Here is a 57671-nt window from a genome sequence, read left to right on the forward strand (position 1 = left end):
GTTGATTTATCAGATCGTTATATTCCTGAACGATTTTTGCCGGACAAGGCCATTGACTTGATTGATGAAGCTGGTTCACGCAAAAACTTAACTATGAATGTTGCCGATCCACAAACGATTCAAGGTAAAATTGACGCTGCTGATCGTTTCAAGCAAGAAGCAATTGACAAGGAAGACTTTGAAAAAGCTAGTTATTGGCGCGACCAAGTTAATCAACTCGAGTCTCAAAAAGCCCAAGTTGAAGCGCATCCAGAAATGTCAAAACCGCAAAACATTGACGAGAAAGATATTTTAGACATCATCGAGGAAAAAACAGATATCCCGGTTGGTGAATTGAAAGAAAATGAAGCTAATCAATTACAAGACTTGGACAAAAATTTGTCCGAGCATGTGGTTGGTCAAGAAAATGCTGTTGAAACTGTTGCTAAAGCAGTGCGTCGAAACAGAATTGGTTTGACAAAATCTGGTCGCCCAATTGGATCATTTTTATTTGTTGGTCCAACTGGCGTGGGTAAAACTGAAACTGCTAAACAACTTGCCAAAGAAATGTTTGGTAGTGAAGATGCAATGATTCGTTTTGATATGTCAGAATACATGGAAAAACACACTGCATCTAAAATGATTGGCGCTCCCGCAGGGTATGTTGGTTATGAGGAAGCTGGGCAGCTCACTGAGCAGGTCCGTCGTCACCCTTATTCACTAGTGCTGTTTGATGAAGTTGAGAAAGCCCATCCCGATATTATGAATATGTTCCTGCAAATTCTGGATGATGGTCGTTTGACGGACGCTCAAGGCCATGTTGTTAGCTTTAAAGATACAATTGTTATTATGACATCCAATGCCGGTTCAACAGATACAGGTAACTCACCAGTCGGATTTGCACAAGTGGATAATCAAAATCGCCTAATGCAGCGACTAGAAAATTATTTTAGGCCGGAATTTTTGAACCGTTTTGATGATATCGTTGAATTCCAACCACTATCCCAGGCACATTTGCTAAAAATCGTTGATTTATTGTTGGACAATATGAATGATAATTTATCAGAAAACGGTCTCCACATCGAAGTCAGTGAGTCTGCGAAAAAGCAATTGGTATCTTTGGGCTACGATCCTTCAATGGGTGCTCGTCCGTTGCGTCGAGTGTTACAAGACAAAATTGCCGATGGTATTGCTGACTATTATTTGGCTCATCCAACTGTCCATCAGTTATTTGCTGACTGGCAAGATGGATCCTTTATCATTAGTGAAGTTCAAAACGAACCAGCTCAAGTTGAAAAGTAATAATGAAGACCTGCGGGTCTTTTTTTGTTTGTGATATAATGGTGACATATTCAAAGGGGATTCTTCTATGGCAAATACTGCACCCGTATGGGTTTACGATAAAGATATTGCAACAGGCGAACTGTTACAGGAACCGCGTCGATTAGACGGGAAATCTGGTACTGATTACCATGTTTCACCGGCTGCGATTAAACAATATGAATATGTTGATAACTCTGGTCAATTGACGGGCGTTTTTGGTGATTTACCACAAACATCAGTCTTATATTATCGTCCTAATGACTGGCGAGCTGTACATCGTATTGATATGTTTGTAGAAACGTTAACCAAACTGCCTGTTTATCCAACCCCTAGTGATCTTAGTCCAATTATCACCACAATTTCACCCAAAGAATTTTGGAATACTCATCTTCGTGTCATTACCAGTAATGGTCAATTCTGGTATCAAATTGGTGATCATCATTGGCTCAGATACGATTCAAGTCAAATGGCTCTTTCAGATAACGCGCCAGATCAAGCAAACGTCAACTATTTCAATAATCCTGAAAAAGTTGAGAGTGATCAACCTAACGCCATTGTTAACTTTTTACCAGGGCAATCAACGGAAGTTTTCGAATCACCATATGGATTGCCTGTTGGCAGTGTTCTAAATGGTGACTTTGTGGCTATCTCAGATGAGTTGCACGATGCCAACGGTGTCGTTTGGTTAAAATTAGCTACTAAAGGCTGGATAAACGGTGTGTATATTGATCGATTATAAAAAGAAGCAAAGTGAATGTCCTTTGCTTCTTTTTATAATCAATCTAATAATGTTGTTGTAAATGTTTTTTCACCAGACTTGCGAATCAAAATCGCCTGCATTTCATTGGCTGTCTGTACAATGATTTTAATTGGCACATTGCTTGGCAAATACTTCAAAGCTGATTGTGAAATATAAGTTGTGAAACTTTCAATTTCGGTTTGACTATAAAATTGCGTTGTGACGTTGACTGTCATGCTTGACAACGTACCATTCTTAAAGTCAGCAACAGCGGTTGCTCCTGCAATATTCGGGAAAAAGTTGGCAACGTCATTTTTAAAATTAGCAAATCCTGTGTTAGCATCCGAACCCAATTTAGAAGTATCAGTTGACTCTTTTGGCAATACAATTGATTGATCGTTAATATCGGACCATTTCTCAATTGTTGTCCCTTTATCACTCGTTGTCTGTGCGTAGAAACTACCTGGTGCAAGTGAATCTGTTTGTGAATTAGCATACATGGCAATCACGATTGGCGTATCATCACTAACACCTTTTTGTTCACGAACTTGCTTTAAAATCTGTGGCGCAATCTTTTTACCGTAAGCAATACGGTCCGCTTCAGATATATTTTGCGTGTAGGTGGCACCATATTGTTCTTTTTGGTATTCATCTTGTGTATTCATTGCAACACCAATGATCATACCTGATAACTTCAAACTATTACCATCCTTGACCATAAAGTCTTGTTCCGTCAAAGTTTGTACATAAATTGGGTTGCGTGAACTATCGGTTTTACCATTATCCTCAGGATTAAGGCCAATGGTATCACTACTACTTTTGCGTCCCAATAAATCTGTCACCAGAGATGAACCCAAGTATTGTCCTTCTTGAAAAATATAACGACTGGGTTTAAAGTGGTCTTTTGCCAAATCTAGTAATGATGATTCAAAATTTTTAACATCCAGACTATTCGGCTCAGAAGAAGCAGTAATACCTCGTGCGGCGCTCACTAAATATCGACCATTCTTAATAACTGTTTGGTACTCACCGGGTGTACTTTGTGTAATCTGTACCCCACTAGTTTTTTTAGTCGTTGTCGGTGTGACCCGATTGGCATTAAAAAAATATAATGCACCAACCGCCACCCCCAAGACTACCACCGCAATTATCATATAAATTCGGAAACTAATGCGTTTCATGACTTGTTATCCTCTTTTAACTGTGCATCAACAAATGCTTGTTCTGTCCAAACCGTGACACCCAGTTCGTTTGCTTTCTCTAACTTACTACCAGCAGCGCCACCGGCGATGAGTAAATCAGTTTTTGCCGAAACAGACCCGGCGACACTAGCACCATGATCTTGCAACCACTTAGTCGCAACTGGACGACTACTCTGTTCTAGTTTACCAGTTAATACAACCTTTTTGCCATAAAAAAATGAATTTTCGTCAATTTCGACCCCAGATGAGTAAATTTGATTGACACCTGCTTCAGTTAACTCTTGCTGAAGTTTATCTGCAGCGGGCATGCTGAAGTATTGTACTAATGACTGAGCAATGGTTTCACCAATACCTGGAATGGCTGAAATTTCATCAACATCCGCATTTGCTATTGCTGTGAGTGTTTTGAATTTTTCAGCAATTAGGCGTGCCGCTTTAGCACCAACCATACGAATGCCTAATCCAAACAACAAACGCTCTAACGAATTATTTTTCGATTGAGCAATTGCATTGATTAAATTTGCCGCAGATTTTTCCTTGAATTTATCTAATGTCAACAGTTGAGACAATTCCAACCGGTAAATTGAAGCAACGTCTTGAATATATCCTGCTTTCAATAGTTGACCGATAACACGTGGCCCCATACCATCAATATTCATCGCATTGCGCGACGCAAAATGCGTTAACCCTTCTTGAATTTGAGCTGAACAAAATGGATTGATGCATCGCAAAGCAACTTCACCTTCAATATGAACTAATTCCGATCGACAAGCTGGACAAAAAGTGGGGATTTCATAGATGGTACTATCAACTGGTCGCTTATCTACTATCACTTGCCCGATTTCTGGAATGATATCACCGGCTTTGTGAAGTGTTACAGTATCACCGATTCGCACCCCTTTTTCATTCAAATAATCAGGATTATGTAAGCTAGCACGTTGCACTGTTGTACCCGCTAACTGAACTGGATCCATCACAGCAGTTGGTGTCACTGCGCCAGTGCGGCCAACTGTCCATTCAATGTCTCTAACAACTGTCAGTGCTTCTTCTGGCGGAAACTTATAAGCAATTGCCCAACGAGGAATTTTAACCGTATTGCCTAAATCAATTTGCAAATCTAATTGATTAACTTTAACAACAACACCATCAATACCATATGCCAACTCATCACGTTTAGCAGTGTACTCTGAAATATAGTCAGCAATATCTGCCATTTTTTCTATCACACGGTTTTGACGATTGGTGGGTAAACCAAGTGATGCAAAACGCGCCAAGGCACCACTTTGAGTTGTAGCGCCCAAAACTTCCGGTTCAGCGGTGTAATAAACAAAGGCCGATAATTCACGTGATTTCGTGATACTAACATCTAATTGACGTAATGAACCTGCTGCCGCGTTCCGTGGGTTTGCAAAAGGTTCTAATCCATCAGCTTCTCGTTGCAAATTCAACTTAGCAAAACTTTTTTTCGGCATATAAATTTCGCCACGTACCTCAATGGTTAGTGGCTCTGTTAGCGTTTGTGGCACTGATTTAATTGTTTTCACATTGCGCGTGACATCTTCACCAACAACACCATTACCTCGTGTTGAGGCCTGTACCAGTTTACCTTGTTCGTAGGTGAGCGCCACTGCTAAACCGTCAATTTTGAGCTCCAAATTGTACGCTGATTGAAACCCTAATGATTTGGTCGTGCGCACATCCCACTCCTCGAGTTCTGCCAAACTAAAGACATCCCCTAGTGACAACATCGGTGCTGGATGGGTAACTTTTGCTAGATCAGATTTGGTGTCAGCGCCTCCAACATTTTGTGTTGGTGAATCCGGCGTCATAAATTGAGGAAATACGGTTTCCAGCGCAACAAGCCGTGCGTATAAGGCATCATAGATATGATCTTCAACCAAAGGCTCATCGTTTTCATAATAGGCAACACCATAATTGATTAATTGTGTCTGTAAATGAGCAATTTCTTGCTGCGCTGTCTCTGTTGTCATTTTTTCAATTGGTGTAAATTCTGGTAACATCTCATACCTCACTGATGATTAATTCGTTGCATGATAACTGCGATAGCTTGTTTCAGAGTAGTCGTTTGATTAAAGAGTATTTCGTTTGACAATCCAAGATAATCTTTTTTTCGATACCACTTGGCAACATCTGACTCTGTAAATGATACAAATTTTTTTGTTCGATGACGATTAATCGTTTCTGGCAACGTCAAATCATAATAGACGGGTATAACAACGTCAAACTTTTTTAAAGCAGATTGTAACATTTCTTGATATACATCTTGCCGTAAAATACCTTCCAAAATCACAATGTCCACATGCAAACGACCAAATTCAATTAATTCGGCCATCAAATTAATGGCTAAATTGCCTGCATGATCATCAACTTGTAGCATTTGTCGGCGAACAATATCTTGTGAAATTAGAAAACTATTATCACACTGGTCATGTAAAGCTTGTGCTAACGTGGTTTTACCACTTCCAGAATTGCCTCTAATAATGATAAATGTTGTCATTCGACACGTGTAATTGGTGCGAAAGCGGCCAAAAGTTGCTTAACCCCTTCAGAAGGAAAAGCGACTTTCAATTCTTGATCTTGGGCGTCTCCGGAAACGGCGACCACTGTCCCAATGCCCCATTTTTTGTGTGATACTTTATCGCCAGCTCGCCATGGCGTTTTATCCGCCCCAGTCGTACCTGATGTCGTTTTTGTTACAGGACTTGCTTTATAGGTTGTTGCCGTTGCACGCTGCGTACGATTGTCAAACGGTAAATGGCGGTCTAAAGTAGTAGAACTATTAAATCCACTATTAACCATGTCGAGTAGTTCAGGAGATATTTCATCAATGAAACGCGACGCTTCATTAGATTGTGTACGACCATAAAGCAAGCGTGAATAAGCGTTTGTTAAGAACAACTTTTTCATTGCACGTGTAATACCCACATAAGCCAACCTGCGTTCTTCTTCAAGTTGATCGTCATCCATCATTGAACGCGATAGCGGGAAAATACCTTCTTCCATGCCGACAAGAAATACCACAGGGAACTCCAAACCTTTGGCAGCGTGTAATGTCATTAGTGTCACTGCGCCATCACCTTCTTCAAAATCATCTAAATCGCTCATCAGAGCAGTTGAACCAAGAAAATCTGTCATTGGATCAACTGAATCAGGATCATCTGGATTGTATTTAGCATCAAACTCTTTGGTAACTGACAAGAACTCCTCTAAGTTTTCTAAACGTCCTTGACTTTCCGGATCATTTTTTTCTGCTAACATTTTGCGATAACCGGAGGTCGTCATTGCCATTTCTGCTAATTCAGTAACATTCAAGAACTCAGCTTGTTGACGCAGATTGTGCATCATTTCAGCAAAACTAATCAGCTTAGAAGCGGCTTTTGCTGTAATTTCAGGCGCTAGTTCAATATTTTCAATGGCACCCATATAGGACAAATCCATACGATTGGCAAAAGCACGTAAACGATTAATTGAAGTTGCGCCAATGCCTCGTTTGGGTTCATTCACGATACGTTCAAACGCAGCATTATCTGATGGATTGGTGATTAAATTCATATACGACATAATGTCTAAAATTTCTTTACGCTCGTAGAATTTATGCCCACCTACCATCGTATATGGCATATTAGCTTTAACCAAAGCTTCTTCAATGCCTCGTGATTGGGCATTGGTACGATACAAAACAGCAAAATCACTGTACGCCATTTGTTCCGTTTGTCGCATTTTTTGAATATTTGATAAAACAAAATTAGCCTCGTCACGTTCACTTTGTGCACGATAATAAGTTATTTTGTCGCCTTTGCCATTTTCAGTCCATAAGTTTTTGTCAATGCGCTCATTATTGTTGTTAATAACAGCATTGGCGGCGTCCAAAATATTTTGTGTCGACCGATAATTTTGCTCTAACATGACGGTATGCGCATCAGGATAATCTTTCTCAAAATTTAAAATATTATTCATATTAGCGCCACGCCAGCCATAAATGGACTGATCTGCATCACCGACTACTGCTAAATTACGTGATCTTTTGGCTAACATATTAACAATTGTATATTGCGCATCATTTGTATCTTGGTACTCATCGACGTGTAAATACTCAAATTGATTTTGATATTTTGACAATACATCTGGTACTTGGTTGAACAAATCGATTGTCAGCATAATCAAATCATCAAAGTCCACACTTTGCGCACGACGTAATTCAGATTGATAGGCAGCATAAACTTCTGCGACAGTTTCTTCGTAAACATTTCCGGCTTGTTTTGCATATGCTTTAGGTGTCAACATATCATTTTTGGCATTGGAAATCGTCCCTAAAATTGTTCTGGGATCATATTGGTTTGTGTCAAGATTTAAATCATTAATCACTCTTTTGAGCAAAGTACGCTGCGCACTAGTATCAACAATGGTGAAATTACGTGATAAGCCAATATTTTCACCATCACGTCGCAAAATTCGTACTGCTAAGGCATGAAATGTTGATACCCAAATTTCTTTTGCCACTTCAGCATCAACAAGTTGGGCAATTCTTTCACGCATTTCTCGTGCTGCTTTATTAGTAAACGTAATTGCCAAAATGCGCCAAGGATAAATATTTAAATCTTGTATGAGATGTGCAATACGATGTGTCAACACACGCGTTTTTCCTGAGCCAGCACCAGCCATAATCAATAATGGTCCCTGTGTCGTTTGTACTGCTTCTGATTGTCGATCATTCATTCCTGAAACAAGTGTTTCTAATGGCATATTGTTGTCCTTTATCTGTAAATTAGCTCTTTCTATTTTACCACCAATAGGCCGATATCTCTATTCACTGCATCAGGATTTTTTATTACCCGTTATGATAAAATATCAAATTGTGTTAAACTATGAGTGACCAAATCCCATTTTATGGACAAAACAAAAGAAAGTGTATCAAAAATGAAACTTAGACCATTAGAGAAAAGAGATTTATCCTATATTTATGAACAGGAAAATTCTCGTCGCGTCATGGCACTTTGGTTTGAGGAACCTTATTCTTCATTTGACGAACTACAAATTTTATATGATCGTCATATTTTAGATCAAACTGAACGCCGCTTTGTTATTGAGGATAACGAATCGTTCATTGGTGTCGTCGAATTAATGGATATCGACACGCTTCATCGTCATACTGAAATTCAAATTATTATACATAGTAAATATCAGGGCCATGGTTATGCACAAAGTGCGATGAAAGCCGGCATTGAATATGCCTTCACAGTGCTTAATATGCACAAAGTCTATCTGTATGTCGATGTCAAAAACGCAGCAGCTGTTCATATTTATAAAAAAATTGGTTTTATCGCTGAGGGAACCTTGCGAGAACATTTCTTTGCCGAAGGTCGCTACCATGATAGTCTCATGATGGGTATTTTTAAATCAGAATTTGAAAAATCAACAAAATAAAAACTAACAATTACAAAAATTGTTAGTTTTTATTTTGTGGGCACATCAAATCGATCAAGATGCCACGTTTGAATGATTGTAGTTAATTTTTTGGCATAGGAAGGATCGGTCGCATAGCCATCTTGCGTCAAAGCTTGTGCAGCAGTGGCATAGTCCTTTGCCGCCAAAACGTGTTGATATTGGTTTGTATTCCAACTAGTCCCACGATACAAGAGCATCGCGTGAGCTTTCATACTCTCTTGCCAACTACTGTAAGCAGCAAAACGCCCTTGAATCGTGATCCACTGCCCATTTTCATATTCTTTAGTTGGCAATATCACACTTTTTTGTCCTGCGTCTGCCTTGATGCCGTATAAATTATGATATTGAGTTGCTAATGTACTTGTATTCCAATTGGATTCTAAAATGGCTTGCGCAATACTAATTGAGGCAATGACATGATATTTTTCTTGCAATTCACGCGCATACGGTGCTAATTGATTAATCCAAGCAGCTTTTTGAGCATGGTCAGCATCCTCTGATTGTGTTTGTTGCCGTTGATAAATAACCGTCTCTGAAACCATAGAGGCAACGACCACCAAAGCAAAAAGGCCACCGATTAACCATAATAATCGTTGTTGGCGCAGTTTTTTTTTGGATTTACGACGCTTTTTCTTTGCCATTAATATTGATCCATTAGTAGTAGTTGCTTAAATCTTTCTGATTCATCACGAAGAAGTGATGGTTTACCTGACAAAACAAATTTGCCTGCTTCTAAAAAGTATACTTTATCAACATTTTCAATACCTGTCAAATGATGCGTTACCCAAATAATCGTACGATCTTGCAAAACTGAAAAGATTTGTGTCAAGACATCATGTTCAGTTTTTGGATCAAGAGATACTGTTGGCTCATCCAAAACAACAATAGGTGCTGCCTGCAATAAAATACGCGCCAAGGCAAATCGTTGCTGTTCACCACCTGAAAATCGAGCGCCAGCTTCACGCATTTGTGTGTGATATCCCTCTGGCAAAGCGTCAATTAGCGGTTGTAAACCAGCTTGTTTGATGGCCTCTGCTACTGCATCATCAGAAGCATGAATATTACCCATGCGCACATTATTCAATATTGTTGAATCAAATAAATAAGCTTGTTGATCCAAAACAGCTACCAATTCTGACATTTTTGGCTGTAATTGGCTAACTGGCTGACCACCAATAGTAACTTCGCCTTGATTTGGATTGATATCGCCTGCCAGCAGTTTTAATATAGTTGTTTTACCAGCACCCGAACGGCCCAATAATGCAATTTTTTCGCCTGATGTTATTGTCAAATCTAAATGATCAATTATTGTTTTATCAGCATAAGCAAACGTTACTTTATCAAATTTCACTACCGTATTTTTAGGAATTAGTGCACTTTCAATCTTTTTAACTGCGGGCAACTGATTCAAGCGTGTCATACTATCTTCATAAACCGATGCTTCACTAACGCCTTGATTAACACCAACAAAACTATCAACCAATGGGAATATTGCTAATGTGAAAGCTGCGATATAGTTGACCAAATCACGGTCATTAGCAAATTGATTGCCCGCCCAAATCAATGTTGTAATCGTCAATAATAATACCAACATTTGAATTAAGAAATCACGCCACCACCCAAATTTCATACTTTTATTTTTAACACTAGCCAATTCTGACATCACTTTGCCCTGCCGTGAGACCAAATCAGCTTGTCTACCCGAGAGCACCCAGTCCTGTAATCCCAAGATAGCATCCGTCGCTTCAGTATAAAGTTGATTCTGTAAAGCTTTTTGACGGCGAACACCATTGTAATTCCATTTTAAGCTTAGCAAAGGAATCACGATTAAAATAACAGCCAGTATAAAAAACCACCACAACATAAATTGCCAATTAACAACGCCAAATCCAATGCTGACAAAAATATACAACATGATGCCAGCACCGAGTGGAAATAGTGTTCTGAGATAAAGATTTTGCAATCGATCTAAATCATCAGCTAACAAACTAAGTATATCACCCGTCTGCATACGACCACGAATGCTACCTGCTGTGCTCGCAACACTCTCATAAAGTCGTCGCCTTGTTTTTGATACAATACGTAATACCCAATTGTGTGACACCAAACGTTGCGCATAGCGAAAGACTGGCCTTGCAATACCAAAAGCACGCGTTAATACGATAGGCACATAAATAATTAAAATATTTTCAGGATGTTGTGCCGACCTTGAAATTAAGAATCCAGAGACAAACATCAAAGCGCCTGCTGCAAAAGTAGTCATGAAGTTTAAAAATATTGACCAAAACAAACCAGATTTTTGTTGCCGCAAAAATGGCATAATCCAATGATCATTTTGAAGTAACTTTTGAATTTTTTTCATACCAATTTACCTCGATACAATTCATGACGTAGGTGATTAAGCGCACTATTTTCATCGGCTAACAATATTTTAGGCTCACCAGTTTCAACAATTTGACCATTTGCTATCACTAAAACATAATCCATTTGATCTAACCAATGTAGACGATGTGTCGCAAAGAAAACTAAGTGATTTGCTAAAATTGGCGCCATGGTTTGTTTTAATTCAACTTCAGTTTCAATATCCAAATGAGCAGTTGGTTCGTCAAAAAGCAACACTTTTCGTTGAGGATCAAGTAACATTCGCGCTAACGCTACGCGCTGCGCTTGCCCACCAGATAGCTGACGACCACTCTCACCTATCATTGTATCGAGTCCATCCGGCATTTCACGAACCAAAGAAGACAGTCCTGCCCGTTCAATAGCTGATTCAACCGTCACATCATCCGTATTTGGTGTATAAAATTTAATATTATCACGTAAAGAAGCATGAAAAATATAGGGAGATTGCGGCATGTAGAAAAACTGTTTTTGCCAATTTTGCTGGGTCAGGTGTGACAATGTTTGACCATTCACAATAATTGAGCCTTCATTTGGCTGCAAAAAACCGCCCAAAAGCTTCAATAGCGTTGATTTTCCTGAACCACTCTCCCCGACAATCGCAATTTTTTGATATCCTTTTGCACTGACGTTAATGTTTGTTAGTGTTGGTACCGTATCGTATGAAAAAGCAACATCAGCCAAATTTAATTCAGAATTCGTTTGCCACGTTGCCAGTGTCAACAAATCTTGTTCTGGAACACTTGGCATATCAATAACCGTTAATACGTCAGTCAGAGCATTTTTGCCGTTTAAAGTTGCATGATAATCATCTGCAAAGTTACGTAGTGGCAAAAAATATTCTGGTGCCAAAATTAAAATAGATAGTGCCGGCAAGAGTGTCATCTTACCATTCATAAGATCAAAACCCAAAAACACGGCCACAATTGCAATAGAAAGTGTGGTAAAAAAGTCTAATGCAAATGTAGAAGTGATTGCTATGCGGAGTGTCCGCATTGTCGTCTTACGATAATCCTCTGAAATGTTATAAATTTCTGACCCATAAGATTGTGATAAACCAAGCTGCTTCAATGTTGGCAAACCACGTAAAGCATCCACAAAACGATTATTTAAATTTTTAAAATTAGCAAACTCAGCATCCGCTTTACTCTGTGCAGCTAAACCAAGAATAATGAAAAATAAAATTACCACCGGAAAAATTAATAATAAAAATAACCCTTGTTCCCATTTTAAGAAAAAGATGTAAAGTAAAATCAACCATGGAATAATACTCAAATCAAAAACTTTAATCAGCAACAATTGAAAATAATTTTTGACATTGTCTAAGCCAACGCCAAGTGTTGTAACCGCATTTCCAGTACCTGATTTTGTAATGACACTTGGCCCAATTTCCGCGTACTTTGCCAGTAATTGTACACGATAAGACTCGACCGCCTGATCTGAAAAGTGGGCCATCAATGAATTTTTAAAAACGACCAGCAATTGCCGAACTAAAAAAGCAATCGCAAAAGCAAGCACTTGATTCACCACACTTGTGATACCATTACCTTGCCATAAAGCAACAAGAACTTTGGCAAGAAAAATACCCTGAAACAATATTGCAAATGCTTGTAATCCTGTAAATACAACCAGAGTTGCCAATATTTTTATAATGCCCGGCACGGCAAACAATCTTTTATCTATCATCTACTATCTATTGTTTGCTGAAAATTCAATTATTCAGCATACTCTCCTTAAACTAAAAAACGCTCACATCAATTGTAAACGTTTTTTGTTTTATTATTCAACCACTTTGTCCGCGACAATGCGCTTACGGAATACCCAGAAACTCCAAATTTGGTAAGCAAGGGTAATTGGTAAGGCAGTTAAGACGACAATAGTCATCACTTTTAAAGTGTAAGGTGACGAAGATGCATTAATGATTTTTAGGCTGTGTAATGGATCAGCTGCAACCATCACACGAGGAAACATACCTACAAATAGCAAAACGACAACTTCCACTAATGTCAAACCAGATAACACAAATGGCACACCCTCTTTTGTCTTAGCAATAGCCAAGTACCAACCAAGCAAGGTTGTTACAACAATTGCTACCAGAATTAGCAAAGTCCACAATGTTTTTGTTTGCAAAAAGTCAGTGTAGAAAAACAGCAAAACAGCAAACAATGCTTCACCTGCCAAAAGTAGTGGATACAAAACTTTTAGCTGTGTTAAAGCACGAACACGCAAATCACCATCAATCCGCAAACGCGTGTAGTTAAGGCCGTGAACATAGCTCATTAGTGCAACTGCGACACCGCCCACTAGTGTAAATGGCGTAACATAATCGAAGAATCCTGCCGAAATGTTACCTTTGGCATCCATTGGCATACCGGAAACCATCGCTGTAAAAATCATACCTAAGAAGAATGGTGCAATGAACGAAGACAGCGCAATCAATCTTTCCCAAAGTTGCGTACCTTGAATAGTTGGCATGTGCTCACGAAATTCAAATGACACACCACGGTAAATCAATGCCATCAAGACAATAAACAAAAGTAAATAAAAACCAGAAAATAGTGATGCATACCAATAAGGAAAGGCAGCAAAAGTGGCACCACCAGCAGTCAAAAGCCAGACTTCGTTGGCATCCCAATTCGGTCCAATCGCTTCATATAGCGCCTGCCGATCTTTTTGATTTCGTGCGTTAAAGGCAAACTGCATACCAACGCCAAAGTCATAACCCTCTAAGAATAAGAATCCTGACCACAAAACAGCTATTAATATGAACCATAAAATTTGTAGAAAACTCATTATGCTTCTACCTCACTTCCTGATAGATGTTCATAAGGGTCACGTGGTGAAGCTTCTGCTTCTTCCTCTGCATCCGGACCAGCATGAAGCACGCGTCGAGACAACCAAATCATGACACCACCCAAGGCAGCAAAAGTTAAGAAGTAAACAATGTTAGAAATCAGCAATGAAGCAGCTGAAACATTTGGCGAAACAGCATCTGCGATTGTCATCAAACCATAAACAACCCAAGGGAAACGACCCAATTCAGTGACCAACCATCCGGCTGTATTAACCACGAATGGGAAAAATGTCATAACACCCATTATCCATAAGAACCAGCGCTGAGACAAAATTAAATTAGACTTCTTACGGTTAAACCATAGTGCAACAACGGCGACAAGGCCAAGTAATCCAGCGCCCATTGCCATCACACGGAATGAATAAAACAACGTATTTTCTGGTACATAGTAGTTTTTGATACCATCAGTTGTTTTACCGTATTTCTTTTCAAATTGCTTTTCAAGCTCAGTTGTACCAGTAGTTTTCCCGCCAGTCAAAGAGTGATTACCAAGAATTGACAATGCATAAGGAATTTCAATTTTGGCAATGACACGATGTGTTGCAGGATTAGTCACTGAAATCAATGACCAAGGTTGTGCTTTATCAGTTCTTTTGGATGCATCAAGAGTTGTATCAACACCTTCCATGGCAGCGTACTTCATAGGCTGCATTGACTGCAACTCAAAGGCATGTTGATCACCCGTAATCAAGGCGCCACCAACACCAACCAAAGCAACAACTAAGGCAACATTAATTGACTTACGGAAGAAATCAATTTGTTTGTCACCTTTTTTTAATTTGAGCAATTTAAACGCTGCCATGCCAGCAACGATAAAACCACCTGTTACAAAAGTACCAACTAAAACGTGCGGAAATTCGATCCAAAGCTGTTTGTTTGTCAGCAGAGCACCAAAACTTTTTAATTCAGCTCGACCCATGTGGTTGTCAATTGCATAACCAACTGGATTTTGCATGAATGAATTGGCTGCTAAAATCCATAAAGCAGAAATACTTGATGCAAAAGCGACAACCCAAATAAAAATTAAATGAATGGCTGGCTTAAATCGGTCCCATGTAAACGACCACAAACCAATAAAGGTTGACTCCGCAAAGAAAGCAACCAAAGCCTCAATCGCCAATGGCGCACCAAAAATGTCACCAACGTATCTTGAATATTCAGACCAGTTCATACCAAACTGGAATTCTTGAATAATACCTGTCACGACACCCACAGCAAAACTGAGTAAGAAAATCTTACCCCAAAACTGTGTCATTTTTTTGTACGTCTCATCTTTTTTGATGACATACAACGTTTCCATTAACGCAACGACAACAGCTAATCCTATTGACATTGGTACAAAGAAAAAGTGAAAAATCGTGGTCATCGCGAATTGGAATCGCGCTAAATCTAGTATGCCCACTAATGCAACCATAACTATTCCTCCAACGTATTGGTGTCGATTATTATGACAATCAATACTTTCAAATATTCAACTTGATGTATTACACAAGAAGTTCTCTATGAATAGTTTATCACTTGATAAGCTTGATTTAAAGGCTTTTATAATTTTTTGCAATAAAAATGTACCTTGTAATTTGGTCAAACAAAATTATAAGGTACATTTTAATTCAATTTAGTTAAAGTTCGTATCATCGTCCAAGAAAGTGTTAAGCACTTCTTCGACCATATCCCACTCTTTGTCGTCTTCAATTTGAATAAGTTCTTCTTCGGTAGCATCACCATTTTCATCAGGGTTGAAAATGTAGGCTTGTATATCAACTTCCTCATCATCCTCAACACCCTCAGGGACTAACAAAATATAATCTTTGCTATATTCATCAGAATGGAACGTGAAGAGAATTTCATAAAGCGCTTCATCACCGTTTTCATCAATTAGGGTAATTTTTTGTACTTCTTGGTTATTTTCACTCATAGTCATTTCCTTTAACTGTTAATGATTTCATTATAACGTAAACGCGCTGATCCGTATACCAAGAACAGCGCGTTTTGAGTTATTTAGTTAATTTACCGTTCGCATCCAGATAATTCTGTAAAATAAATTCTGCAGCAATTTTATCAATGACTTGTTTCCGCTTTTTACGTGATACATCAGCTTCTTCAATTAACATGCGTTCAGCTTGAACAGTTGTGAGCCGCTCATCTTGAAAATCCGTGGGCAAATTAAAGTGCTCTTCAACCATTTTGGCGTATTGACGAGCTGCTTCGGCACGGGGCCCTTCACTGTTATTCATGTTTTTAGGTAGACCCAGAACAACACCCTTAACTTGCTTTTCTTTGATAATCTCACCAAGACGCTCTAGTCCAAATTGCTCTTCATCCTCGTTGATACGAATAATTTCGACACCTTGTGCAGTCCAACCCATTGGATCACTGACCGCAACGCCCACTGTTCGACTACCAACATCTAATCCTAATAGTCGCATTATTTATCTAAATAGGCGTGTACGAGCTCTTCAATTATTTCGTCTCGTTCGTGACGTTTAATCAAATTTCGAGCATCATTCAAACGCGGAATATAAGCTGGGTCTCCAGACATCAAGTAACCTACAATCTGGTTAATTGGATTATAGCCCTTTTCTTCCAGTGCATTATACACAATTTCTAATGTTTCATGAATATCCTTAGGCAACTGATTTCCAAAGTCAAAAACAGCCGTTTCATCTCCTACTGTCATGGTACACGCTCCTTTCTCTTCAAAATGCAATGTGATTGACACATTGTTACTTACTACTCACTATAATACTAAATTATTTTCTCAATCAAGTTACAAAAAAATTACTTATCAGCTAAGAAATCTGCAACGGCTGCCAATGCGTCTGTGATACCATCAGGATTTTTACCACCTGCTTGTGCCATGTCTGGTCTGCCACCACCACCACCACCAATTTTTGGTGCAATGGATTTAATTAAATCTCCTGCTTTGATTCCTTGCTTAATCGCTTCAGATGAAGCAGCAACAATCAAGCTCACCTTACCTTCTGCAGCTGATGCCAAAACCAAAATATCAGAGGGCTGCTTTTCTTTCCAATTATCAGCCACTTGTCGGAGACCATCAATGCCATTCACAGTCAGCGCTTTCGCAATATAACTGTGATTGTTGACTGTTTGAACATCGTCAAAAATCTCGCCCGATTTAGCATTAGCTAATTGTGCGGCAAGAGACTCATTTTGACGCTGTGTATTACGCAATTCAGCTTGCAGTTCGCTCACTTTATTAGGTGTATCTATTAATTTTTGTGCTTTCAAGCCATTAGCAATTTGTTTCAATGCTTTTTCTTCAGACTGGTATAATGCTAATGCTGCTAATCCTGTGACAGCTTCAATTCGGCGTACACCAGCGCCAATACCGGATTCGCTGACAATTTTGAAAATGCCTAGTTCCGCCGTACTATTGGCATGCGTGCCACCATCAAATTCTTTGTTAAAATCACCAATAGAAACGACTCGGACTTTTTCACCATACTTCTCACCGAACACCGCCACAGCACCCAGTTTTCTAGCTGACTCAATATCTGTTTCAACCCATGTAATCGGCAAATTTTTGGCAATTTCTTGGTTGACCATTACAGCAATTTCATCTAAATCATTATCAGAAACTGGACCATCATGGTTAAAATCGAAACGTAAGTAGTCAGGTTCAACAAGCGAACCAGCTTGATGCACATCCCCACCTATCACATTCCGTAGTGCTTGATCAAGCATGTGGGTCGCTGTATGATTTTTTGAAACAGCAATGTGACGTGCCATGTCAACTTCAAGCGTAACACGGTCACCTAAATTAAAGTCAGATATTACTTCGACGGTATGAATATGCTGTCCATTTGGCGCTGTCTGTACATCAACAACATGTCCAATGAGCGCACCAGCCTGATTTGAAATGTCACCAAAGTCAGGCACTTGACCACCCATTTCAGCATAAAATGGTGTCACATCAAATACAAGTTGCGTTGTTTGACCTGCAGTGGCACTATCTAATAACGCGTCAACACCAGCGCTATCTTGACCAATAATCGCAACAATTTCGGCATTTGAAACCTTTGTTTCAGACCATCCAACATACTTAGAATCCACTTTCAAATCAGTTAGAACAGCATTTTGAACACCCATTGACTTGTCACTAGAACGTGCTGCACGAGCGCGCTCACGTTGCGCTTGTAAAGCATCACGATAGCCATCAACATCAACTGTTAAGCCTGCATCAGCAGCTTGCTCTTGTGTCAATTCTAGGGGGAAACCATACGTATCAGACAGTTTGAAAGCATCCAGACCGCTAATTTGGTGTTGACCATTCTTTTTGGCGTCAGCAATCACGTCATTCAATAAAGCCAAGCCACCAGCTAATGTTACATTAAATCGTTTTTCCTCAGAGGCAATTGTTTTTTGAATTTTCGTTGCGTTTTCTGAAATTTCTGGATAATAACTCACCATAATTTCACCAACAACTGGGACTAACTTAGTCAAAAATTCGCCCTTAATGCCTAACTTTTGTCCATGCAATACAGCACGACGAAGTAAACGACGGATAACATATCCGCGTCCTTCGTTTGACGGCAACGCACCATCACCAATTGCAAATGTGATAGCACGAATATGATCGGCAATCACTTTAAAACTAGTATTGCTTTCACTATCTTGACTATCATCATAAACAAAACCATCTGTTAAAGCTTCTGTGGCATGAATAATAGGCAAGAAGAGATCAGTATCAAAGTTAGTTCGACCATTTTGGAAAACAGAAACGACACGTTCCAATCCCATACCTGTATCGATATTTTTATGTGGTAATTCAGGGTATTGCGAATTATCAGTCAACCCCGGCAAATGATTAAACTGTGAAAACACGATATTCCAAATTTCTAAGTACCGTTCATTTTCACCACCGGGATACATTTCAGGATCATTGTCTGGTAAATCTTGAAATGCTGGTCCCCGATCAAAGAAAATTTCTGAATCAGGACCTGATGGGCCCTCACCGATATCCCAAAAATTATCTTCTACTTCGTAAATATGGCCATCTGGTAAATCTGTTTTTTCCTGCCAAATTTGTTTTGCTTCTTGATCTTTCGGGTAAACAGTGACATAAAGCTTTTCTTTATCCAAACCATACCACTCTGGACTCGTGAGCAGTTCCCATGCCCATGGAATCACTTCGGCTTTGAAATAGTCACCAATTGAAAAATTACCCATCATTTCAAACAAAGTATGATGACGTGCTGTCTTGCCTACATTTTCAATATCATTGGTACGAATAGCTTTCTGAGCGTTTGTAATACGCGGATTTTTAGGCACCACTGTACCATCAAAATATTTTTTTAATGTCGCAACACCTGAGTTAATCCACAATAGTGTTGGATCATCTTGCGGAATCAGATTTTTTGAAGGCACGATTTCATGCCCTTTAGAAGCAAAAAAGTCTAAAAACATTTGACGAATTTCTGCTGAACTCAACTCTTTCATGACAAGTTTTCTCCTTAATTAATATAAAAAGACCAAAACAAAGTGCGGACGCTTTACCGTGGTACCACCGCAATTTGTAATGATCTTTGATCTTTACCTTTATAGCTCATAACGCCGAGACGCGGTGATTTTTCAATCACATCTAGTTTTGGGAGCACAACCTCATATACGTGTGTTTTTCATCAGCCAACACATTTCTAATTGACAATACACAAGGCCATATATCCAATGCCAAATCAATTATATCATATCACCAACCAATATGACTATCAGTTTGTGGTAATACAATTTTTCCCGCTTCTAAATCTGAAAAAGCCTGATCAATAATCGCCAACGCTTTGGTTAGTTCTTCTTCCTTAATGACTAGTGGGGGCTGAAAACGTAAAATATTGCCTCTCAAGCTAATCATAATCGCGCCAAGCTCAAATATACGGTATATCAATTGATTGGTCGCATGCGTGTCTGGCTGTCCTTGATTATCAATGATATCAATGCCGCCATTTAAGCCATACATGCGAACATCACCGATAAAATGATAACGTTGTGCTGCATTTTCAAAAAATGTTTTTGCAATTTTCCCTAATTCATACGAACGCAAAACCAACTGTTCTTGCTCGATAATGTCTAATGTCGCCAGCGCTGCTGCTGCCGTGACTGGATTACCGGCCGTTGTATAAACGTTAGCAGGCGCTGATAAACTCGACATGATATCTCGACGTCCCACAACTGCACTTAATGGTAAGCCACTTGCAATTGATTTACCAATGCTCATCAGATCAGGTACTATACCAAAATGATCAATAGACCACATTTTTCCTGTTCGACCAAGCCCTTGATTAACTTCATCAACAGCAAACACAATATTATGTTCACGCGTAAAATTATAAACTAACGTCATAAAACGTTGTGGGGCTTTAACAATGCCACCATCACCTTGAATTGGCTCGATAATGACTAACGCCACTTCATCGGCGGGTAAATAGGTTTCAAATGGTAGCATAAATTGTTTGAATAGTCGATTAGAAAAATCGTCATCACTTTCATTAACCAAGCGTTGCGTTTGATCGGGATATGGTACTTTAATAACATCTGGCAGTAGAGGGCCAACTTTTCGCGTCATATTCAAACTCACACCTGAAATTGACATAGAGCCATACGTCGACCCATGATAAGCACCAGTGAAGCTAACAACATAGGATCGGCCAGTATATCCGCGAGCAAATTTGATAATCGCATCATTAGCATCAGAACCAGAATTGCCAAAAGCGACTTGTTTATCAAAATTTCCTGGTGCAATATCTGCCAGACGTTTTGCCAACTGAGCTGTTGTTGTGTTAGCAAAGTAAGCCGGCGTATACTGAATTAATTTCTGCGCTTGCTGGGTAATTGCCTCAACCACTTTTGGATGTGAATGCCCCGTATTGGTAGCACTAGCACTGGCTAACAAATCAATATAGTCGTGACCATTGGCATCAGTAATAATGGCACCACTACCATGATCAATCACAATATCAAAATACTTAACTCGTGTTGCATCAGCTAAATAAACCTTTTCTTCATTTAAAATTTCCGTATTTTTCGACATATGAGGCAGCTTTCATTTATGATTTGTGTACAATAAAAGCCCTGAAACAACAGGACTTTGTCAATTAATTTCGAGATAATTTACTATGTTTGGCACCATAAATGGCATAAATTATCAAACCTAGTGCAAACCAGCCAAATGCGTATATTTTAGCCTGATCATCTAATTCATAAAAAATGAATCCTGATCCTAAGGCAGCTAACGCTGGTAACACAGGATAAAATGGCATTTTGAAGCCAGGTTCTTGAATATCCTTACCTTCACGTGGGCGCAAAGCATAAATACCAAGGGAAACAATCATAAAGGCAATTAATGTACCAGCAGAAATCAAACCAGCTAACTCAGTGAAACTGAAAACCGATCCAATCAAAATTGCAATTACTGATAATGCTAATAACGCATTGTTAGGAAGCCCCTTATCGTTAACCTTACCCAAAAAGTTTGGCAACAAACCATCACGTCCAAAAGCATACAGCAATCGTGATCCTGCAAGCATCATACCAATGATGGCTGTGAACATACCAATCAAAGCAACAATAGACAATAGATTTGAAGTAAAGACATGTCCTGACTGCAATAATGCCCAAGCAGCTGGCGCAGCATTGTCAGCATACTTAGAATAAGGGAACATACCAACCAGAACCAAAGCAACCGTAACAAACAAAATCGTAGCAATGATGAGTGATCCAATAATACCACGAGGCATCGTCTTCTTTGGGTTCTTTGCTTCAGCGGAGTTAGCTGCAATCGAATCAAATCCGATATAAGCCAAGAATATTTGTGAGGCACCGGCGAATATGCCTGTCCAACCACCGAACTCCGTACCAGCCTTGTGCGCTGGAATAAATGGTACATAGTTACTAGGATGAATTGCTGTCAAACCAACAGCAATAAAAATCAAAATGACAGCAACTTTACCGATAACCAACACATTTTCTACTCGAGCGGTTGTATTTGTACCTCGCCAAAGTAAAATAGCAACAATCAAAACAGCAAACAAGGATGAAATATCAATTATGCCACCATTACCTGCAACAAATGATCCTGCTAACGCTTTCGGCAACGCTAAATGATGAGACGCTAAAAATAGTTTGAAATTAGCTGACCACCCTGACGCAACGAATGCAACAGCAATAAAGTACTCAGCCAAAAGTGCCCAACCAGCTATCCATCCAAAAACCTCACCAAACACAACATTAGCCCATGAATAAGCAGAACCCGCAAATGGCAATGCAGATGCAAATTCAGCATAGGCAAAGGCCGCAAGTCCGGCCACTATCGCAGCAATAACAAACGAAATTGCAACTGCTGGTCCCGCATGATTAGCTGCAACAATTCCCGGTAAAGTAAAAATGGCTGTGGAAACAATAGTTCCAATTCCTAGCGCCAACATTTCTTTGACACCCAAAGTTTTACGTAAGTGTCGATCACTTTCCGTAAAACTTACAGGCGACGCTTTGTGAAACCAGCCTGTTTTTTTATTTAATTCTGACATATGTTTATCCCTTCAACGCTTAAAAGTTATTATAATATATTAACATTTTCTCATCTTAGTGTCAACATTCCCATGAAAATAAAATGAAAGTTATTATATTTTTATTATCATGGGATAAACTCCCTCAAATAAAAAAACCACCTTTTAAGGTGGTTTAGCAGTTTAAGCGAAAATAGTTGTCATAATCAAAATGACAATCAAACCTGTCACTGAAATAATTGTTTCTAGTACCGTCCAAATTTGGAACGTTTGCTTAACACTCAAGTCAAAGAATTCTTTAAAAATCCAGAAACCAGCATCATTGACGTGCGATGCTATCAATGAACCGGCACCAATTGCTAAGGCAACAAATACTGGTAGTAATGTATTTCCTGGATTAGAAGCCAAAATACCTGTAACAATACCAGCAGCAGTCATGCCCGCAACAGTTGCTGAACCAACTGAGACACGCAACACCGCAGCAACAGCCCAAGCAAATAGTACCACAGCGATAGGGCTCATTGAGCCCCCTGCTTGGAAAGTTGTAGCAATTTTGTCAGATAGGCCAGAGGTAACCAAGACACCACGCAAAGCACCACCACCACCAACAATTAACAGAATACCTGCAACAGCAGCCATACCTTCATTTAGTGATTTACCTACTTCAGTCATAGACTTTTGTTGCCAGATTCCCATTGTAAAGATAGCAAATACCAAAGCAATTGTCATAGCAACCGCAGGATTGGCAGCAAACTCAACCACTTGGTCAACCATTGTTGGATTTTTAGGAGTCACACCACCAGTGTATATTAGCTTATAAACGGTAGCTATAATCATAAATATCAATGGAAAGACAGAGGTCAAAACTGACAAACCAAAGTTTGGTGTTGCTTTGAGATCATATTCCTTGACTGGTCCTACTGCTTCTATTTCTGTTTTAAATTGGAATGCACCAGGTGCATATTTTTGAGCAAGTTTAGTAAACATTGGCCCAGCAACCACGGCAGTAATCACTGACACGACCAAACCAAAGATCAACATCATACCAATATTAGCACCCAAAGCTGATGCAACAGCGGTTGGTGCTGGCTGTGGTGGTAAGAAGCCTTGAGCAGAGCTCAAAGCAGCAGTCATTGAAACACCTAAATAAAGTAATGGCACGCCGGCTTCAATGGCAACTGCGAACACAATTGGTATCAAAAGTACCATACCAACACCAAAAATCATTGAAATACCAATAATAAATGATGCAATCAAAACAGCCCATTGCAAGCGTTTCACACCAAACCAATCAATTAATGTCTTGGCAATGCGATATGAACCACCTGCGTCTGCCACCAAACGACCAATCATTCCACCAAAGATGAAAATAACTGAGTTGGGACCAAGAATATTTCCGACGCCTTGTGCACCGAGGACAGCGTCAGGAATTTGCATTGGCTTCATGCCAAGCAGCAGCGCTAAAATAAACGCAGTGATAATTAATGATACGAATGTGTTTAATTTTAATTTTGCAATCAACAACAACAAAATTAAGATGGACACGATCAACATGACGAATTCCATGTGTATATATAGCCGGCTTAAAAACCGCTTTCTCCTTTTATGGTTATCAGTAAAAGCTAATGTAGACACCAATATTTAACCGTACTTAAATATTTTGATTAGCTGTTTACTTAGAATGTTTTCTTTGATAATTAGCAATATTTTCATATTCCGTCTGCAATTGGCGCGATAATCTGATGAAAATTGGTGCTAATTCTCGATAAGCCTCGAAATTTTCCGGATCTGGTTGGTAAGTATTAGAAGCACCAACATACTTTTCAATTTCGTACAAATCGTCAATCTTACCCAATGCTTTTTGGGCAACAATTACTGCTGCCAACGAACCAGATTCAAATGCCTCTGGCACAGTTACTGGTTGTTCGAAGATATCAGCGAACATTTGACGCCAAAGTGGTGACCGAGCAAAGCCACCAGTGGCTTGAATTGACTTCAGTCCACCAACAACTTCTTCCAAAGCTAGGCTGACCATATAAACGTTGAAAGTAATGCCCTCTAAGACAGACCTTAGCATGTGGGCACGCGTGTGTGCATGGTTAAGTCCAAAGAATGAACCGCGAGCATTAGCATCCCAAATTGGTGCACGTTCGCCACCTAAGTATGGATGGAAAATCAATCCTTCTGATCCAGCTGGAATGCGAGAAGCAATTTCAGTCATCAAATCATACGCATCTTCTCCCAGCAAAGCAGCGGTAGATTTTTCAGCGTCAAACATGTTATCACGTGCCCAACGGAATACATCACCACCATTATTAACGGGACCACCAACGACCCAATGATCCTTATCCAATGCGTACGTAAAAGTACGTCCCTTAGGATCAATCACTGGTTCATCAGCAACCACGCGAATAGCACCAGACGTACCAATAGTAATGGCCGCCACACCCGGTTTAACAGCATTAACACCCAAATTTGATAGTGGCCCATCGCCAGCACCATAAACAAAAGGTGTGTCTGCTGGAATACCAATCACCGCAGCATACTCAGCGACCATATTTGTTTCATATTCATATGGTTCAACCGGTTTTGGTAATTGTGATTTTGTGACGCCAGTCACTGTAAGTGCCTGTTCATCCCAATCAAGATTGAAAATATTAAACAATCCAGTACCAGAGGCAATCGAAATATCCATTTTATTGCTGCCAAACAAGCGATGGAATAAATACTCTTTGATACCTAAATAGTGCGCAGCATTTTCATAAACGTCATGATGTTCCTCTTTCAGCCATAATAGCTTTGACAAAGGTGCCATCGGATGAATAGGCGTTCCAGTTTTTTTATAAATTTGAGCGCCTAAACCATTAGATTTCAGTTCTTCTGTATACTTAACTGCTCGTGTATCAGCCCACGTAATAACACGTGTCAATGGCTTCCAGTTTTTATCAAAAGCAATTAAAGAATGCATCGCTGAACTGAATGAAACGGCGGCAATTTTGTCACCGTCTTTTAAATCAGCAGCACGCACGACATCAGTTAATGCTTCAATTAGGGCATCAAAAATTTCATTTAGGTCTTCTTCCGCCATATCTGGTACATCACGATACAATGGATAACCTTTATTAGCACTGGTTACAACCTGATCTTTATCGTCAAACAAAACTGCTTTAGTTGACGTTGTGCCTAAATCGACACCAATCATATATTCCATGTGTTCACCTCAAATTACACAATTAATAATTGTTAAACGTTGAACATTATTGCATTAACACAGAAAAAGCTCCCAATATGGGAGCTTCTATCCAAGAAAACGAACAGATTCTTATTACTTGGCAGCGTCCATTGCGTGACCACCGAAGCCGTTACGCAAAGCTGAAACAACCTTACCTGTAAATGTGTCATCTTGCAATGAACGGTAACGCATTGCCAAAGACAAGTAAATAACTGGTGCTGGAACATCCAAATCCAATGATTCCTGCACTGTCCACTTACCTTCACCTGAAGAATGCATACGACCAGCAATAGCATCCAAATGTGGATCCTTGGCGAACTGTTCTTCAGCCAATTCCATCAACCATGAGCGGATAACTGATCCGTGGTTCCACAACTTTGAAACAGCTTCATAGTCGTAGTCAAATTGTGAGGCTTCCAATACTTCGAATCCTTCGGCAATTGCTTGCATCATACCGTATTCGATACCGTTGTGAACCATCTTCAAATAATGACCTGATCCCAAACGACCTGTATACAAGTAACCATCTTCTTCAGCGATTGACTTGAAAAGTGGTTCAATAACTTGCCATGCTTCGGCGTCATCGCCACCAATCATGAAGTTACCACCATTACGGGCACCGTTCATACCACCTGAAGTACCGGCATCAAAGAACTTGATACCTGCAGCAGTTGTACGCTTGTTTTGTTCCAAGTTGTCTTTGTAGTTAGAGTTACCACCATCAATAATGATGTCACCCTTGTCCATCTTGGCAATCAATGTATCGATAGTTGAGTTAGTTGGTACGCCTGCTGGCACCATAACCCAAACAGCTTTAGGAGATGGCAACTTTGACAACATATCATCGATGTCTGAAGCGCCTTCAATTGAAGCTGAATAGTCAGTTGCTTCTTTGACGAAGTCAGCATTCAAATCGAACGCTACCACTTCATGACCGTTATCAACGGCGTTCTTAACCAAGTTCAAGCCCATCTTACCAAGGCCGATCATCGCAAACTTCATGTTTACATACCTCTTTATTTTTTGTGTTTTTAGTACACTTTTATTATATGAAAATAATTTACAGTTTGCAACCCTTTATTGAAAAATGTTTTCTCATCTTGTATGATTAGTATATTGGAGTACAAATTACTATGCCGAAAAACATCATTACCCAACTCAGGGTACAGCGCAAACAATATAATACAACTGAACAGAAATTAATTGATTATATTATTCATAATGTTTCACAGGCACAAGAAGCCACGATTCAAGAAATGTCTGATGGTTCTGGTGTTTCAACAGCAACCATTTCACGATTTGTCAAAAAAATTGGTTTCGATTCTTTTCGTGATTTTTCAGTTGATCTTGCCCGCATCTCAGTTCAGAAATCACCTGTGGAATTTTTTGGGGAAATTGTGGACACAGATGACACCGTTGCCATTGCTCAAAAGGTTTTTCGTGGCGCTGAAAATGCACTCGCAGCTACGGTTAATAACTTGACAATTGACCAACTAGAGCAAGCCACGCAATGTTTGATTAGTGCACGACGGGTTGGCTTTTTTGGCATTGGTGGGTCGTCAATTGTTGCTTTTAACGCCTATCACAAATTTTTACGAACACCGATTGATGTCATTGCCCATCCTGATTATGACGTCCAATTAATGCAGGCCGTTAGACTTGATCACACGGATGTTGCCGTTGTCATTTCGCATTCTGGACGTAACAAAGATACTTTGCTAATTGCTCAAAAATTATCTGAGAATCATGTCAAAATCATTGCTATTACATCTTTCCCAGACTCACCGCTTGCTAAACTTGCAGATTTAGTGTTGTTATCCCTAGCCGAAGAGGTTAATTTTCGTAGCGAATCAATGAGTTCACTGATAGCCCAAATCACGATTATTGATACCCTGTTCACTTTGGTTGGTTCACAATTATCGGAAGACACACAAAGTGTCGTTGATACGATGCGCGATACAATTGAAGAAACACGTGCACAATAAAAAGCGACGTTTATAAATAAACGTCGCTTTTTATTGTGCTTTCAACATAGCTAGTATTTGGTTGGTAATCATATCAATAGCAACCTTATTTTGTCCACCCTCGGGGACAATGATATTTGCATAGCGCTTGGTTGGCTCAACAAATTGATGATACATTGGCTTCACTGTCGCAAGATATTGTTCAATAACACCACGAACCGTGCGACCACGTTCTTCAATATCTCGTTCCAAACGTCGTAAGAAACGAATATCATCATCAGTGTCAACGTACACTTTTAAATCAAGTAAATCACGGACTCGTTTGTCATTAAATAACAAAACGCCGTCAACAATAATGACATCAGCTGGAAGCACATGAATCACATCACTGGAACGTGTGTGTTTCTCATAATCATAGACAGGTTTGTCAATAGCTTCTCTAGCCAACAAGCGACCTAAGTCAGCAACAAACAAGTCAGTTTCAAAAGAATCAGGGTGATCATAATTCGTTTTGACGCGTTCTTCAAATGGCTTGTCAGACTGGTCGCGATAGTATGCATCTTGTTGTAACAAAATAGCACTGTTATCAGGAATACGTGCCACTAATTCGCGACTCACTGTCGTTTTTCCCGAGCCAGAACCACCGGTTACACCAATGACTAATGGTTTTTGCGCCATTATTTTCTTCCTCCCTCACTTGCTTCAATGCCATCTTGCAAACCGGCCATATCTTGTTTCATTGCTCTAAAATCATGATTATCAATTGGTAAGTGCTGCTCAAACTCATCAAAAATCAATAAACTGCCTACCATATCATCAGCCTCGAAATCTAACACATGACCAGCAAATTGATGATCATCAGCGAGAAAATGCAAATGCCAGCCAGCCGCAGTAGCGCCACCGAAGACAGCTGGTGCATAATAACCAACAAGTGTGCCTTGCACATCACGGGTTTCAAATTCTGGTTGGTGCTGCGCAACTGTCAAAAGACTAGGATACGGTTTTGTCTGTTTTGGTGCCACGCGAACATGAACGTGAGTAAAATGACCATGTAATTTCAAAGCTGAAAAAACGTTGTCGATTTGTTTTTCTGTTAATTGCGATGATAAATTTTGGTAAGTCGTTGCATTAAATGGTAATTGATAACTAATGTCTGGCTGATCAAAATGAACTGACGCGAATGGTAATGTCGTTTCCTTATCAGTAATATGGTTCACTGCACCGGTACTATCTGCTTGGTAAACATCACCATTTAAAATGATGACTTCGCCATCCAACCCATCCAGTGTTCCAATGCCTGTATCACCGTGTGTAAGCAATTCACCGACCGTAATCGTTCCCGCCATTTGCTTGGCCATTAATTGTGCTAAAGTACCATGCTGATATACTGTTGTCATTTTTTTGCCTCATTTCTACTAATTCTTATTTTAAGTGAATAAAAAAGGACTGTAAAGCCCTTTTACTATTTTGCACCCAATTGATTCAATTTTTACTATGAGGTAATCGCATCGCTAACAAAATACCAATTGCTGGTACCAATATAAACCAACCACTAGTTCGCGTCAATGCTACACCAATTGACTCAATTCGACCAAAACGAGTCACTAATATACCCAAAATGACAACGCTTCCTGCGCCAATAACCTGACGCATAGTTGTAATGACCGCTGTGCCATGGCTCACAAGTTCTTTTGGTAAAACATTATTTGCTGCAGTCACAGCTGGCATCATGATAAAAGCGTTACCACCTTCAAGCAAAATAGCTGCCACTAGACCAAAAAGCCATGATTGCGTACCTAACTGATTTAACAAAAGATAGCCAACAATCATCATTACCATGCCAATATAAACAAGATTTTTCAATCCTATGCGCGTTAATAAATAACCCGCCCTTGGGTTTAATTGGCTGAGTACAACCGCTGCCGGTACCATAAGCAGTCCAGACCATAGTGGCGTAATATGAAAGACACGTTGATAAAATAGTGGCATCAAGACCGTAGCTGTAATCAGTCCTGAATAAGATAGTCCTGTCAAAATCATAGCTGGCGTAAAACCACGATACTTAAATACTGATAAATTAAGAAATGGTTGTTGATGACTCATTTGACGGACAACAAAAGTCACTAATAAAGCGATGCTTATGATGACAATAAGCCACCATGTTATCGTTAGTTTCGTGTTTGCAATAGTTGATAGACTGTATAGTAACCCACCGAAACCAATTAACGTGATTGCCGATACCCAATCAAATTTTGAATGATGAATGGTATGCGTATTTTCAATTAAAGGTTGCAAACTCACGGTGAGCAGGACCAGAGTTACAAGAAATAATCCAAATAAAGCCCGCCAAGAAACATACTGCAAAACGATACCAGAAATAATTGGTCCCACTGCTAGAGCTGACCCCATCACCAAACCAACCACGCCCATGGTGAGACCACGATCTGATTTCGCTGTATTTTCAATGATAACACTTTGAAATGTGGGAAAAAGCGCACCGACAGCTATGCCTTCCAGTAATCGGCCAACAATGATACCAGCAAAAGATGGTGTGAGCATAGCAATTGCGGTGCCAATCACAAATACTGTAACAATACCATTCAACAGTGGCTTCAATAAAATGTTATCTAGCAACCATGGACTGAGCGGCATCACCAAGGTCATGGCGACCATAAAACCGGTTGTTAACCACTGTACAGTACTTGCATCAACATGAAAACTAGCCATTAAAATCGGATAAGTCGTTGTCATCGTTGACTGGCTAATTGACATAATAAACGCGATGGCTAACAGCACAGCTGAAAAAGGTGTGAGTTGCCTGATATTTTTAAACATGAAATCCCCCTAAATACGTTATTTATAATCATTCTAATCTTTTACATTATTTTTTTCAAGTTACAAAAAAAACATCTCTCGATGTTTTATTCAATATGATTCACTTCAGCTGTCTTTTCTACCAACAAACGAACGTAGTTACGATCACCAGTTGGCCCCTGATGAACACCATCATCCGCGAACCAATCCGTGTGTTGTTTGGCCAGACTAAACCAATCAATCACGTGCAAATTCTTGTAGTCTTTTTGTGCAGCAGCAAGCATATCATTATTACTATTTTGCCATGGCTTACTTTGAACAAAATTGTTCATCCAATACACTTGTCGCTTAGCACCAAAAGTATGCATCATGCGATCTAAATCAGGCCTTTTCACTTCACCGTTGGTGCCCAGACCCATTAAAATATTGGGAGCCAGTTTGCCACTATGTGCCATGCCATCTATGATACCCGGAGTTTGATAAGCCTGACGCCCAACTTCTGCATCAACGTGCATGTTCGGATCAACTTCTTGCAAATAAGGTGCGGCATCTAACATGACTGAGTCGCCAATTGCTGTGAATTGCATATTCTTAAAGGCTAGGTAGGCGTTTGTTTGTAATCCGTAATCAGCAATAATCTTTTGATCACCCTCAGACAACTGCGCATGCTTTGTTTTACTTTGGGCAGAAGATGAAGCTGCTTTTTCAGCAATTTTATTACGTTTTGCAACTTCTGCCTGATTTTTAGTTAATTGTTTTTGCAATCGTGTTTTAGGATGAGGTAAAGCAGCTTTTTTATCTGCTAGTCCATGACCGACAAACAATAACAAAAGTAGGGCCGGTGTCATAAAGAGGAAAAAACGATTACGAGAATGCAATAGCCAGTGCCAAAATTGGTGTAGCTTGCCATCACGTCGTATAACATTTTCAATATACCGATAGCTTAATTCACTTAATACCAGAACTAATATAACTTCTATTAGTAAATTAACAAAGGTTGGCTCATAATTTGAGACAAATTTTTCATAAAAAACAAAGACCGGCAATTGATAGAGATAGATACTATAAGACCGTGTGCCAAGATAATTCAATATTTTATTGTCGAGCAATCGACTGTACCACGAAGCAGGATGTGCCGTAACGGCAACCAATATGGCAACATCAGCAGTAAATAAATACATTAAACCATAATAGGTTGCAGTGAATTGTCCATTTACCCATATCATCCCAGCAATCAAAATAACTAAAGCAGCTGTCCCAATACTATTTAAATACAGTCTTGTTTTGTCTTCAATTTGTGTCGATAACTTGCTAGATGGCCAAACAAAAGCCAAGGCGGTGCCTAACAATATTGCAAAAACACGCGTATCAGTGCCATAATAAACCCGATTAATGGTGGTCGGTGAGTATAAGATTGCCATTAATATTGCACTGATAAGTGAAGCAGTCAATAAACCAATCGCAACATTAAGTCGCTTATAACCCTTTTTGAGAATAAACCAGACGACAAACGGCCAAATAAGATAAAATTGTCCCTCAATCGACAATGACCATAAATGAGTAAACGGTGATTCACCACCAAATTGTTGAAAATAGGATTGTCCATGCCCAATCGCCCAAAAATTATAGGCATAGGTCAAATTAGTTAATATAACTTGCCGTAAATTAAAAATTAGTCGCTGATCAAAAGCTAAAATAACGGTTGTCGTCATCAAAAGCATCATAACTAATGCTGGATAAAGCCGTTTTAATCGACGTATGTAAAATTTGACCGCTGCAATCGTGGCCGTTCTATCATATTCTTGGATCAAAATGTCTGTAATTAAATAACCAGAAATGACAAAAAAAAGTGGTACGCCTAGCCACCCACCAACAATTTTAGTCGGCAATAAATGAAATAAAATTACCCCGCATACGGCGAGTGCGCGCAACCCATCAAATCCAGTAATATAGCGTCTCTTTTGATTATTCATGAGATTATAACCATCAATTCCCACCCAGTAAAGATTTTGTCGTTATTTTTACATCTAGATGCAAAATAAAAAGCAAACCATCTGTTTTAGTTTACTTTCATTAATATAATATGTCAATTATTTCGATTATGTTTCTTTAAAATTAAAGTCAAACACAAAAATTAAGAAAACGAACCAAAAAAGACTTGTTTCACGCAATTTTAAGGTTGTGGGTTAATTGTTGTACCGCGCTTTTCAAAGGTATGTGGCAATTGTACTTGCATATCATCAACCACTTCGTTATTCATTAGCTTTGTTAACATTCTCATTGCTACCGCACCAATGTCGTATTTAGGTTGGCCAATTGATGTCAACTCAGGCCTTGTCACAATTGCAAACTTTGTGTCGTTGGATGTAATGATTTCAAAATCTTCAGGAACTGATTTACCGTGATCCCGCATATAATTCATAATACCAAGTGCGACTTCATCATCATATACGACAGCCGCTGTGGCTTGAGCAGCAAAAATTTTTTCGGCTACTTGAAGTCCAGCTGAGTAATCTTGGTGTGTCGCAAAAAGTAAACTATCGTCAAATGCAATATTAGCTGCTTCTAGACCAGCTTGGTAGCCAACTAGGCGGTGATGCTTGTTAATAGCATGAACCATTGGTCCAGTTACAAGTGCCACACGATCATGTTTGTTACGGATTAGAAGTTCAGTCGCCTCTTTGACGGCAGCAACATAGTCAATATTGACACTTGGCAAAATTCCTTCTTCATCTAGTGAGCCTGCCAAAACAACCGGGGCATCAACTGCCGCAATTGTATTAAGTATTTCACGATCCAATTCATTTCCCATGAAAATAATACCGTCTACTTGTTTACTAGCAAGGTTGTTGACAGCCATTGTCTCACGCACAGGATCTTCGTCTGTGTTTGTTAACAAAACATCATAATGATACATGTTGGCTACATCATCAATACCACGTGCTAATTCAGAGTAATACATATCGGTCACATCAGGCATGACTACCCCGATAGTGGTTGTCTTTTTTGAAGCTAGTCCTCTAGCCACAGCGTTAGGATGGTATCCTAACGCTTCAATTGCATCCAAAACCTTACGTTTAGTTGATTCACGTACATTACTATTACCGTTCACTACTCGTGAAACAGTTGCCAAAGACACCCCAACACGACTAGCAACATCATATATTGTAGCTGTCTGCTTTTTTTGCATAATATAGTCCTCTTTCAATTCATTAATTTGACACAATCCATATTTTAAGTCATCTCATTTCATTATAGCAAAATAAACACAATTTGCAAACGCTTACAATGACTAATTTACACGTTTTCACAATTGTTTCAATTTGTTACAAGAAAAACAACAAGAAATGAAAGTGATACAATAAAGACATAGTAAACTACGAGGTAGATAATTTTATGAACTCAGAAAAAATCAATCAATTAACGAATTGGTTAAACGATCAAAACCTAAGTGGTGCAATCATCACAAACTATCATAGTGTTGCCTATTTGAGTGGCTTTGAATCTGATCCAATTGAACGTGTACTAGCTTTGGTCTTGTTAGCTGATCATGAGCCATTTTTATTTGGCCCTGCACTTGAAGTTAATAGTATGAAAGAAAGTGGCTGGCAGTATGAAGCTTTTGGTTATGAAGACCAAGAAAACCCTTGGTCAAAGTTGGCTGCGCACATTCAAGCTGCGACTCATGGTACCTTTTTTGCTATCGAAGCAGATAATATGACTGTTGCTCGCTTGAATTTGCTACAAGCAGCATTTCCAGCAGCACAATTCATCACCGATATCACTGACCAAGTTAACAAGTTGCGCCTCATCAAAATGCCAGCTGAAATTGAACACATGAAAGCTGCCGGACGCGATGCCGACCGTGCCTTTGAAATTGGCTTCCAAGCATTAAAAGAAGGTGTTTCAGAACTCGCTGTCGCTGCTGAGCTAGAATATCAGCTCAAAAAATCAGGTGTGGTTGGCATGAGTTTTGAAACACTCGTTCAATTTGGTGATCATGCCGCTGATCCCCACGGTTCAACCTCTAGTCGCACTCTTAGTGCCGGCGAAATGGCACTATTTGATTTAGGCACAATGACAGAAGGTTACGCCTCAGATGCTACCAGAACAGTCGCATTTGGGCCAGTGAGTGATGAAGCTAAACGAATTCATGCTGTCACTTTAGAAGCTCAGCTAGCAGCACAATCACAAGCTAAAGTTGGCATGACAGCTAGCGAGTTAGACGCCGTAGCGCGTGACATCATTACCAAAGCTGGATATGGCGAATACTTCAATCACCGCCTTGGCCACGGTTTAGGATCTTCAGTACACGAATTCCCTTCAATTATGGCAGGCAATGATATGACCCTTGAAGAAGGTATGGTATTTTCAATTGAACCAGGTATTTATGTTCCTGGCGTTGCTGGCGTTCGAATTGAAGATAGTGGCTACATGAGCCGAGATGGTTTCGTACCTTACACACATACATCAAAAGAATTACTACAATTCTAAATTTAAAAAAGATGCGTTCATATGCTGAACGCATCTTTTTTAATGTTGCATTTTATTGATGGCCAATAGTAACAGCGGTATCATAGTCACACCATTATTCAGCATGTGAATCGCAATATTATTTTGAATCGCACCTGTTTTTTTATACACATAGGCTAACACCATACCCATGCTGGCGTACATTAAATAACTCAATCCGTCTGATAACGTGGTGGGAATCAGACCCATGTGTGGAAAAGCGAATATCACACCCGATAAAATGATATTTCCCCACCACCAATTGCGTCGGAAAAAGTAATTGAGAACTAGCCCTCTAAAAACCAGCTCTTCGACAACTGGTGCTAAGATCACAGCATAGATAATCATGGCAATCATTGTGACATTTAGATTTGAAGTCAACTGATTGATGGCTTCTTCATTTGCTGTTGTCGTCTCACCTGTTAAATTGACTCTTAAGTTTGCAATAGTTAACTCAATGGCCAACATAAGCAACCACATGCCAACCAGCCACCAGAAACTTTTCCTTTTTGGTGATGAATTAGGTTGAAAAATAGGCGTTATGGCCGTTGCTTTGAGCAAACGGTAGGCGTATATGCCTATCGCAATATACACCACAACCATGACCGATGCCCACAAAATCTGTTCCCATAAAACAGAACTTGCACTCGCTAATCCCAAAAAAGCAGGTGCAAACATCATCAAAAATATTACTAAACCAAAATTAATTATGCGAAGCCAAAGAGATTTAGGATTCGCAGTTTCCGTCATTTCAAGCATCATCTTCCTCATGTTGCATTTTTTGTTTTTGCCAATATAACCAAATATACCCGATATTAACCAGTATAACTAATATGACGACTAACAAAATGGTTAACCAAAGTGTTAGATAATGATGATAGTATAACAGAAATATACTAATAAAGGCCACAATCGCAATCAATGGCAAAACAATACGCGCTGCCAAATTAAACATTTAGCCCTCCAAATGAGTGTTGATAAACTCAGCCACAGCGCCTTCATTATTGGTTTTATCCAAAATCAAATTAGCAATGGCTTTAATTTCCGGCTTTGCATTGGCAACAGCTGCACCGACACCAGCGGCTTTAATCTGAGAAGAGTCATTCAAACTATCACCCAACGCGGCAACTTCATTATGCGCAATACCTAGCAAATCAGCTAATTCTAGCCCTGTTGACCCTTTATCACTGCCCTTAGGATTAAATTCTACATAGCGATCTGAACTATATGTCGTCAGCACTTGATCCGCTAATTTGGCATTAACAGTTTTATCAATCGCACGCAAAACTTCATGGTCAGTATGCTCAAAAATGACTTTCATGATTGGCTTCTCATTAGATAAAAAGTTCAAATCGTCATTAGGCATTTCAACATACGGCACGGAACGTTCCGCCATATACGCTTTATCAGCTGATGAAATATTATGAATAAATAGCGTATCAAGCGTATAAATATGGGTATCAATGTCGTTTTGAATCTGACCTAATTTGAAAATTTCTTTAGCTAGGTTGGGTGACATGCCATGCTGTACAACAATTTTCTCAGAACCATCAGCGTGCACCTCAACAATAGCACCACCATTGTAGGACACAACATATTGTTTTTCTTGTTTGTTTAGTCCCAAAGTAGCTAACGTACCAAACACTGATTTGTATGATCTTCCTGTATTAGGAACAAAATAGCCACCTTGTTGCACGAACTTTTGAACTGCTGTGATGTTTTCAGGATGAATCGTGCCATCATCATTAAGTAACGTCTCATCGAGATCTGAAAGAATTAGCTTGATCATAGTTTTCTCCAATTAATTGTCTTACATTCACTATAAATGAATACGCTTACTTATTCAATACCTCACCTAACAATGTCAAACGCGCACCGCATTGACCGCAACGGTAACGGCCGACTTGAAAACGTCTATGTCTAAAAATATCATGACCCTTTTCGCATTGATAATGCCAGAGATGCTGTGTTTTTTGACGTTGGCCAATGTCTGGTGCATATCGAATACCACCAACCTGTGACAGTAGTTGCTTGAAATCAGTATCTTTGTGTTGATAGCCTTTATGCGCAAGATGTAAATGATAGTGGGTTAATTCATGTTTAATGATTTGCTCAAACACTGGTAAGTTAGCCATTTTAGGGTTGAATTCCAATTGATGCGTCGCCAACAAATAACGACCACCGGTTGTTTTCAATCGATTATTGAAACTAGCACGGTGTCGAAATGGCTGATGAAAAGCTGTTTTTGATATGTGTTCAACCAGTTGTTGTAATTCAAAATTAGTCATTTTAGGATATTGTGCGTTTTCAAATATTTTTTAGCAACTGTCGCGGGTGATTGGTGCTTAACATTAACGGCGTAATTCATATTTTGCATGTCTTCGTTACTAATTTTGCCCGCCAAACGATTCAGAGCTCGCGTAATTTTTGGATTTTTTTTGGCGAAATCTTGACGCATCAAAGCTGCACCTTGATAAATTGGAAAAAAATGCTGATTATCTGTCAATACTTTCAATCGATATTGAACCAGTTGCGAATCAGTTGAATAAGCATCGACCACATTCACTTGTCCTTGCTTGATTGCTTGATATCGTAAGTCGGGGTCTAAACTGACCGTTGGTATTTTTAAATTATATTGCTTTTTGACACCCGGCATGCCATCAGTGCGGTCCAAAAATTCAGCGGTCATGCCCGCTTTTGCATTAGGCAATTGCGTTAAATCACCGATTGTTTTCAAATGATACTTCGAAACATCCTTTTGAGTTACAGCAATCGCGTAGGTATCATTAAATTGCATGGGTTTTGTTAAAGTTAATTGCTGTTTTTGGGCAACTTTTAAAGCGGCCACATAGGTTGTCTGTGCATTAGCACCAACTGGCAGTGTCACAGCCGGTTCAGCTAGTGTTGCTATGACAGTACCAGTAAATTCGGGATAAATGTCGATTTTGTTACTTTTGAGTGCATTAAAGAGAAAACTTGTTTTGCCAAAATTTGGCTTCAACACAACATTAGTATTGGGGTCTGCTGATTTGATCAAATCAGCGTACATATTAATCAAAATTTCTGGTTCAGACCCAAGTTTGCCTGCAATAGTAATCGTTTGAGTTGTTGATTTTTGAGGCAACATCGGCCAAACACTTCCGCCAATAAATAAAATAGCTAATAAGCTGATAAGCCATTTTTTTACTTTAAGCCTTGCAATCCAGTTAATTAACGCGCCTGCTAAAATAGCCATAATTGCCGAAGCCAACGCACCGATTAGAATCAAATTTGTGTTATTACGGTCAATGCCCAGCAGGATGAAATCACCAAGCCCGCCCGCGCCAATTAGTGCAGCTAATGTTGCTGTCCCAATAATTAGCACCGTGGCCGTTCTTATCCCAGCTATAATACTTGGCATCGCTAGTGGTATTTGAACTTTTCGCATGACTTTTTTTCGCGGTAACCCTAGTGCATAAGCAGCATCAACAATACCTTTTTCGACACCAGTTAACCCCAAATAAGTATTTTGGAAAATAGGTAATAATGCATAAATAATTAAAGCAATCAGTGCAGCCGGCCAACCAATCCCAACAAGTGGTATCAGCAATCCCAAGACCGCCAGTGATGGCAGTGTTTGCAAAATACCAGTTGCTTGTAATAACCATTCAGCGTATCGTCGATGTCGTTCAGACCAGATTGCCAGCGGTATTGCAATAACACCAGCAATCACAACTGCTGCAACTGTCAATTGGGTGTGTTGCCATAGTGCATTCCAAAATTGCGACTGCCTTGATAATAATGTCTCCCACATGTCTTCCCCTCAATATTACAACAAAAAACGTCACATTAATCTCTATTGTTGGGTAAGCATGTGTATGATTACTTGCTTGTTTTAGCCACTACCAAAGCCTGCTAGTTTTGTCCCAATAATACCGATGTCATATTTTTTTCAATGTCATGAATCACTGCTCTATTTAGCTTATCACAATCTTCATATTCTGACACACACCAATATCACGACTAAGCAAAAAAGCCCTAGCATGAGCTAGAACCATCATTTAAATCTGTTCAACATAAGCAAGCAATGTTTGGATATAGTCTTCAAGATCTGATTGGTCCTGCTTCGTAAAACGGTTAAGTGTTGGTGAGTCAATATCTAAAACACCTAGTTTTGTACCGTCCGCTTTTGTAATTGGTACGACAATTTCTGCATTAGAAATTGGGTCACAAACAATATGTCCGGAAAATGCTTTAACATCAGGCACGACGAGGGTAGATTGCGCCGTAAAAGATTGACCAACAACACCAGAATTAGGTGAAATAACTGTCACAGCTGGCTTACCTAAAAAGGGACCTAGTACCAATTGCTTCATCTGTTGGTCATATAGATAGAAACCGACCCAATTAATATCATCGACATTTTGATGAAGAATAGCAGCTGCATTGGCATAATTAGACAAAATAAGCTTTTCGCTTTTCTCACCCTGAATCCAAGTATCCAAAATTTGTGCAATTAGCGACTTTGTTTGAACTTCTGACATCTGATTGACCTCCAATAGTCATTACTGACTTAATTAAATAAAAAAACCTGCACAAATATTTAACTATTTGTACAGGGACGACATGTCGTGGTACCACCCATTTTTGTGGGTATTCCCACCTTAATTCACAACAAAAATTGTTGCTAACATACGATAACGGTGCATCCGGTCTAATCAGCTTGCACCGATTGACGTGTATGATGAGTTCATCTTCGTACTATCAATTTGACGACTTTCACCAGACGTCGCTCGCTGAGCAAATTAATAGTACTACTCTTCTCAACACTTTTTGATATGAGTTGTCCACAATTTTACACTGATTATAAATAAGTGTCAACAAATTAATGTTGATGGGCTACGATGTAATCAACTGTTTGTTGTAGCGTCACCAAATTTTCGGCATCATCATCAGAAATTTCGACATTGAACATATCTTCAACTTCCAATACTAACTCAACAAAATCAATTGAATCAGCGTCAATATCCGTCAAAAAATTAAGATTAGGTGTAATTGTATCGCGTTTCACATTGAAACGTTCTGCAATCTCATCCGCCAACATATTATAAATCGTTTCTTTTTCTATTGCCATTAGAGTCTATTCTCCAGAATTTAAATGTTAAAAACTAATTGTAACACAGATTATACATTTTCATCGTTTTGCAGTGCTTGTTTAGCTGCTTTTAAATCATCCGCATGATCAGCAACGAAAGTCTGTATATCCCCAACTAAATTATTTTCAATCATAATTTTGATTTGGCCCATCGTATTGGCAACAGCATTCGCTTTTGCGGAACCATGTGTTTTGACAACAGAGGCATTAACGCCCAAAATCACCGCGCCACCGGCTTCATTATAATCCAATTTCTTTTGAATTATTTTAAAAGCTGGTTTTAGCAAAGCACCACCGATTTTTCCCGACAAACCTGAGGCCATGATAGCTGCTTTAATTTGTTTTAACATCGTCAGTGCAGTACCTTCAGTGGCCTTAAGCGCTGCATTACCAGAAAAACCATCGGCAACAACCACATCAGCCGTCCCAGCCAATAGTTCACGGGCTTCAATGTTACCGACAAAATTAAAAGCGTGCGAATTTTTCATCAACTGATGTGCCACTTTATGTACTTCATCGCCCTTATCCTCTTCAGCACCATTATTGAGCAAACGCACACGCGCATTCTCAATATTTAAAACGTGTGACGCATAAAAGCTGCCTAAAATACCATATTGATATAAATGAACCGGCTTATTTTCAGCATTTGCACCCAAATCCATGAACACAAATTGATCATGTGGGCCTTCAAAACTTGGCAAAGCAGTTGCCAAGGCTGGACGATCAACACCTTTAATTCGACCAACTAAAAAGATGGCACTAGACAACAGTGCGCCCGTATTTCCAGCACTAAACAATGCGTCTGCTTCACCAGCTTTTACGGCGTTTGCCGCGCGAACCATTGATGAGTCCTTCTTTCGGCGCATTGCTTTAACAGGTTCTTCACCCATTTCAATCACTTCAGTTGTTGGTATCAAATTAATACGTGTCCAGTCCTTGACTAAAGGTTTTACCTGCTCTGCTATCCCATATAATTGAAATTCAATTTCTTGGTAGCGATCACGTGCCAGTTCGACACCTTTAACAATTTCTAATGGGGCAAAATCACCACCCATTGCGTCAATAGCAATTTTCATGTGTCCATCTCTTTCCGTATATCATTTATTTCTATAAATTATAGTTCATTTTAACATTGTTTTGCGTTACCCGCCGGTATTGACTCTAATCAAAATGTCGGTAACGTGCCATTGTTCGTGACAAATACGTCACTAAAGCTTTATTTTCTGGCTGATCGTCCCAATTTTTTTGACTAACTAAGTCAATGGCTTCTTGTTGCGCAATCGTCATCATGGTCAAATCTTTAACGGGATCACCAACTACAAATTCTGGCACACCAGCTTGCTTAGTGCCCAAAATATCACCAGAGCCACGTAGTTCTAAATCTTTTTGTGCCAAAACAAAGCCGTCAGTTGTTGACACCATAGCATCTAGACGGGCACGGCCATAATCAGTTTTTGGATCGGCTACCAAAATAGCATAAGACTGTCGAGAACCACGCCCAACACGACCTCTTAATTGGTGCAATTGCGCCAAACCAAATCTGTCCGCGTCCATAATCAACATAATACTAGCATTAGGTACATCAACACCGACTTCAATCACTGTGGTAGCAACTAAAATTTGAATGCGGTTGGCTTTAAAATCTGCCATTAAACTTTTTTTCTCATCGTTTGACAAACGACCATGCAAAAGTCCAACCTGACTGTCTGGAAATTCAAGTTGCATCGCTTCATACATTGCTTGCGCATTTTGGACATCTAAGGCTTCAGACTCTTCAATCAATGGTGTGACAACATATACTTGCGCACCGTCTTCTAGTTCTTGACGAACAAACCGCAAGGTTTGATCCAGTTGGCTATGACTAATTTTGCGCGTTTGAATTATTTTTCGACCGGCTGGTAACTGATCAATAACGGATACATCCATTTCACCGTACGCAGTGATTGCCAACGTACGTGGAATTGGAGTCGCCGTCATTGCCAAAATGTCAGGATTAACCCCATTTTCGCGAAGTTTTGCGCGTTGATTGACGCCAAAACGATGTTGCTCATCAATGACTGCCAGACCCAAGTGATGAAATGCTACGTCAGGTTGAAGTAAAGCATGTGTACCAACTAAAATATCAATATCACCATTAGACAAATCTTCTAATAAATGACGACGTTGTGCAGCTTTAAGACCACTCGTTAATAATTCGACGCGTACAGATAGACCAGCTTGATCAAACATGTTAGCTAAATTAATTGCATGTTGTTGCGCTAAAATTTCAGTTGGTGCCATCATAGCTGCTTGCATGCCAGCAGTTATCACTGCATACATTGCCATGGCAGCCACCACTGTTTTACCAGAACCCACATCCCCTTGCAACAACCGATTCATGTGACGTGGCCTTTTCTGATCTTGCAAAATTTCTTGTATCACTTTTGTTTGTGCTGGCGTTAATTTAAAAGGCAAACTGTTTTCAAATGCTGCCAAGGCCGTCTCATTATAAATGACACTTTCCCCAGCAAAATTTTGATCGGCTAACTTTAGCAACTGCAACCGCATTTGGAAAACAAAAAATTCTTCAAAGGCCGCACTACGGCGTGCTGATTTAGCATGATCGGCATCACTGGGAAAGTGCATGTTTTCAATCTGCGTATTACGATCTAGGAGGCGATACTTATCGCGCAGCCCTTTAGGCACTAGTGAATCAGCATGTCCGCGTACCTCAGACCAAGCTAGTTCAATCAAATGACGTATGGTTTTAGCACTAATTTGCTTCGTGGCAGGATAAATCGGCGACAAAGCATCTATTGAGGCTTGAATCATTTTGATACCAGTCAAACCAGCTTTTGCAGCATCGTACGTGCCATACACCGCCACCTCTTGACCAACCTCAACATTTTGCGCAATCCAAGGCTGGTTAAAAAAAGACACACGGATATTTTCATGGTCAATTAACAATCCAAAGCGTGTTTGTGAACGTTTACCAAAACGATTAACGATTGGCGGCGTACTGACAACACCTTTGAAAGTTACCTTATCACCATCTAGTGTCTCAGACGGCAGCCGTTCACCCAGATCCTCGTACCGAAATGGAAAATAATCGATCAAATCTTCAATTGTAAATATATCGATGTCGTGAAGCGCTGTCAGGCGTTTTGGTCCCACACCGGGCAGAACATCAACATTATCAGTTAAAGTTATCATTTGTTATTTATTATATCATAAGAAAAAACGCCTATTAAGGCGTTCCAGAAGGTAGTAACCGGAGTCGAACCGGCGATGACGGTTTTGCAGACCGTTGCCTTACCACTTGGCTATACTACCATTTCGCGCTATCAATAAAATAACACCGCTTTTAATTATATAGAAAAAGTTATCAAATTACAAACGTTTCGTTACTTTTCAATAACTTCACCGTTGACAATCTTGAATGTACTCTCAACACTACCATCAGCTAGCCAAACTGGCGTTTTAGTTTTAGGATCCCACCACCCCTTTATTCCTAGACGATTATCCAGAACTAAGTCAGTGCCATAAGGTAAATCTAGAATGTTTTGCAATGATGGTTCAATTGCTAATGCCGTTTCAATAATTAAGGGCATAAAATTATCAGGTTGATCATTCCAAGCTTCCGTATCATTGTCGGCAAACAAAAACCAGCCAGAATCCTGCGGCGTCGTCGGTGCTAATTCCCTGTATACCCAACGTAAACGGCCTGTGCCATCAAGCAAATGTTTTGAAGCCAGCACAACGGCCTCCGGTTGATTAAATACTGAACGCATAACTGTTTATGTACGTTAGAACGCACTTTCCTCCTCAAAATAAAAATAAAATTCATGATCACAATATCATAACTAACCAACACGATTTTCTAACAAAATAGCTTGTAAATCTTGCTCTATCTCAGGTGTTTTAACCCATTCTTCCCAGCCATCATACTCTAACGGTAATAATTGATAATGGGCATTAATATAAGCAGTGACTTTTTCAACATTGGTTGATTTTGGAATATTCATTTTCAAAATGCGAACTTCTTTAATATAACCATGTTCTGCCGCATATTCTGCCCGTCCATTTTGCGAAATATTCCCTAATTCAAAATAAACGGACCCATCATTTCGCGTGATTTGTTCAATTAAATCAAATGTTTCGTTCACTTTATACCTACCTTTTTATGTTTCACAAACTGTCTCACAACCAACCAGCTAGCCACCCAAATACTGAGTAAAATACCTAACATTCCTAAAAGCATGGTCACAACTTCCATCATGAGAACTTTGGCATTCACAAACATTGCTAACGAATATTTTAATCGAATAAACCAAATTAGCAATGGCAGATTAGCCCCCAACACCCCAAAAAATAGTGTATTGATAGCAGTACCTAGAATTTGCCCACCAATGATACGCGAATGTGCATACAAACTATTACTGGTCATATCTGGCGTTCTGTCAATAACCTCATTCAAATCAGCAATAATCGCCATTGCTGCTTCTGCTACGGCGCCTAATAGTGAAATAACCATCACAACCATCGCCACATGACTAAATGACAAACCAACATTGAGCGATAGCCCTTCTAATTCTTCTGAATTTTCGGTTGAAAAACCTTGAAACTGACCAAAATGTTGTGCCACAACAGCAATAACCATCAGAATAGCTACTACAATGAGACTTGTTTGAAAAGCTGTATTCGCAACCGCTTGGTTATCCGATCCCAAATAAATCGCAATCGCTAAAATGACAATACTGACAACAGCAGTCACAACGTAGGGATTAAACTGCCAGTTAATCAAAATCATTAAAATAAAAATAACAATAAAATTAATCAACAATCCAAAAAACACTTTGAGACCTTGATTACCGCCAACAAAAATCATTAAAATAAACAGTATTAAAACCAATAATCCAATTGCGTTCATGATTTCACCACCTGTTGATGTTTAACAATTAAAGCAACTAGCGCACTCGTTACCGGAACTGCAATCACAATACCAATACCAGAAACAACCGTTTGTAAAATACCTAGATTCATAATTTGATCCAAAATATATGGCCAATTATTGCCATTGCGCAACATTAGAAAGACCATTGGCATGGTTTCAGCAATAAAAATCATGAACAACACGTTGACTAACGTTCCCATAATATCACGGCCAACATTCATGCCAGCGTGCCAATAATCTTTGAAATGATGAGCAATTTTTTCACGTCGCATGCCAAACAGCGCTGCCACAATATCAGCTGATTCATCCATAACAGCACCCAAAACACCAATGATAGTTTGTGCAATAAACAACGTCGTTGGTACTTGCGTCACATAAGACATTGTTTCAAAATGGACGCCTTCATTGGCTGTTACCTTCAATGACACTAACATTAATATCATCGCTAATAACGTTGCCAATAATGTCGACGCCAAAGTTACGACCATTTGCAGGGTTCTGCCAAGCACCAGTGCTAAACTCGAAAAAGCCACTAGCACGGCCAAAATAACGAAAATTAATAGCACATTAGCATTTTTAACATTAATATCAATTACTAAAGCGAGAACAAATAAAATAATATTGATAATTAAACTTGATAGCAACCAACTTGTTGCACGCCATTTAACATACAGCAATAACAACGAAACTAACAAAACCAGTAACACACCGATTGTTGCATCACGTTTTAGCGATAAAATTCTGAGCTTACCCGTACCATCAAGCAATAACTGATCACCGACATGATAACGATGCGTAACGGTTTGTGAGTCAGCGTATTGGTTTGACAATGTCACTGTTTTATTGCGATTCAATAGCTTGATCGTTAACCGTTGCGAATATATTTTGTCAGTATTACCATGCTCGTCAGTTGTTTTTTGAGTTAATCGTGCAGTCTCATGGACAACCTGACCAACAGGTTGTTGATAAATAATAGCATCATGACGCAATAATACCCACGTCAAAACTAATGCACCAAGCACGAACCAATATTTTTTTGTCTTTTGAAAGAAAATCAAATGTCTAACCGCCGATTTTTACCCGTCATCTGAACAGGCTTTGCTAAATATTTTATACGCTGCATGAGTCGTGCTGCTTTGACTGGCTCAACACCATCTTTTGTCTGTGCTAAATAGCTTTCCAAGCCAACCATATCAAAATTAGAAGTAAAGAACGTGGTTAATTCATTTTGCATACGATACTCTAGGATAATGCCAAGGATGGCATCACGGCTCCATGATGTCAATGTGTCAGCCCCGATGTCATCTAAGATTAAATTAGAAACCGTTTTTGCCTTAGTTAGTAATTCGTCAAGTGATGCGTCCTTGTGGTCAAAAGTCCCTTTTAAATCACTGATAAACGACGGAAAATGCAGTAGCATGACCTCTATATTATTGGCAGCAAGCGCATTGGCTAACGCCCCCATCAGGTAAGTTTTCCCAATACCAAAATCACCAGATAAATACAGCCCTTGGATAAAATCTGTCTTCCCACTAATCTTTTGTGACAAGATATCCACAACTTCAGCCAATGCTGTCATGCGACCATTATCTTGAATAAGTGTCTGTAAGTCAGCATCTTGAATCGCCTTAGGCATCTTGTATGCAGTTAGCTTGCGCCGTTGCATCAATTGTTGCCGCGTGTTTTCATCAGCAACATAATGCACTAATGGATAGCCTTTTTCAATTGTTAACTGTGGATAATAGCCGGGATATAGCGTTTTTTCCCCAGCCGCTATTTTGTTTTTTTGCTGAATAAACTCATATAAGTCACCCATTTTGAGTTGGAAAGCATCGGCTTTCAAATCATTTTGATGGGCATCCCAAAAAGTTCGAATATCATCATCTTGACCGATAGATTCGATTATTTCAGCTAGATTCGCTTTGTTAGCATATTGCTTTTGAAATTGTTGCAGGACTTCTGATAGATTTTGCATATTAGTTTTTCGTCTTTATATTTTTTAACTTGGCCAAAGCTGCTGCTACATCTTGTTCTGACTTCTGTGGTGTTGTGGTTTCAGAGCCAGTCGCTAATTTAGGTTCAATACGTTTGTTTTGACGTTTTGTCGCACGTGGATTATTTGTTTTAACAGCAGGCTGATATTTGTCAATCGCATCAAGTGCATTCTCCGCTGAATCAACTTTTAATTGCAGCCATGAATTGGCGATTGTTTCAGCTGTGTCAACATTCACCGTATCACGATTGCGTTTGACCAATTCATACCAAACAAGCATGTTCACAACTTCAGCTTTTAAACGAATATCTCTAATCATCTTGTTGATGAAATAATATTCGTTTCTCGTCACAAAACCGCCACCTTTTTTAAACTTAATATCCTCAATGAAGGCATTAGGGGCTAATGTTTGAGCGTCTCGAATCAATTGCAACATTTCTTGAGAACGTTTTGTTGTGGTAGCAACCGCATGAGCGGTGTTGATGTCGGTCATGTCTGGCTTTTTGGCTGCACGACGTGAATGTAGCATTTCTTGTAGTCGTCGTTCATCTAAATCCTGCGTATCCAGTGTCATGGCTTGCGTCACGTAACCAGCCAATGTCGTTTCATTTAAGCCATAGATAACATGAATAGCTACAATAAAATCATGATGCTTCGCTAATTGCGACACCGTCGTACCACGCACCAATTGGGCAAAGCCATCAAAATCAAAGGTGTCTTTTGCTTCCGGTAATGTTGGCGTTTCTGAAGCCGGCATGCTAGGCAACACGCTATTTGTCGTTGGCTTAAATACCTGTAAGAAATGCGCCGAAATATTATCACCTTTGATAACAGATTGCCCATGATGACCATATCGCTCCTGTAAAGTCACAAAGCGATCTTCACCAACGAATTTAAAAAGTAACCCTGCTAACAGTTGTTCCTGAAAGAATGCGGTTGCATCCAGTGGTGGAAACATTTGATAGGTGTAGATTTCACCCAAGCTATCTTCAATAAAATAGGTCTTGATGAGACCGACTGCCTCTAAACGACGTCTCACTTTAACAAAATCGGGCAAACTCATATTTAGACTATCTAGTACAAAATTATGATCTTCACGATGACTTAATTGTGTATTGTACGGCACCTCATTTACTAATAGATGGTACAAAGCATACCCTGTTGCACCAATAAACGGTGTATACAGATTAAAGGCCCGATCTAAATCAGATAAAGTAACTGGTGCTTGTGATTGAACAAAAACACCTGCTTTGGCATGAAATTCAATTTTTCCATCAGTTGGTGTTGTCATTGGCAGCGATTTCCTTTAAATTTTCTATCAAAGCGGTCACTTGCTGTTTCAGTGATTGCTGATCTTTATTATTGTCGATTACAAAATCAGCTCGAGCTACTTTATCTGTTAACGGCAACTGTGAGTGAACGCGATTACGCGCTTGTAAATCAGATAGCTGGTTACGTAGTTTCAATCGTTCCAGCTGAGTTGACTCATCAGTTGTAACCACAATAATTTTATCTATTTTACCATCTTTTTCATAATGTCTTTCAAACAACAATGGTACATCCAAAATTAAAATTGGCACCTGTTGCATGCGCCAAAAGTTAATTTTATCTGCCATTGCTCGGCTAATAGCTGGTTGCATAATGTCATTTAAACGCGCTAGCTCTTGGCTATTTGAAAAAACGATATCACCCAATCGACGGCGATTTAGGACACCGTTATCAATGACGCTTGGTCCAAAAGCTAATTTAATTTTTTCAAGTGTTGGTGTGCCTGGCTCAACAACTTCTCGAGCAACCACATCTGCATCAACAATTGGTAGACCTGCATCTCGCAGCATACCACTCACCGTTGATTTGCCTGTTGCAATCCCACCTGTTAATCCTACTAAAAGCATGCGCATACCCCTTAATTACCAAATCAATCAAATTTCACCTGACAGAATGGGCAAAACGTTGTACCTCGTTGGCCAACTTTTATTTTTACCATTGGTGTTCCACAACGTAGACATGGTTCACCTACTCGCCCGTATGCCTCTAACTCATTTTGAAATTTACCAACTTCACCAAATACGTTGCTAAAACTGTGAACAGTCGTACCATGATGTTTGATTGCCCGTGCTATTTCCGCAATAATATTGGTGCGCAATATCGCTAACTGTAACTTGGACAATTGATTGGTTGGCGTTTCTGGGTGAATTTTGCTCTGCCACAATACCTCATCTGCATAAATATTACCAATACCAGCTATTTGATTTTGATCTAATAAAAAGGTTTTGATGGGTTTTTTTGACTTTGAAAAGGCATTAATCATATATGGCAATGTCAAATCAGTTTCAGTAGGTTCTGGCCCTAATTTTGCCAGTGATGGTGAAACGAGACTTTCATGCCCAGTAGTAGCGAGTACCATACGTCCAAACCGGCGCGTGTCATTGTAAAATAAAGCACGATCATCTGCAAGTTCAAATATAATTTCTGTATGTTTATAAGGTGTAGTACCAATCGGTTCAACAGAATATTGCCCCTCCATTCTTAGATGGGAGACAATTGTGTGTTGATTAGACAACCGCAACAACAAATATTTGCCGCGTCGGTCAATTTTCGTAAAAGTCGCTTGCATGACACCCGTAACGAACGCCTGTGAATCGCCGGTAATTACCTTTGGATAAGGCACATTCACAGCAGTTACTGTCGTGCCAATGATCAATTTTTCTAGTCCGCGTCGGACTGTTTCAACTTCTGGTAGTTCTGGCATGTTGTCCTCTTACAATTATTATGACAATATTTTCAATTCGTACTAACTATCATTTTGGCTAGTAACCAATACAAATCATCTGATTACATTTTAACACAATGGTGCATAACCCTTCAGTCAAAAACTTTTGACGTCAAAAAAAGACCAGCACTGAATTGCTAGTCACGCTTTTTAGCCCATTTAGGCTTACCCTTATTTTTTGAATGTTTGGCCCGTTTCTTTTTTCGTTCAGGCAAATCATTTTTTGTTTCCACTTTAACAGGTGAGTGTTTTTTTGATGGTGATGGCGTTATACTTGGCTTTTGCGTACTATCACTATCCACTTTTGATGGCGCAATGTTTGCCTGTTGCTTCTTAACAACTATATTTGTAGATGGTTCAAATGTATTGTCAGCTTTGACCAACGTAAACTTATCACCAAGCTCACGCTTTAAGTTACGAATATCATGATCATTACCTAAGTTCAAAACCCTACCATTTTTACCCATACGACCAGTTCGACCAGTTCGATGAACATAAGTTTTTAAGCGTTCAGGCAACTGTGCATTGACCACTAATGGCAAATTATCAATGTCAAGGCCTCGTGCAGCAACGTCTGTGACTAGTAAGAGTGCCACTTCACCCTTTTTAAACAGTCTCAATGCGTCTGCACGTTGCACTTGGCGTTTGTCATTACTGCCGATGCTCATAACACTGACATGTGCATGACGCAGCGTCGCTTGCATTGACACGAGTGCACTGATTGTATTAAAGAAAACTAGCGCTTGTTGATTGTGACGAGCTAATTGAATTAATATTTTTTCTTTAGCACGTTGGTCGACGTATTGAAATTCATGTTTGATGTTCGCGGGTGCGTCAGTTCCAACCGAAATTGGGTGTACTTTTTGATTAAATACAGTGTTCACGTACTGCAAATCTGCACCAGAAGTAGCTGAAAATAACCCCAGCTGCAAATTTGTTGGTAACTGATCGGCTAACGCTTCTAAACTGGCATGCCGTTCTTCGGTCAACATCGCATCAGCCTCATCAAATATGACAGCCTTTATATTGTCTAATTTTAATACCCCACCTTCGAGCATTGTCAGCACACGTCCAAGTGTCCCTACAACAATTTGTGGTTTATCTTTTTTGAGTTTTTCAGCTTGTCGACGCCCATTGGCGCCGCCAATAAGGCTGGCGACACTCACCCCAACTAAAGTGCCCCACTCCCGCGCAACCTGCGTTGTTTGCATGGCTAATTCTTGACTAGGTGCTAAAATTAAAACTTGCGTTCGCTTTAAATTAGCGTCAACTTGAGATAACATTGGCAACACGAAAGCTAATGTTTTCCCCGTCCCCGTTGGGGCCAATCCAAAAATAGAATCACCATCGATTAAACGTTGCCAAACAGCATTTTGAATGGGGGTTGGTTGCTCAAAAACAGCATTAAATTTTTCTAAAAGTTCTGGTCTCATATTAGTCCTTTATATCAGCAGGAAATACAATACCAGCTGATTGTCGTAAATCAAATAATGTTTGGTTCACCTGCTTAGCAAGCTGCCACCATTGTTGATAACGGACGTGTTCATTTAAGGGATCAGTAATGACTCGTGCAAAATCTGATGCTTCAGCGACCATCGGATTACTCGTCCCTGCCACCCCGATGTTATCTGCATTACCTTCGCCATCATGATAAGTTATGGTGTTGAGTTCTGCAATATTATTTGTTGCAATCGTCTCTTTCAAACCATAGATTTCGCTCGATAGATAGGAATTAGCATTTTTTCCAAAGATAACTGTTACATTAAATTGGTCATAGAATAGGTTAGCAGTCCCTCGTCCATCCGCACCATTGTTTAAAAGTGTTGGCAAATATTGTACCGCCCTTGGTGCGCCAAACAAAGCAATCGCCGCATATATAGGGTAAACGCCCAAATCATATAATGCACCACCACTAAATTCACGTGTCAAAACATTGGGTTCTTTGCCCTCCAAATAAGCATCATAACGTGAGGAATACTTCTGATAAACAAATGTTGCGCCTTGAACTTGTGGCAATTCAATCACAGCCTGTTGCATCAGCTTAAAGTTTGATTGATGAACATGCCGTGCGGCTTCAAAAACACGTACATTTTCATGTCGCGTCAATAGCTCTTCAATTATCGCAAATTCCGTTGGATTGCTAAATGATGGCTTCTCCACAATTACATGCACATCTGAGGCAATCGCTACCTTAGCTTGTTCAAAGTGCAGCGCATTAGGAGACGCAATATACACCACATCAATGTCTGTGTATAAATCACTCAAAGTGGTGACCACCGTTACATTATCAGTGTCAGTGTCAAGATCAGCCAAAAAAGTGTTTCCTTTTTCTTCGGTACGTGAATACACTGTTGTCAGCGTATAGCTACCTGTTTGTATTGCTGCCTCAACAAACATTTTTGAAATCCAGTTAGTGCCAATAATACCTAATTTAATCATTTGTATGCCTCGAATTGTTTCTTTGTGCCATTGAATACCGACGTTGGCATCTTAACCGCTTTCAAGCCCGAACCAATTGTACGATCCTCATCATATTGTATAAATTGATTCTCTGCTGCCTTATTATCGGTATTGTCTTCAATTAACCAGTATTTTGTATCTTTAATTGTGTCAGCAAGTTGCTTTTGTACCGCAGGCGTCGTATAAATTACAATATCATGATTATAGTGCGAATAAAGTGTCTGAATGAGCGACGCTAAACGCTGTGCATCAGTTGCCGTTGAAATTTGGTCATCTGGTACCTGAATTGCGATTGGTAACTCACCAATCTGATTTCCAACATTATCAATGAAATATTGCGCCTGCACGGCGGCCGTTGTGTTTGAACTATATACTTGGATTGCCCCGACTTTCAGATTAGCAGATTTAGCACGCGTATAGCTACTTTTATAGCCATCATCAGCGAAAGAATTGCCTGAAGTAGCACGCAAATAAGCAAAATCAATCCCGTTATTAGCTAAATTTTTAAAGTCAACATACCCAGACGTCTGATTAATCGCCACACCTTGTACAGCAAAACCAGTTGGTGTCACATCCGTATTAACAATGACTGGCTTAGCAAATACCCAGATCACAAAAGAACCCACAATACCCACAGTAATGAGTAACCATGTGGTAAAAGTCAGTGATTTTTTAGTTTTATAAGATGCTACTTTTTTCGTCGAATTATCCATAATCACTATTATACAAGAAAAAACGCTACTGCGCTGATTAAGCTGTTCATTTATATCATACGATTTCTATGAAAAAAGCTTGTAAATAATGATTATTCATGGGAAAATGAGCAGATACACTAACTTTTATTCAGGAGAATATCATGTCATTAGAAACGCAACTCAACAAGTACGCTGAACTCATTGTCAAAAAAGGCGTCAATGTGCAGCCTGGTCAAACAATTATTTTGTATGCTGCCGTTGATGAAGCCTACTTCGCTCGTAAAATCGTGGCCGCTGCTTATGAAGCTGGTGCTCGTGAAGTTGTGATGGAATGGTCCGACCAAACAATTGCAAAAGCTTTTCTTGACCATGCACCAGAGGATCGTTTAACAACCGTACCTAACTATACGATTGCCAAAGCCAATGAATTGATGGATCAATACGCTTCACGTATTTCACTGGTGTCACAAGATCCTGATGGTTTGGCAGGTGTTGATGCTGATCGACTTCACATGCTAACAAAAGCCAATCAAAAAGCTTTGGTACGTGTCCGTGAGGCAACCATGAAAGATGACATTTCATGGTTGGTAGTTGCCGCTGCTGGACAAGCGTGGGCGGAAAAAGTTTTCCCTGACCTTAAGGGTGAAGAAGCAGTTAATCGTCTGTGGGCTGAAATTTTGAAAGACGTTCGCGTTGATGATGAAACGGACGCTATCACTAACTGGGACGCGCACATTGAAACATTGAAAAACAAAGCCGATTGGTTGAACAGTCAGAACTTTAGAGAATTACGTTATCATAATGCTAAGTCAGACTTTACCATCGGTTTGGCAACAGGTCATATTTGGGAGGCAGCTTTTTCATACGATAAGGCTGGTAACATATTTATTCCGAACATGCCAACCGAGGAGGTCTTCACATCACCTGACAACCGTAATATTCAAGGTCATGTGGCAGCAACATTACCACTTTCATATCAAGGTAACTTGATTGAAGATATCGAATTAGATTTTGAAAATGGTCGTATTGTAAAAGCTTCTGCCTCAAAGGGTTTGCCTGTTTTGCAGAAGCTAATTGATACAGATGAAGGCGCAAAATCATTGGGTGAAGTCTCACTCGTACCTGATCCTTCACCTATTGCCCAAGGTGGTGTGTTATTCTACAACACGTTGTTTGATGAAAATGCTTCTGATCACTTGGCAATTGGCGCTGCCTATGCTTCAAACATCGCTGGCGGTAAAACAGATCAACCAGAAGATTTGGCAAAACGTGGCTGGAATATTTCAGATGTTCATGTTGACTTTATGGTCGGTTCAGCTGATATGTCAATTGATGGCATCACACAAGATGGTCAAACTGTACCTGTCTTTAGAAATGGTGATTGGGCATAACATGTCTTTGGGAGAGCTTTCAAGATGATCAATAATTTATTAGACAAATGGGATGGTGGTCGTTCGGTAAAAGAGCGACTCTATGACTTATTTTTCATTGCGATCATCGCTGTCATTGGTCATCTTGATTTTTGGCATACGAGTCCCAAGACAAGTATGGCAACAGCCATTACGATTATTGTGTCAACAGTGATTGCGCTGCTCTATCTGTTGCAATTACCCCGCCTGAAAAATAATTCAGATATTCCTTATAAGTTAACGTTTTTCTTTTATGTCATTTATGTCATTAGTACATTTATTTTGACCAGTACGTTGACACGTGATGTATTGTCGTTGGGCTACTGGCCACGTTTAGCAACTTTTGTCATTATTGAAGCAATCATGATGACACGTGTCATGCATGATCATTAAAAAGCAAGTTACCGTTGGTAACTTGCTTTTTTGATGAGAAAAATTGTGATAATGGGTGGATAAATAAACAGACAAAAAAGCCCGAAAATGCTGTGTACCTCGAAAATTGAAGACACATCAAAAACGCGCTTTTCTATGTTTAACCCTCAGACTCAATCAATTGTGAACCAAGTTCATAGTTGTGCGAATAGTCTACGGGAATATCAACTACCACAGGGCCTTCCGTAGCGAAAGCCTCGTCTAAGATTTTATCCAACTGATCAGGTGTTGTGACACGCAAACCTTTAGCACCAAAGCTTTCAGCATATTTTACAATGTCAATATTGCCAAATGTAACACCGGCAGACTCACCGTTGTATTTCATTTCTTCTTGGAACTTAACCATGTCATAATGCGCGTTATCATTCCAAACAATGTGAACAGTGTTCAATTGTAAACGAACCGCTGTTTCTAACTCCATAGCTGAGAAGAAGAAACCACCATCCCCTGAAACCGAGACAGATTTTGCATTTGGCCGAACCATAGCAGCAGTCAAAGACCATGGCAAACCAACGCCAAGCGTCTGCATACCGTTAGAAATTAAGAAGTGACGTGCCACGTATGACTTAAAATGACGTGCCATCCAAATATAGTGTGATCCAATATCTGTTGAGACTGTCATATCATCTGTAACATGTGCTTGGATTGACTTAATAACATTAAGTGGATGGTTCAAGTTACCTTCAGCAGGTGTGTAAGATGGTTCGTCAGAAGCACGCAAATCATCTTTTAATGCTTTCAAGACATTTTGACTTTCAGCAGGGACTTGATAACCATTGATACGCTCTGCCAACAAATCCAAACTCTGTGCTAAATCACCAATTAATTGACGTTTTGGTACAAAATTGTTGTCAATTTGAACATGTGTCGTGTCTAGCGCAACAATATTCAAATTATTTTCCTTATTCCAATTTCGTGGCTCGTATTCAATGGCATCATAACCCAATGTCACCACTAAATCTGCTTGTTGCAAAAGCTTGTCACCTGTTTGGTTACGGAATAATCCAATACGACCAAAGAAAGTTTCAGGTTCAAGGTCTCGAGAGATAACCCCTGCACCTTGGAACGTTTCAACAACTGGTAACGTCGTTTGTTCAAGTAAATGATGCAAAGCCGTCACCGTAGCATCATCAGATCCGCGCGCACCAACCAACAAAACAGGTAGCTTAGCCTGTTTGATTTGTTCTGCCAACCAATCGAGGTCAGCAATCGCTGCGGCACCTTGTTGCGCCTCAGGAACTTGTGGCAATGCAGAAATTGATACCGGTGCATCATCAACATCTTGTGGTAATGACACAAAAGCTGCACCCTTTTTGGCACCATTAGCCGCCGCAAAAGCATTAGCAATGATTTCTGAAATATTATTAGGATCTTGAATTTCTGAACTATAATGGGTGATAGCGTTAAAGAGTGATACTGAATTCGTTGACTGGTGTGTCAAACGATACAAATCACGGCGTGGTACTTGACCACCAATAGCAACAACTGAATCACTTTCAGCATTAGCTGTCATCAAACCGGTTGCTAAGTTACCAACACCTGGTCCAGAAGTCGCAATCACAACGCCTGTTTTTCCTGTGATACGTGAAAATGCTTGTGCCATAAAGGCGGCATTTTGTTCGTGACGCGTCACGATTAACTTAGGTACTTTTTGACCAGCTTTGGGATGCTCAAGTGTTTCAAATAAACGATCAATTTTTGCACCTGGAATACCAAAAACAAGATCAACACCATGATTAACTAGACTGTCTGTGACAATATCTGAACCATATTTTTGTTCTGTCATGTAAAGTTTGCCTCTTCTTGATTTAATAATGTTATCATAGCACTTTTCACATGAGTTTTGTACTGGTTAATTGTGAAGTTTGTTTTAATATCAATGATACATAATTCAAAAACTCAACATTTTTAAAGATTGTGAATTATTTCTCAACAAAAAAAGCTTGCCTCATCAGGCAAGCTTAATCACTTTTAATCACTAAATTCAAAAACAAATTCAGAATTATTAATGCGCACATCATCACCATCTTTGGCACCCGCTTCGCGTAATCGATCATCAACACCCATATGACGTAATTGACGAGCAAAGCGCATGATAGTTGCATCTCGTTGAATATTGGTCATTAAGAACAACTTCTCAATTTCCGCCCCACTTAACAACCAACGCTCCTCATCTTCAACCCATTCAACAGTAAAGTTGTGTGTTTCAGGTGTAAAGGTGTACGTTTTCTCAGTCACTTCGTTTTCCACTACTGGACGATAACTTTCTGGCGCAGGCGCGGTGGCCAACATATCAGCTGTCAAACGCATTAAGTCTTTTACACCATCTCGTGTAATTGAAGAAATCGGCATTATCGTTGGTACAGTTGGCAAACCTGAATCAGCTTCAACTTCTGATGTGAATTTTGACAAATTTTCGTTTGAATCAGGCATATCCATCTTAGTGGGCACCACAATTTGTGGGCGATTTAAAATCGTCTCATCATATTGTTGCAACTCATCTAAAATTTTGCGATATTGGGTATAAGGATCAGTTCCTTCAATACCTGACATATCAACTAAATGCAAGATTACCTTAGTTCGCTCAACATGTCGTAAAAATTGAAAGCCTAAACCAACGCCTTGCGCAGCACCCTCAATCAAACCTGGCAAGTCCGCCATAACAAAATCACGGTCATCATCCAAACGCACCATACCAATATTAGGTGATAAAGTAGTAAAGTGATAAGCAGCTACTTTGGGTTTCGCATTTGATACAACAGACAATAGCGTTGATTTTCCTGCAGAAGGGAAACCAACTAGGCCTACATCAGCTAAGACTTTCAACTCTAATTTGAG

The 57671-nt window shown here is 39.6% G+C and carries 52 protein-coding genes and 1 tRNA gene (2 of these 53 only partly in view); 7 read left to right on the top strand and 46 right to left on the bottom strand.

Annotated elements, in window-relative coordinates; translation table 11 throughout:
• Together BMG01_RS00635 and BMG01_RS00640 are read left to right on the top strand one after the other, a co-directional pair.
• Positions 1-1281 carry the 3' portion of an ATP-dependent Clp protease ATP-binding subunit gene (locus BMG01_RS00635; protein ID WP_036067736.1) on the top strand. 765 nt of this gene lie to the left of the window's left edge, so only the last 1281 of its 2046 coding nucleotides appear in the window; its start codon lies beyond the left edge, outside the window; its stop codon occupies positions 1279-1281.
• Between the two features lie 67 nt (positions 1282-1348).
• Complete coding sequence (locus BMG01_RS00640) at positions 1349-2041, top strand: MucBP domain-containing protein (RefSeq protein ID WP_004914302.1); 693 nt, start codon at positions 1349-1351, stop codon at positions 2039-2041.
• Between the two features lie 38 nt (positions 2042-2079).
• Here BMG01_RS00640 and BMG01_RS00645 read toward each other — a convergent pair whose 3' ends face one another.
• From BMG01_RS00645 to pcrA, 4 genes are read right to left on the bottom strand one after another with little or no spacing between them, the layout of a single operon-like run.
• A complete protein-coding gene (locus BMG01_RS00645; RefSeq protein WP_004914301.1) occupies positions 2080-3222 on the bottom strand; it encodes a CamS family sex pheromone protein in 1143 nt (380 codons plus the stop codon).
• Positions 3219-5264 (bottom strand): NAD-dependent DNA ligase LigA, encoded by a 2046-nt coding sequence (gene ligA / locus BMG01_RS00650; protein WP_004914297.1) that lies wholly within the window; start codon positions 5262-5264, stop codon positions 3219-3221. The genes BMG01_RS00645 and ligA overlap by 4 nt, the downstream gene beginning before the upstream one ends.
• A gap of 8 nt (positions 5265-5272) precedes the next feature.
• Complete coding sequence (locus BMG01_RS00655) at positions 5273-5761, bottom strand: AAA family ATPase (RefSeq protein WP_004914294.1); 489 nt, start codon at positions 5759-5761, stop codon at positions 5273-5275.
• Complete coding sequence (gene pcrA, locus BMG01_RS00660) at positions 5758-8007, bottom strand: DNA helicase PcrA (RefSeq protein ID WP_004914291.1); 2250 nt, start codon at positions 8005-8007, stop codon at positions 5758-5760. Before pcrA ends, BMG01_RS00655 begins: the two co-directional genes overlap by 4 nt.
• Positions 8008-8181: 174 nt before the next feature.
• Here pcrA and BMG01_RS00665 point away from each other — a divergent pair, with 174 nt between their 5' ends.
• Positions 8182-8688, top strand: coding sequence for a GNAT family N-acetyltransferase (locus BMG01_RS00665; RefSeq protein WP_036067043.1), 507 nt, complete (start codon positions 8182-8184; stop codon positions 8686-8688).
• A gap of 29 nt (positions 8689-8717) precedes the next feature.
• On the opposite strand, the gene BMG01_RS00670 is transcribed toward BMG01_RS00665, so the two are convergent.
• From BMG01_RS00670 to gnd, 14 genes are all read right to left on the bottom strand, one after another.
• On the bottom strand, positions 8718-9350 hold the full coding sequence (locus BMG01_RS00670; RefSeq protein WP_004910855.1) for a glycoside hydrolase family 73 protein: 633 nt from the start codon (positions 9348-9350) through the stop codon (positions 8718-8720).
• The gene (gene cydC / locus BMG01_RS00675; RefSeq protein WP_004910854.1) at positions 9350-11071 is read right to left on the bottom strand and encodes a thiol reductant ABC exporter subunit CydC; all 1722 of its coding nucleotides are present in this window, start codon (positions 11069-11071) and stop codon (positions 9350-9352) included. Before cydC ends, BMG01_RS00670 begins: the two co-directional genes overlap by 1 nt.
• The gene (cydD, locus tag BMG01_RS00680) at positions 11068-12795 is read right to left on the bottom strand and encodes a thiol reductant ABC exporter subunit CydD (RefSeq protein WP_004910852.1); all 1728 of its coding nucleotides are present in this window, start codon (positions 12793-12795) and stop codon (positions 11068-11070) included. Before cydD ends, cydC begins: the two co-directional genes overlap by 4 nt.
• 93 nt (positions 12796-12888) lie before the next feature.
• Positions 12889-13902 (bottom strand): cytochrome d ubiquinol oxidase subunit II, encoded by a 1014-nt coding sequence (gene cydB, locus BMG01_RS00685; protein WP_004910851.1) that lies wholly within the window; start codon positions 13900-13902, stop codon positions 12889-12891.
• Positions 13902-15377, bottom strand: a complete 1476-nt coding sequence (locus tag BMG01_RS00690; protein ID WP_004910849.1) for a cytochrome ubiquinol oxidase subunit I — start codon at positions 15375-15377, stop codon at positions 13902-13904. Before BMG01_RS00690 ends, cydB begins: the two co-directional genes overlap by 1 nt.
• A gap of 201 nt (positions 15378-15578) precedes the next feature.
• The gene (locus tag BMG01_RS00695) at positions 15579-15878 is read right to left on the bottom strand and encodes a DUF1292 domain-containing protein (protein ID WP_004910847.1); all 300 of its coding nucleotides are present in this window, start codon (positions 15876-15878) and stop codon (positions 15579-15581) included.
• Between the two features lie 79 nt (positions 15879-15957).
• Positions 15958-16389, bottom strand: a complete 432-nt coding sequence (ruvX, locus tag BMG01_RS00700; protein WP_004910845.1) for a Holliday junction resolvase RuvX — start codon at positions 16387-16389, stop codon at positions 15958-15960.
• Positions 16389-16640, bottom strand: a complete 252-nt coding sequence (locus BMG01_RS00705; protein ID WP_004910843.1) for an IreB family regulatory phosphoprotein — start codon at positions 16638-16640, stop codon at positions 16389-16391. Before BMG01_RS00705 ends, ruvX begins: the two co-directional genes overlap by 1 nt.
• 101 nt (positions 16641-16741) lie before the next feature.
• Positions 16742-19423, bottom strand: a complete 2682-nt coding sequence (gene alaS / locus BMG01_RS00710; RefSeq protein WP_004910842.1) for an alanine--tRNA ligase — start codon at positions 19421-19423, stop codon at positions 16742-16744.
• Positions 19424-19673: 250 nt separating this feature from the next.
• Positions 19674-21008 (bottom strand): aspartate aminotransferase family protein, encoded by a 1335-nt coding sequence (locus BMG01_RS00715; protein ID WP_004910840.1) that lies wholly within the window; start codon positions 21006-21008, stop codon positions 19674-19676.
• 64 nt (positions 21009-21072) lie between these two features.
• On the bottom strand, positions 21073-22503 hold the full coding sequence (locus tag BMG01_RS00720) for an APC family permease (RefSeq protein WP_004910838.1): 1431 nt from the start codon (positions 22501-22503) through the stop codon (positions 21073-21075).
• 162 nt (positions 22504-22665) lie between these two features.
• On the bottom strand, positions 22666-24048 hold the full coding sequence (locus BMG01_RS00725) for a gluconate:H+ symporter (protein ID WP_036066408.1): 1383 nt from the start codon (positions 24046-24048) through the stop codon (positions 22666-22668).
• A gap of 106 nt (positions 24049-24154) precedes the next feature.
• A complete protein-coding gene (gene gntK / locus BMG01_RS00730; RefSeq protein WP_004910835.1) occupies positions 24155-25693 on the bottom strand; it encodes a gluconokinase in 1539 nt (512 codons plus the stop codon).
• A gap of 114 nt (positions 25694-25807) precedes the next feature.
• On the bottom strand, positions 25808-26716 hold the full coding sequence (gene gnd, locus BMG01_RS00735; RefSeq protein WP_004910833.1) for a phosphogluconate dehydrogenase (NAD(+)-dependent, decarboxylating): 909 nt from the start codon (positions 26714-26716) through the stop codon (positions 25808-25810).
• Positions 26717-26847: 131 nt separating this feature from the next.
• Here gnd and BMG01_RS00740 point away from each other — a divergent pair, with 131 nt between their 5' ends.
• Complete coding sequence (locus BMG01_RS00740) at positions 26848-27699, top strand: MurR/RpiR family transcriptional regulator (protein ID WP_004910831.1); 852 nt, start codon at positions 26848-26850, stop codon at positions 27697-27699.
• Positions 27700-27729: 30 nt separating this feature from the next.
• Here BMG01_RS00740 and udk read toward each other — a convergent pair whose 3' ends face one another.
• The 5 genes from udk to ccpA all read right to left on the bottom strand — a co-directional run bounded on the left by udk (position 27730) and on the right by ccpA (position 33682).
• On the bottom strand, positions 27730-28356 hold the full coding sequence (gene udk / locus BMG01_RS00745; RefSeq protein WP_004915389.1) for a uridine kinase: 627 nt from the start codon (positions 28354-28356) through the stop codon (positions 27730-27732).
• Positions 28356-29075: an acetolactate decarboxylase gene (gene budA, locus BMG01_RS00750; RefSeq protein ID WP_004915391.1), complete on the bottom strand. Its 720-nt coding sequence runs from the start codon at positions 29073-29075 to the stop codon at positions 28356-28358. Before budA ends, udk begins: the two co-directional genes overlap by 1 nt.
• A gap of 85 nt (positions 29076-29160) precedes the next feature.
• Positions 29161-30513: an MFS transporter gene (locus tag BMG01_RS00755; RefSeq protein WP_004915392.1), complete on the bottom strand. Its 1353-nt coding sequence runs from the start codon at positions 30511-30513 to the stop codon at positions 29161-29163.
• An 86-nt stretch (positions 30514-30599) separates the two neighbouring features.
• The gene (locus tag BMG01_RS00760) at positions 30600-32465 is read right to left on the bottom strand and encodes an acyltransferase family protein (protein ID WP_036067721.1); all 1866 of its coding nucleotides are present in this window, start codon (positions 32463-32465) and stop codon (positions 30600-30602) included.
• A 200-nt stretch (positions 32466-32665) separates the two neighbouring features.
• Positions 32666-33682, bottom strand: a complete 1017-nt coding sequence (gene ccpA / locus BMG01_RS00765; protein WP_004915397.1) for a catabolite control protein A — start codon at positions 33680-33682, stop codon at positions 32666-32668.
• 206 nt (positions 33683-33888) lie between these two features.
• Between ccpA and BMG01_RS00770 the strand changes: the two genes are divergently transcribed.
• Positions 33889-34986: a Xaa-Pro peptidase family protein gene (locus tag BMG01_RS00770; RefSeq protein WP_004915398.1), complete on the top strand. Its 1098-nt coding sequence runs from the start codon at positions 33889-33891 to the stop codon at positions 34984-34986.
• 39 nt (positions 34987-35025) lie between these two features.
• Here the strand turns inward: BMG01_RS00770 and BMG01_RS00775 are convergent, their stop codons facing one another.
• The 21 genes from BMG01_RS00775 to BMG01_RS00875 all read right to left on the bottom strand — a co-directional run bounded on the left by BMG01_RS00775 (position 35026) and on the right by BMG01_RS00875 (position 53010).
• Complete coding sequence (locus tag BMG01_RS00775; RefSeq protein WP_004915400.1) at positions 35026-35763, bottom strand: CPBP family intramembrane glutamic endopeptidase; 738 nt, start codon at positions 35761-35763, stop codon at positions 35026-35028.
• Positions 35756-35959 (bottom strand): hypothetical protein, encoded by a 204-nt coding sequence (locus BMG01_RS00780; protein WP_004915404.1) that lies wholly within the window; start codon positions 35957-35959, stop codon positions 35756-35758. The genes BMG01_RS00775 and BMG01_RS00780 overlap by 8 nt, the downstream gene beginning before the upstream one ends.
• Positions 35960-36793, bottom strand: a complete 834-nt coding sequence (locus BMG01_RS00785; RefSeq protein ID WP_004915407.1) for a Cof-type HAD-IIB family hydrolase — start codon at positions 36791-36793, stop codon at positions 35960-35962.
• 46 nt (positions 36794-36839) lie between these two features.
• Positions 36840-37292, bottom strand: coding sequence for a SprT family protein (locus tag BMG01_RS00790; protein ID WP_004915411.1), 453 nt, complete (start codon positions 37290-37292; stop codon positions 36840-36842).
• Complete coding sequence (locus BMG01_RS00795; protein WP_004915414.1) at positions 37289-38797, bottom strand: ABC transporter permease/substrate-binding protein; 1509 nt, start codon at positions 38795-38797, stop codon at positions 37289-37291. Before BMG01_RS00795 ends, BMG01_RS00790 begins: the two co-directional genes overlap by 4 nt.
• Positions 38798-39044: 247 nt before the next feature.
• On the bottom strand, positions 39045-39527 hold the full coding sequence (locus BMG01_RS00800) for a GAF domain-containing protein (protein WP_004915417.1): 483 nt from the start codon (positions 39525-39527) through the stop codon (positions 39045-39047).
• 341 nt (positions 39528-39868) lie between these two features.
• A complete protein-coding gene (locus BMG01_RS00805; protein WP_004915420.1) occupies positions 39869-40117 on the bottom strand; it encodes an acyl carrier protein in 249 nt (82 codons plus the stop codon).
• A gap of 50 nt (positions 40118-40167) precedes the next feature.
• Entirely contained in the window at positions 40168-41214 is a 1047-nt protein-coding gene (gene plsX, locus BMG01_RS00810) for a phosphate acyltransferase PlsX (RefSeq protein ID WP_004915422.1), read from the bottom strand.
• Between the two features lie 85 nt (positions 41215-41299).
• Positions 41300-43330, bottom strand: a complete 2031-nt coding sequence (gene recG, locus BMG01_RS00815) for an ATP-dependent DNA helicase RecG (protein WP_036067725.1) — start codon at positions 43328-43330, stop codon at positions 41300-41302.
• Between the two features lie 49 nt (positions 43331-43379).
• Positions 43380-43450, bottom strand: a tRNA-Cys gene (locus BMG01_RS00820).
• Between the two features lie 71 nt (positions 43451-43521).
• The gene (locus tag BMG01_RS00825) at positions 43522-43908 is read right to left on the bottom strand and encodes a DUF2185 domain-containing protein (protein WP_004915427.1); all 387 of its coding nucleotides are present in this window, start codon (positions 43906-43908) and stop codon (positions 43522-43524) included.
• Between the two features lie 72 nt (positions 43909-43980).
• A complete protein-coding gene (locus tag BMG01_RS00830; RefSeq protein WP_004915431.1) occupies positions 43981-44283 on the bottom strand; it encodes a hypothetical protein in 303 nt (100 codons plus the stop codon).
• Positions 44280-45047, bottom strand: coding sequence for a YibE/F family protein (locus BMG01_RS00835; RefSeq protein WP_004915435.1), 768 nt, complete (start codon positions 45045-45047; stop codon positions 44280-44282). The genes BMG01_RS00830 and BMG01_RS00835 overlap by 4 nt, the downstream gene beginning before the upstream one ends.
• The gene (locus BMG01_RS00840) at positions 45044-46129 is read right to left on the bottom strand and encodes a YibE/F family protein (protein ID WP_004915438.1); all 1086 of its coding nucleotides are present in this window, start codon (positions 46127-46129) and stop codon (positions 45044-45046) included. The genes BMG01_RS00835 and BMG01_RS00840 overlap by 4 nt, the downstream gene beginning before the upstream one ends.
• On the bottom strand, positions 46126-47046 hold the full coding sequence (gene dnaI / locus BMG01_RS00845) for a primosomal protein DnaI (protein ID WP_004915441.1): 921 nt from the start codon (positions 47044-47046) through the stop codon (positions 46126-46128). Before dnaI ends, BMG01_RS00840 begins: the two co-directional genes overlap by 4 nt.
• A 1-nt stretch (position 47047) precedes the next feature.
• Positions 47048-48355 (bottom strand): DnaD domain protein, encoded by a 1308-nt coding sequence (locus BMG01_RS00850; protein ID WP_004915443.1) that lies wholly within the window; start codon positions 48353-48355, stop codon positions 47048-47050.
• Entirely contained in the window at positions 48339-48959 is a 621-nt protein-coding gene (coaE, locus tag BMG01_RS00855) for a dephospho-CoA kinase (RefSeq protein ID WP_004915446.1), read from the bottom strand. Before coaE ends, BMG01_RS00850 begins: the two co-directional genes overlap by 17 nt.
• Positions 48960-48982: 23 nt before the next feature.
• Positions 48983-49816: a bifunctional DNA-formamidopyrimidine glycosylase/DNA-(apurinic or apyrimidinic site) lyase gene (gene mutM, locus BMG01_RS00860; protein WP_004915449.1), complete on the bottom strand. Its 834-nt coding sequence runs from the start codon at positions 49814-49816 to the stop codon at positions 48983-48985.
• Between the two features lie 158 nt (positions 49817-49974).
• Complete coding sequence (locus BMG01_RS00865; protein ID WP_004915453.1) at positions 49975-51270, bottom strand: DEAD/DEAH box helicase; 1296 nt, start codon at positions 51268-51270, stop codon at positions 49975-49977.
• 1 nt (position 51271) lies between these two features.
• Positions 51272-52276 carry a Gfo/Idh/MocA family protein gene (locus BMG01_RS00870; RefSeq protein WP_004915456.1) on the bottom strand — a complete coding sequence of 335 codons (1005 nt, stop codon included), beginning with the start codon at positions 52274-52276 and terminating at the stop codon, positions 51272-51274.
• A complete protein-coding gene (locus BMG01_RS00875; RefSeq protein ID WP_036067728.1) occupies positions 52273-53010 on the bottom strand; it encodes a GH25 family lysozyme in 738 nt (245 codons plus the stop codon). Before BMG01_RS00875 ends, BMG01_RS00870 begins: the two co-directional genes overlap by 4 nt.
• A 143-nt stretch (positions 53011-53153) precedes the next feature.
• Here BMG01_RS00875 and BMG01_RS00880 point away from each other — a divergent pair, with 143 nt between their 5' ends.
• The gene (locus BMG01_RS00880) at positions 53154-54383 is read left to right on the top strand and encodes an aminopeptidase (protein ID WP_004915461.1); all 1230 of its coding nucleotides are present in this window, start codon (positions 53154-53156) and stop codon (positions 54381-54383) included.
• Between the two features lie 24 nt (positions 54384-54407).
• Complete coding sequence (locus tag BMG01_RS00885; RefSeq protein WP_004915464.1) at positions 54408-54794, top strand: hypothetical protein; 387 nt, start codon at positions 54408-54410, stop codon at positions 54792-54794.
• Positions 54795-54933: 139 nt separating this feature from the next.
• Here BMG01_RS00885 and alsS read toward each other — a convergent pair whose 3' ends face one another.
• Together alsS and obgE are read right to left on the bottom strand one after the other, a co-directional pair.
• Positions 54934-56619 carry an acetolactate synthase AlsS gene (gene alsS, locus BMG01_RS00890; RefSeq protein WP_004915467.1) on the bottom strand — a complete coding sequence of 562 codons (1686 nt, stop codon included), beginning with the start codon at positions 56617-56619 and terminating at the stop codon, positions 54934-54936.
• 185 nt (positions 56620-56804) lie between these two features.
• A protein-coding gene (obgE, locus tag BMG01_RS00895; RefSeq protein ID WP_004915468.1) for a GTPase ObgE crosses the window boundary here: on the bottom strand, positions 56805-57671 show its 3' portion. It continues 453 nt past the right edge of the window; the window shows 867 of its 1320 coding nt (coding positions 454-1320); its start codon lies off the right edge, out of view — the gene reads right to left on this strand; its stop codon occupies positions 56805-56807.

The organism is Leuconostoc sp. BM2, from assembly GCF_002095565.1.
In the GTDB taxonomy this organism is placed as follows: domain Bacteria; phylum Bacillota; class Bacilli; order Lactobacillales; family Lactobacillaceae; genus Leuconostoc; species Leuconostoc falkenbergense.

What these genes read in the sequence shown, in the direction of transcription:
- BMG01_RS00640 (WP_004914302.1), top strand. Translation starts at nt 1,349, where the DNA reads ATGGCAAATACTGCACCCGTATGGGTTTACGATAAAGATATTGCAACA.
- BMG01_RS00645 (WP_004914301.1), bottom strand. Translation starts at nt 3,222, where the DNA reads ATGAAACGCATTAGTTTCCGAATTTATATGATAATTGCGGTGGTAGTC.
- ligA (WP_004914297.1), bottom strand. Translation starts at nt 5,264, where the DNA reads ATGTTACCAGAATTTACACCAATTGAAAAAATGACAACAGAGACAGCG.
- BMG01_RS00655 (WP_004914294.1), bottom strand. Translation starts at nt 5,761, where the DNA reads ATGACAACATTTATCATTATTAGAGGCAATTCTGGAAGTGGTAAAACC.
- pcrA (WP_004914291.1), bottom strand. Translation starts at nt 8,007, where the DNA reads ATGCCATTAGAAACACTTGTTTCAGGAATGAATGATCGACAATCAGAA.
- BMG01_RS00665 (WP_036067043.1), top strand. Translation starts at nt 8,182, where the DNA reads ATGAAACTTAGACCATTAGAGAAAAGAGATTTATCCTATATTTATGAA.
- BMG01_RS00670 (WP_004910855.1), bottom strand. Translation starts at nt 9,350, where the DNA reads ATGGCAAAGAAAAAGCGTCGTAAATCCAAAAAAAAACTGCGCCAACAA.
- cydC (WP_004910854.1), bottom strand. Translation starts at nt 11,071, where the DNA reads ATGAAAAAAATTCAAAAGTTACTTCAAAATGATCATTGGATTATGCCA.
- cydD (WP_004910852.1), bottom strand. Translation starts at nt 12,795, where the DNA reads ATGATAGATAAAAGATTGTTTGCCGTGCCGGGCATTATAAAAATATTG.
- cydB (WP_004910851.1), bottom strand. Translation starts at nt 13,902, where the DNA reads ATGAGTTTTCTACAAATTTTATGGTTCATATTAATAGCTGTTTTGTGG.
- BMG01_RS00690 (WP_004910849.1), bottom strand. Translation starts at nt 15,377, where the DNA reads ATGGTTGCATTAGTGGGCATACTAGATTTAGCGCGATTCCAATTCGCG.
- BMG01_RS00695 (WP_004910847.1), bottom strand. Translation starts at nt 15,878, where the DNA reads ATGAGTGAAAATAACCAAGAAGTACAAAAAATTACCCTAATTGATGAA.
- ruvX (WP_004910845.1), bottom strand. Translation starts at nt 16,389, where the DNA reads ATGCGACTATTAGGATTAGATGTTGGTAGTCGAACAGTGGGCGTTGCG.
- BMG01_RS00705 (WP_004910843.1), bottom strand. Translation starts at nt 16,640, where the DNA reads ATGACAGTAGGAGATGAAACGGCTGTTTTTGACTTTGGAAATCAGTTG.
- alaS (WP_004910842.1), bottom strand. Translation starts at nt 19,423, where the DNA reads ATGAAAGAGTTGAGTTCAGCAGAAATTCGTCAAATGTTTTTAGACTTT.
- BMG01_RS00715 (WP_004910840.1), bottom strand. Translation starts at nt 21,008, where the DNA reads ATGTCGAAAAATACGGAAATTTTAAATGAAGAAAAGGTTTATTTAGCT.
- BMG01_RS00720 (WP_004910838.1), bottom strand. Translation starts at nt 22,503, where the DNA reads ATGTCAGAATTAAATAAAAAAACAGGCTGGTTTCACAAAGCGTCGCCT.
- BMG01_RS00725 (WP_036066408.1), bottom strand. Translation starts at nt 24,048, where the DNA reads ATGGAATTCGTCATGTTGATCGTGTCCATCTTAATTTTGTTGTTGTTG.
- gntK (WP_004910835.1), bottom strand. Translation starts at nt 25,693, where the DNA reads ATGGAATATATGATTGGTGTCGATTTAGGCACAACGTCAACTAAAGCA.
- gnd (WP_004910833.1), bottom strand. Translation starts at nt 26,716, where the DNA reads ATGAAGTTTGCGATGATCGGCCTTGGTAAGATGGGCTTGAACTTGGTT.
- BMG01_RS00740 (WP_004910831.1), top strand. Translation starts at nt 26,848, where the DNA reads ATGCCGAAAAACATCATTACCCAACTCAGGGTACAGCGCAAACAATAT.
- udk (WP_004915389.1), bottom strand. Translation starts at nt 28,356, where the DNA reads ATGGCGCAAAAACCATTAGTCATTGGTGTAACCGGTGGTTCTGGCTCG.
- budA (WP_004915391.1), bottom strand. Translation starts at nt 29,075, where the DNA reads ATGACAACAGTATATCAGCATGGTACTTTAGCACAATTAATGGCCAAG.
- BMG01_RS00755 (WP_004915392.1), bottom strand. Translation starts at nt 30,513, where the DNA reads ATGTTTAAAAATATCAGGCAACTCACACCTTTTTCAGCTGTGCTGTTA.
- BMG01_RS00760 (WP_036067721.1), bottom strand. Translation starts at nt 32,465, where the DNA reads ATGAATAATCAAAAGAGACGCTATATTACTGGATTTGATGGGTTGCGC.
- ccpA (WP_004915397.1), bottom strand. Translation starts at nt 33,682, where the DNA reads ATGCAAAAAAAGCAGACAGCTACAATATATGATGTTGCTAGTCGTGTT.
- BMG01_RS00770 (WP_004915398.1), top strand. Translation starts at nt 33,889, where the DNA reads ATGAACTCAGAAAAAATCAATCAATTAACGAATTGGTTAAACGATCAA.
- BMG01_RS00775 (WP_004915400.1), bottom strand. Translation starts at nt 35,763, where the DNA reads ATGCTTGAAATGACGGAAACTGCGAATCCTAAATCTCTTTGGCTTCGC.
- BMG01_RS00780 (WP_004915404.1), bottom strand. Translation starts at nt 35,959, where the DNA reads ATGTTTAATTTGGCAGCGCGTATTGTTTTGCCATTGATTGCGATTGTG.
- BMG01_RS00785 (WP_004915407.1), bottom strand. Translation starts at nt 36,793, where the DNA reads ATGATCAAGCTAATTCTTTCAGATCTCGATGAGACGTTACTTAATGAT.
- BMG01_RS00790 (WP_004915411.1), bottom strand. Translation starts at nt 37,292, where the DNA reads ATGACTAATTTTGAATTACAACAACTGGTTGAACACATATCAAAAACA.
- BMG01_RS00795 (WP_004915414.1), bottom strand. Translation starts at nt 38,797, where the DNA reads ATGTGGGAGACATTATTATCAAGGCAGTCGCAATTTTGGAATGCACTA.
- BMG01_RS00800 (WP_004915417.1), bottom strand. Translation starts at nt 39,527, where the DNA reads ATGTCAGAAGTTCAAACAAAGTCGCTAATTGCACAAATTTTGGATACT.
- BMG01_RS00805 (WP_004915420.1), bottom strand. Translation starts at nt 40,117, where the DNA reads ATGGCAATAGAAAAAGAAACGATTTATAATATGTTGGCGGATGAGATT.
- plsX (WP_004915422.1), bottom strand. Translation starts at nt 41,214, where the DNA reads ATGAAAATTGCTATTGACGCAATGGGTGGTGATTTTGCCCCATTAGAA.
- recG (WP_036067725.1), bottom strand. Translation starts at nt 43,330, where the DNA reads ATGATAACTTTAACTGATAATGTTGATGTTCTGCCCGGTGTGGGACCA.
- BMG01_RS00825 (WP_004915427.1), bottom strand. Translation starts at nt 43,908, where the DNA reads ATGCGTTCAGTATTTAATCAACCGGAGGCCGTTGTGCTGGCTTCAAAA.
- BMG01_RS00835 (WP_004915435.1), bottom strand. Translation starts at nt 45,047, where the DNA reads ATGAACGCAATTGGATTATTGGTTTTAATACTGTTTATTTTAATGATT.
- dnaI (WP_004915441.1), bottom strand. Translation starts at nt 47,046, where the DNA reads ATGCAAAATCTATCAGAAGTCCTGCAACAATTTCAAAAGCAATATGCT.
- BMG01_RS00850 (WP_004915443.1), bottom strand. Translation starts at nt 48,355, where the DNA reads ATGACAACACCAACTGATGGAAAAATTGAATTTCATGCCAAAGCAGGT.
- coaE (WP_004915446.1), bottom strand. Translation starts at nt 48,959, where the DNA reads ATGCTTTTAGTAGGATTAACAGGTGGGATTGCAACAGGCAAATCAACG.
- mutM (WP_004915449.1), bottom strand. Translation starts at nt 49,816, where the DNA reads ATGCCAGAACTACCAGAAGTTGAAACAGTCCGACGCGGACTAGAAAAA.
- BMG01_RS00865 (WP_004915453.1), bottom strand. Translation starts at nt 51,270, where the DNA reads ATGAGACCAGAACTTTTAGAAAAATTTAATGCTGTTTTTGAGCAACCA.
- BMG01_RS00870 (WP_004915456.1), bottom strand. Translation starts at nt 52,276, where the DNA reads ATGATTAAATTAGGTATTATTGGCACTAACTGGATTTCAAAAATGTTT.
- BMG01_RS00875 (WP_036067728.1), bottom strand. Translation starts at nt 53,010, where the DNA reads ATGGATAATTCGACGAAAAAAGTAGCATCTTATAAAACTAAAAAATCA.
- BMG01_RS00880 (WP_004915461.1), top strand. Translation starts at nt 53,154, where the DNA reads ATGTCATTAGAAACGCAACTCAACAAGTACGCTGAACTCATTGTCAAA.
- BMG01_RS00885 (WP_004915464.1), top strand. Translation starts at nt 54,408, where the DNA reads ATGATCAATAATTTATTAGACAAATGGGATGGTGGTCGTTCGGTAAAA.
- alsS (WP_004915467.1), bottom strand. Translation starts at nt 56,619, where the DNA reads ATGACAGAACAAAAATATGGTTCAGATATTGTCACAGACAGTCTAGTT.